Annotated in this window: 56 protein-coding genes (1 of these 56 cut by a window edge); 18 read left to right on the top strand and 38 right to left on the bottom strand. The window is 63.7% G+C overall.

What is annotated here, in order from left to right; all coding sequences use genetic code 11:
- The 5 genes in view from AC2FL1_RS10865 to AC2FL1_RS10845 are tightly spaced (at most 50 nt apart) and all read right to left on the bottom strand, a layout consistent with a single transcriptional unit that may run on beyond the window.
- Positions 1 to 513 carry the 5' portion of a TauD/TfdA dioxygenase family protein gene (locus AC2FL1_RS10865; RefSeq protein ID WP_496876925.1) on the bottom strand. It extends 315 nt beyond the left edge of the window, so only the first 513 of its 828 coding nucleotides appear in the window; its start codon is at positions 511 to 513; the stop codon falls past the left edge of the window.
- A 50-nt stretch (positions 514 to 563) separates the two neighbouring features.
- Complete coding sequence (locus tag AC2FL1_RS10860) at positions 564 to 2,249, bottom strand: FAD-binding oxidoreductase (RefSeq protein WP_496876924.1); 1,686 nt, start codon at positions 2,247 to 2,249, stop codon at positions 564 to 566.
- A gap of 13 nt (positions 2,250 to 2,262) precedes the next feature.
- Positions 2,263 to 3,525, bottom strand: coding sequence for a TRAP transporter large permease (locus AC2FL1_RS10855; RefSeq protein WP_496876923.1), 1,263 nt, complete (start codon positions 3,523 to 3,525; stop codon positions 2,263 to 2,265).
- A 3-nt stretch (positions 3,526 to 3,528) separates the two neighbouring features.
- Positions 3,529 to 4,008: a TRAP transporter small permease gene (locus tag AC2FL1_RS10850; RefSeq protein WP_496824926.1), complete on the bottom strand. Its 480-nt coding sequence runs from the start codon at positions 4,006 to 4,008 to the stop codon at positions 3,529 to 3,531.
- Positions 4,009 to 4,035: 27 nt separating this feature from the next.
- A complete protein-coding gene (locus AC2FL1_RS10845; RefSeq protein WP_496876922.1) occupies positions 4,036 to 5,037 on the bottom strand; it encodes a TRAP transporter substrate-binding protein in 1,002 nt (333 codons plus the stop codon).
- 217 nt (positions 5,038 to 5,254) lie between these two features.
- Here AC2FL1_RS10845 and AC2FL1_RS10840 point away from each other — a divergent pair, with 217 nt between their 5' ends.
- From AC2FL1_RS10840 to AC2FL1_RS10825, 4 genes are read left to right on the top strand one after another with little or no spacing between them, the layout of a single operon-like run.
- A complete protein-coding gene (locus tag AC2FL1_RS10840) occupies positions 5,255 to 6,892 on the top strand; it encodes a GMC family oxidoreductase (protein ID WP_496876921.1) in 1,638 nt (545 codons plus the stop codon).
- A 58-nt stretch (positions 6,893 to 6,950) separates the two neighbouring features.
- On the top strand, positions 6,951 to 8,588 hold the full coding sequence (locus AC2FL1_RS10835) for a long-chain-fatty-acid--CoA ligase (protein WP_496876920.1): 1,638 nt from the start codon (positions 6,951 to 6,953) through the stop codon (positions 8,586 to 8,588).
- Entirely contained in the window at positions 8,581 to 10,323 is a 1,743-nt protein-coding gene (locus AC2FL1_RS10830) for an aldehyde dehydrogenase family protein (RefSeq protein ID WP_496876919.1), read from the top strand. Before AC2FL1_RS10835 ends, AC2FL1_RS10830 begins: the two co-directional genes overlap by 8 nt.
- Positions 10,324 to 10,381: 58 nt before the next feature.
- On the top strand, positions 10,382 to 10,993 hold the full coding sequence (locus tag AC2FL1_RS10825; RefSeq protein ID WP_496876918.1) for a TetR/AcrR family transcriptional regulator: 612 nt from the start codon (positions 10,382 to 10,384) through the stop codon (positions 10,991 to 10,993).
- A gap of 85 nt (positions 10,994 to 11,078) precedes the next feature.
- Here the strand turns inward: AC2FL1_RS10825 and AC2FL1_RS10820 are convergent, their stop codons facing one another.
- From AC2FL1_RS10820 to AC2FL1_RS10800, 5 genes are all read right to left on the bottom strand, one after another.
- A complete protein-coding gene (locus tag AC2FL1_RS10820; protein WP_496824938.1) occupies positions 11,079 to 11,600 on the bottom strand; it encodes a DUF2478 domain-containing protein in 522 nt (173 codons plus the stop codon).
- Between the two features lie 60 nt (positions 11,601 to 11,660).
- Positions 11,661 to 12,326, bottom strand: coding sequence for an NnrU family protein (locus AC2FL1_RS10815; RefSeq protein ID WP_496876917.1), 666 nt, complete (start codon positions 12,324 to 12,326; stop codon positions 11,661 to 11,663).
- 87 nt (positions 12,327 to 12,413) lie between these two features.
- Entirely contained in the window at positions 12,414 to 14,477 is a 2,064-nt protein-coding gene (locus AC2FL1_RS10810) for an ABC transporter permease (protein WP_496876916.1), read from the bottom strand.
- Entirely contained in the window at positions 14,474 to 15,526 is a 1,053-nt protein-coding gene (locus AC2FL1_RS10805) for a quaternary amine ABC transporter ATP-binding protein (RefSeq protein WP_496876915.1), read from the bottom strand. Before AC2FL1_RS10805 ends, AC2FL1_RS10810 begins: the two co-directional genes overlap by 4 nt.
- Positions 15,527 to 15,535: 9 nt before the next feature.
- Positions 15,536 to 16,486, bottom strand: coding sequence for an ABC transporter substrate-binding protein (locus tag AC2FL1_RS10800; protein WP_496876914.1), 951 nt, complete (start codon positions 16,484 to 16,486; stop codon positions 15,536 to 15,538).
- A 228-nt stretch (positions 16,487 to 16,714) separates the two neighbouring features.
- On the opposite strand from AC2FL1_RS10800, the gene AC2FL1_RS10795 reads away from it, so the two are divergent.
- The 3 genes from AC2FL1_RS10795 to AC2FL1_RS10785 all read left to right on the top strand — a co-directional run bounded on the left by AC2FL1_RS10795 (position 16,715) and on the right by AC2FL1_RS10785 (position 18,688).
- Complete coding sequence (locus AC2FL1_RS10795; RefSeq protein ID WP_496876913.1) at positions 16,715 to 17,122, top strand: PaaI family thioesterase; 408 nt, start codon at positions 16,715 to 16,717, stop codon at positions 17,120 to 17,122.
- Positions 17,123 to 17,184: 62 nt separating this feature from the next.
- Complete coding sequence (locus tag AC2FL1_RS10790; protein ID WP_496876912.1) at positions 17,185 to 17,847, top strand: DNA-3-methyladenine glycosylase I; 663 nt, start codon at positions 17,185 to 17,187, stop codon at positions 17,845 to 17,847.
- 157 nt (positions 17,848 to 18,004) lie between these two features.
- A complete protein-coding gene (locus AC2FL1_RS10785; RefSeq protein WP_496876911.1) occupies positions 18,005 to 18,688 on the top strand; it encodes a hypothetical protein in 684 nt (227 codons plus the stop codon).
- 67 nt (positions 18,689 to 18,755) lie between these two features.
- Here the strand turns inward: AC2FL1_RS10785 and AC2FL1_RS10780 are convergent, their stop codons facing one another.
- The 5 genes from AC2FL1_RS10780 to AC2FL1_RS10760 all read right to left on the bottom strand — a co-directional run bounded on the left by AC2FL1_RS10780 (position 18,756) and on the right by AC2FL1_RS10760 (position 22,030).
- Complete coding sequence (locus tag AC2FL1_RS10780; RefSeq protein WP_234143280.1) at positions 18,756 to 19,163, bottom strand: c-type cytochrome; 408 nt, start codon at positions 19,161 to 19,163, stop codon at positions 18,756 to 18,758.
- A gap of 14 nt (positions 19,164 to 19,177) precedes the next feature.
- On the bottom strand, positions 19,178 to 19,570 hold the full coding sequence (locus AC2FL1_RS10775) for a c-type cytochrome (protein ID WP_496876910.1): 393 nt from the start codon (positions 19,568 to 19,570) through the stop codon (positions 19,178 to 19,180).
- A 25-nt stretch (positions 19,571 to 19,595) separates the two neighbouring features.
- On the bottom strand, positions 19,596 to 19,979 hold the full coding sequence (locus tag AC2FL1_RS10770; RefSeq protein ID WP_496876909.1) for a c-type cytochrome: 384 nt from the start codon (positions 19,977 to 19,979) through the stop codon (positions 19,596 to 19,598).
- 85 nt (positions 19,980 to 20,064) lie between these two features.
- On the bottom strand, positions 20,065 to 20,751 hold the full coding sequence (locus AC2FL1_RS10765) for an ABC transporter ATP-binding protein (protein ID WP_496824958.1): 687 nt from the start codon (positions 20,749 to 20,751) through the stop codon (positions 20,065 to 20,067).
- Positions 20,744 to 22,030: a lipoprotein-releasing ABC transporter permease subunit gene (locus tag AC2FL1_RS10760; protein WP_496876908.1), complete on the bottom strand. Its 1,287-nt coding sequence runs from the start codon at positions 22,028 to 22,030 to the stop codon at positions 20,744 to 20,746. The genes AC2FL1_RS10765 and AC2FL1_RS10760 overlap by 8 nt, the downstream gene beginning before the upstream one ends.
- Positions 22,031 to 22,298: 268 nt before the next feature.
- Here AC2FL1_RS10760 and AC2FL1_RS10755 point away from each other — a divergent pair, with 268 nt between their 5' ends.
- Positions 22,299 to 22,658, top strand: coding sequence for a hypothetical protein (locus AC2FL1_RS10755; RefSeq protein ID WP_496824961.1), 360 nt, complete (start codon positions 22,299 to 22,301; stop codon positions 22,656 to 22,658).
- A 4-nt stretch (positions 22,659 to 22,662) separates the two neighbouring features.
- Here AC2FL1_RS10755 and proS read toward each other — a convergent pair whose 3' ends face one another.
- Both proS and AC2FL1_RS10745 read right to left on the bottom strand, forming a co-directional pair.
- Entirely contained in the window at positions 22,663 to 24,057 is a 1,395-nt protein-coding gene (proS, locus tag AC2FL1_RS10750; RefSeq protein WP_496824963.1) for a proline--tRNA ligase, read from the bottom strand.
- Between the two features lie 303 nt (positions 24,058 to 24,360).
- Complete coding sequence (locus AC2FL1_RS10745) at positions 24,361 to 25,176, bottom strand: helix-turn-helix transcriptional regulator (protein ID WP_496876907.1); 816 nt, start codon at positions 25,174 to 25,176, stop codon at positions 24,361 to 24,363.
- A gap of 169 nt (positions 25,177 to 25,345) precedes the next feature.
- On the opposite strand from AC2FL1_RS10745, the gene AC2FL1_RS10740 reads away from it, so the two are divergent.
- The 4 genes from AC2FL1_RS10740 to AC2FL1_RS10725 all read left to right on the top strand — a co-directional run bounded on the left by AC2FL1_RS10740 (position 25,346) and on the right by AC2FL1_RS10725 (position 29,889).
- Positions 25,346 to 26,413 carry an AI-2E family transporter gene (locus AC2FL1_RS10740; RefSeq protein WP_496824967.1) on the top strand — a complete coding sequence of 356 codons (1,068 nt, stop codon included), beginning with the start codon at positions 25,346 to 25,348 and terminating at the stop codon, positions 26,411 to 26,413.
- The gene (locus AC2FL1_RS10735) at positions 26,414 to 27,103 is read left to right on the top strand and encodes a P-loop NTPase family protein (RefSeq protein WP_496824969.1); all 690 of its coding nucleotides are present in this window, start codon (positions 26,414 to 26,416) and stop codon (positions 27,101 to 27,103) included.
- A gap of 49 nt (positions 27,104 to 27,152) precedes the next feature.
- A complete protein-coding gene (locus tag AC2FL1_RS10730) occupies positions 27,153 to 28,697 on the top strand; it encodes a Ppx/GppA family phosphatase (protein ID WP_496824971.1) in 1,545 nt (514 codons plus the stop codon).
- Between the two features lie 361 nt (positions 28,698 to 29,058).
- Positions 29,059 to 29,889: a methyltransferase domain-containing protein gene (locus AC2FL1_RS10725; protein WP_496824974.1), complete on the top strand. Its 831-nt coding sequence runs from the start codon at positions 29,059 to 29,061 to the stop codon at positions 29,887 to 29,889.
- Positions 29,890 to 30,060: 171 nt separating this feature from the next.
- Here AC2FL1_RS10725 and AC2FL1_RS10720 read toward each other — a convergent pair whose 3' ends face one another.
- The gene (locus AC2FL1_RS10720) at positions 30,061 to 31,614 is read right to left on the bottom strand and encodes a phytoene desaturase family protein (protein ID WP_496876906.1); all 1,554 of its coding nucleotides are present in this window, start codon (positions 31,612 to 31,614) and stop codon (positions 30,061 to 30,063) included.
- Positions 31,615 to 32,040: 426 nt separating this feature from the next.
- Between AC2FL1_RS10720 and AC2FL1_RS10715 the strand changes: the two genes are divergently transcribed.
- Positions 32,041 to 32,865, top strand: coding sequence for a GNAT family N-acetyltransferase (locus tag AC2FL1_RS10715; RefSeq protein ID WP_496876905.1), 825 nt, complete (start codon positions 32,041 to 32,043; stop codon positions 32,863 to 32,865).
- Positions 32,866 to 33,038: 173 nt separating this feature from the next.
- On the opposite strand, the gene AC2FL1_RS10710 is transcribed toward AC2FL1_RS10715, so the two are convergent.
- The 7 genes from AC2FL1_RS10710 to AC2FL1_RS10680 all read right to left on the bottom strand — a co-directional run bounded on the left by AC2FL1_RS10710 (position 33,039) and on the right by AC2FL1_RS10680 (position 39,511).
- The gene (locus AC2FL1_RS10710; protein ID WP_496876904.1) at positions 33,039 to 33,419 is read right to left on the bottom strand and encodes a hypothetical protein; all 381 of its coding nucleotides are present in this window, start codon (positions 33,417 to 33,419) and stop codon (positions 33,039 to 33,041) included.
- A gap of 38 nt (positions 33,420 to 33,457) precedes the next feature.
- Positions 33,458 to 34,471 carry an endonuclease/exonuclease/phosphatase family protein gene (locus AC2FL1_RS10705; RefSeq protein WP_496876903.1) on the bottom strand — a complete coding sequence of 338 codons (1,014 nt, stop codon included), beginning with the start codon at positions 34,469 to 34,471 and terminating at the stop codon, positions 33,458 to 33,460.
- A gap of 4 nt (positions 34,472 to 34,475) precedes the next feature.
- Positions 34,476 to 35,156, bottom strand: coding sequence for a TerB family tellurite resistance protein (locus AC2FL1_RS10700; protein WP_496824984.1), 681 nt, complete (start codon positions 35,154 to 35,156; stop codon positions 34,476 to 34,478).
- Between the two features lie 40 nt (positions 35,157 to 35,196).
- Positions 35,197 to 35,691: a GNAT family N-acetyltransferase gene (locus AC2FL1_RS10695; RefSeq protein ID WP_496876902.1), complete on the bottom strand. Its 495-nt coding sequence runs from the start codon at positions 35,689 to 35,691 to the stop codon at positions 35,197 to 35,199.
- Complete coding sequence (locus AC2FL1_RS10690; RefSeq protein ID WP_496824987.1) at positions 35,688 to 36,290, bottom strand: VOC family protein; 603 nt, start codon at positions 36,288 to 36,290, stop codon at positions 35,688 to 35,690. The genes AC2FL1_RS10695 and AC2FL1_RS10690 overlap by 4 nt, the downstream gene beginning before the upstream one ends.
- A gap of 130 nt (positions 36,291 to 36,420) precedes the next feature.
- Positions 36,421 to 38,550: a methylmalonyl-CoA mutase gene (scpA, locus tag AC2FL1_RS10685; protein WP_496876901.1), complete on the bottom strand. Its 2,130-nt coding sequence runs from the start codon at positions 38,548 to 38,550 to the stop codon at positions 36,421 to 36,423.
- The gene (locus AC2FL1_RS10680; protein ID WP_496876900.1) at positions 38,516 to 39,511 is read right to left on the bottom strand and encodes a hypothetical protein; all 996 of its coding nucleotides are present in this window, start codon (positions 39,509 to 39,511) and stop codon (positions 38,516 to 38,518) included. Before AC2FL1_RS10680 ends, scpA begins: the two co-directional genes overlap by 35 nt.
- Before the next feature lie 108 nt (positions 39,512 to 39,619).
- On the opposite strand from AC2FL1_RS10680, the gene AC2FL1_RS10675 reads away from it, so the two are divergent.
- A complete protein-coding gene (locus AC2FL1_RS10675; RefSeq protein ID WP_496876899.1) occupies positions 39,620 to 40,066 on the top strand; it encodes a DUF4174 domain-containing protein in 447 nt (148 codons plus the stop codon).
- A gap of 16 nt (positions 40,067 to 40,082) precedes the next feature.
- Here AC2FL1_RS10675 and AC2FL1_RS10670 read toward each other — a convergent pair whose 3' ends face one another.
- The 3 genes from AC2FL1_RS10670 to AC2FL1_RS10660 form a co-directional block, all read right to left on the bottom strand.
- Positions 40,083 to 40,604, bottom strand: coding sequence for a hypothetical protein (locus AC2FL1_RS10670; protein ID WP_496876898.1), 522 nt, complete (start codon positions 40,602 to 40,604; stop codon positions 40,083 to 40,085).
- A 4-nt stretch (positions 40,605 to 40,608) separates the two neighbouring features.
- Positions 40,609 to 42,654 carry an acetyl-CoA carboxylase biotin carboxylase subunit gene (locus AC2FL1_RS10665; RefSeq protein ID WP_496876897.1) on the bottom strand — a complete coding sequence of 682 codons (2,046 nt, stop codon included), beginning with the start codon at positions 42,652 to 42,654 and terminating at the stop codon, positions 40,609 to 40,611.
- A gap of 120 nt (positions 42,655 to 42,774) precedes the next feature.
- Entirely contained in the window at positions 42,775 to 42,978 is a 204-nt protein-coding gene (locus tag AC2FL1_RS10660) for a hypothetical protein (RefSeq protein WP_234137590.1), read from the bottom strand.
- A gap of 659 nt (positions 42,979 to 43,637) precedes the next feature.
- Here AC2FL1_RS10660 and AC2FL1_RS10655 point away from each other — a divergent pair.
- The gene (locus AC2FL1_RS10655) at positions 43,638 to 44,777 is read left to right on the top strand and encodes a DcaP family trimeric outer membrane transporter (protein WP_496856268.1); all 1,140 of its coding nucleotides are present in this window, start codon (positions 43,638 to 43,640) and stop codon (positions 44,775 to 44,777) included.
- 80 nt (positions 44,778 to 44,857) lie between these two features.
- On the opposite strand, the gene AC2FL1_RS10650 is transcribed toward AC2FL1_RS10655, so the two are convergent.
- The 6 genes from AC2FL1_RS10650 to AC2FL1_RS10625 form a co-directional block, all read right to left on the bottom strand.
- A complete protein-coding gene (locus AC2FL1_RS10650; protein ID WP_496876896.1) occupies positions 44,858 to 45,217 on the bottom strand; it encodes a hypothetical protein in 360 nt (119 codons plus the stop codon).
- 69 nt (positions 45,218 to 45,286) lie between these two features.
- Positions 45,287 to 45,424, bottom strand: coding sequence for a hypothetical protein (locus tag AC2FL1_RS10645; RefSeq protein ID WP_203583153.1), 138 nt, complete (start codon positions 45,422 to 45,424; stop codon positions 45,287 to 45,289).
- 214 nt (positions 45,425 to 45,638) lie between these two features.
- The gene (locus AC2FL1_RS10640; protein WP_496824995.1) at positions 45,639 to 46,043 is read right to left on the bottom strand and encodes a DUF6497 family protein; all 405 of its coding nucleotides are present in this window, start codon (positions 46,041 to 46,043) and stop codon (positions 45,639 to 45,641) included.
- 71 nt (positions 46,044 to 46,114) lie between these two features.
- Positions 46,115 to 46,513, bottom strand: coding sequence for a cupin domain-containing protein (locus AC2FL1_RS10635; RefSeq protein WP_496876895.1), 399 nt, complete (start codon positions 46,511 to 46,513; stop codon positions 46,115 to 46,117).
- Positions 46,510 to 46,998 (bottom strand): GFA family protein, encoded by a 489-nt coding sequence (locus AC2FL1_RS10630; protein WP_496876894.1) that lies wholly within the window; start codon positions 46,996 to 46,998, stop codon positions 46,510 to 46,512. Before AC2FL1_RS10630 ends, AC2FL1_RS10635 begins: the two co-directional genes overlap by 4 nt.
- Positions 46,999 to 47,008: 10 nt before the next feature.
- Entirely contained in the window at positions 47,009 to 48,541 is a 1,533-nt protein-coding gene (locus tag AC2FL1_RS10625; RefSeq protein WP_496876893.1) for an acyl-CoA carboxylase subunit beta, read from the bottom strand.
- Positions 48,542 to 48,723: 182 nt separating this feature from the next.
- Here AC2FL1_RS10625 and AC2FL1_RS10620 point away from each other — a divergent pair, with 182 nt between their 5' ends.
- Positions 48,724 to 49,929, top strand: coding sequence for a multidrug effflux MFS transporter (locus AC2FL1_RS10620; protein WP_496876892.1), 1,206 nt, complete (start codon positions 48,724 to 48,726; stop codon positions 49,927 to 49,929).
- Here the strand turns inward: AC2FL1_RS10620 and AC2FL1_RS10615 are convergent.
- Complete coding sequence (locus AC2FL1_RS10615) at positions 49,873 to 50,775, bottom strand: LysR family transcriptional regulator (RefSeq protein WP_496876891.1); 903 nt, start codon at positions 50,773 to 50,775, stop codon at positions 49,873 to 49,875. The genes AC2FL1_RS10620 and AC2FL1_RS10615 overlap by 57 nt on opposite strands.
- Positions 50,776 to 50,871: 96 nt before the next feature.
- Here AC2FL1_RS10615 and AC2FL1_RS10610 point away from each other — a divergent pair, with 96 nt between their 5' ends.
- Positions 50,872 to 51,159, top strand: coding sequence for a YciI family protein (locus tag AC2FL1_RS10610; protein WP_496876890.1), 288 nt, complete (start codon positions 50,872 to 50,874; stop codon positions 51,157 to 51,159).
- 66 nt (positions 51,160 to 51,225) lie between these two features.
- Positions 51,226 to 52,623 carry a helix-turn-helix domain-containing protein gene (locus AC2FL1_RS10605; RefSeq protein ID WP_496876889.1) on the top strand — a complete coding sequence of 466 codons (1,398 nt, stop codon included), beginning with the start codon at positions 51,226 to 51,228 and terminating at the stop codon, positions 52,621 to 52,623.
- 72 nt (positions 52,624 to 52,695) lie between these two features.
- Here AC2FL1_RS10605 and AC2FL1_RS10600 read toward each other — a convergent pair whose 3' ends face one another.
- From AC2FL1_RS10600 to AC2FL1_RS10590, 3 genes are all read right to left on the bottom strand, one after another.
- Positions 52,696 to 52,935: an HP1242/YdcH family protein gene (locus tag AC2FL1_RS10600; protein WP_234137578.1), complete on the bottom strand. Its 240-nt coding sequence runs from the start codon at positions 52,933 to 52,935 to the stop codon at positions 52,696 to 52,698.
- Between the two features lie 121 nt (positions 52,936 to 53,056).
- A complete protein-coding gene (gene betA, locus AC2FL1_RS10595; RefSeq protein WP_496876888.1) occupies positions 53,057 to 54,715 on the bottom strand; it encodes a choline dehydrogenase in 1,659 nt (552 codons plus the stop codon).
- A gap of 82 nt (positions 54,716 to 54,797) precedes the next feature.
- Positions 54,798 to 55,597: BCCT family transporter (locus AC2FL1_RS10590; RefSeq protein WP_496876887.1), on the bottom strand; the 800-nt coding region annotated here is incomplete at its 5' end.

Below are 55,597 nucleotides of genomic sequence, written 5' to 3'. Positions count from 1 at the left end.
GTTTTCGTTTAGCCGCCCCTCTTCCCGCGCTTTCTTGGCCGCCGGGCTGTTGACGAAGACATGATAGGTGCCGTGCCAGGCCTCGAGCCCCTCCAGCACTTTCTTGAACCTGTCCGACAGGGCGTCATAGGCCGCCGCCATCGAGCTGAAGGCGGTGTCGCCGCCCACCGGGGGCATCTCCTTGGCGCTCAGGATCGAGCCCAGCGCCGGCTCGGCATCATAGGAATGGTCGGTATGCCAGACCTCGCCGATCGCGCCCTTCTGGTCCTTCTCCTTCAAAACAATTGCGATGTTCGGATGGGTGTCCAGCGGGGTGAAGAACCGGTTGATGTTGATCTTGCCGATCGCCTCGGCAAAGGCGATGTGCTCTTCGGGCTCCAGATGCTGATCGCGGATCGACAGGACCGAGTATTTGGCAAAGGCGTCCTTGATCCGGGCGACATGCTCGGGGTTGCGCACATCCGCGTTGTAGATGTCGGCGCCCAGCGCGGTGGTCATGGGTACGATTTCCATTGCCTTCTCCTTGCTTGTCTGTGGTGCCCGGTTCCGGGGCGTTTGAGGGTTCATTCGGATGGTTGCGTCATCAGCACGCCGCGCTGACCAACCTGCCTGTTCTCGGGGTCGATCAAGGCGCCGGGGTTGAGGATGCCCGCAGGGTCGAAGCGGCTTTTCATCGCGGCAATCGCGGCACGCATCAGGGCCGGGCTTTGCACCTCGTAGCCACTACGATGGTCACGACCCACCGCGTGGTGATGGGTGACCGTGCCACCATGCGTGGTGACGGCGGCGTTCGCGGCCTGTTTTATACTGCGCCAGGCCTCCAGGGCTCCAGCCATGTCGCCGGGCGCGCCGCCATCGCAGTAGAAGGTGAAATAGGGCGCCGGGCCATCGGGGTATACATGGGTAAAGCGGCAACTCAGCCGCCCCGGCTTGCCTGTCGCCTGTTTGATCGCGGCGCCGACATCGGCCATGACATTGCGATAGAAATCCTCGAACCGGTCCCAGGTGATCGCGGATTCGAACGTATCGACGATGACCCCCAGCCGGGTCAGTCGGTCTCGGTAATACGGCATGCGGATAAAGGACTCGCGCCAGGCGCCCGCCGCGCCCTTGCGGTGTTCGTCGCAGCCCCTGAGCGAAGCCGCCACCGCCTCGACATCCCAGCGCCCGCCATGATCGGCCATAAGCTCCAGTGCCCGCTCCATCCACGGGTCCAATGCATGCTCCGCGCTCTCAAACCCCAGGACCAGCGTCGCGCTCTTGCCGTCGCCGATGCCATAGGCCGCAACCTCGGCCTCGTCGAGCAAGCGGCAGTTCGTCGGATAGAGCCCTGATTGAGAAAGCGCGCGCACGGCCTGGGCGGCCGCGAAAAAGCTGTCGAACCGCACCGAAGCCGAGGCGCGAAAGCGCGGGCGGTCCTGCAAGCGCATCCAGGCCTCGGTGATAAGGCCCAGGTTTCCTTCGGACCCGAGAACCATTCTGTCACCAGAGATGCCAGCCCCCGAGCCGGGCAGGCGCCGGGTCTCCATGATGCCTGCTGGTGTGACCATCCGGGTCGCCTCGACCAGATCGTCGATATGGGTCATCAGCGTGGCAAAATGCCCACCCGCACGGGTGGCGATCCAGCCCCCCAAGGTCGAGAATTCAAAGCTCTGCGGAAAGAACCGCAGCGTCAGATCATGCGGGCGCAGCTGCTCTTCCAGCGCCGGGCCATAGACCCCGGCCTGAATGCGCGCGGCGCGGCTCAGGTGGTCGACCTCGAGAACACGGTCGAAATTCTGCATGTCCACGCAAACGGTGCCGCGATAGTCTGGCCCCACATCAGGCTCGACCCCGCCGCAGACGCTCGACCCGCCACCATAGGGGATGACCGCGACATCATTCGAACCGGCCCAGTCGAGAAGCGCCGCGATCTGCTCTTCGGTCTTTGGGAATGCGACCAGGTCAACCGGCTCTGGCACATGGCGCATCACCATGCGGATATTGTCGGCGGTGCTTTTGCCAAAGGAGTGCGACAGCCGGTCATGGGCGCTGTCTGAAACGATTTCGGCAAGACTTGCCGGAGGGGTCACGCGCGGCGCCCGCAGTTCGAATTCCGCAACCTTCGGTTCCGGCGCAATCGCGGCAGGGTCGCGTCCGAATGCGCGCGCCATGCCGTCGAGCAGCGCGGTCTCGGGGTGGGTCAGGGCAAAATCCGCCCGGCCCCAGCCCCAGAACGAGCGATTGCTGCTTGCCGATATGCGGTGCATTGAACGATCCCCCCTATTGCGTAACGAAAAATAGCGACAACTGCGGCGCGAAGGTCACAAGCATCAGCACCGCAAACATGATCGCGATGAACGGCAGCACGGCATGGCAGATATCCCAGAACCGCTCGCGAAAGGCGGTCATCGCCACCAGCACATTCAGCCCGACAGGTGGCGTCAGCAGCCCGATTTCCAGGTTGATCACCATGATGATACCGAAATGCACCGGGTTGATGCCAAAGCTCTGCGCAGCGGCAAACAGGATCGGACCCAGCAGCAGGATGGCCGAGACCACGTCAATCAGGCAGCCGATCACGATAAGCGCGGCGTTGACCGCCAGAAGGAAGGCAATCTTCGAGCTGACCGCCCCCTGAAGCCACTGGGCAAAATCCTGTGGGATGCCCTCGATCGCAAGGATGGTCTTGATCGACAGGGCAACCGCCACGATGGGAAACAGCGTTCCCAGCATCTGGGCGGTTTGCAGGCCGACCGCAAAGAAATCCCTCGGTCCAAGCTCGCGATGGATGAGCAATTCGACAAGCATGGCATAGCCGACCGACACCGCCGCTGCCTCGGTGGGTGAGAAATAGCCCGAATAGATGCCCCCCAGCAGGATCACAGGCAGCATCAGCGACCAGATGCCGTTGCGAAACGCCGCCATGAGGCGGGACAAGGAAAACGGGGTTCGGGTGACGTGGCGGTTGCTGACCAGACTGTAGATGCCCAATGCCGCGGTCAGCAGGATGCCGGGGATGATCCCGGCCAGGAACAGGTCGACAATCGAGGTCTCCGTGATGATGCCATAGATGATCAGCGGGATCGAGGGCGGGATGATAATCCCCAGCGTCCCCGCCGAGGTCACGGACCCAAGCGCGAATTTACGGGTATAACCCGCCTCCTTGAGGGCCGGATACATCACCGCCCCCACCGCCAGCAGCGTCGCGGGCGACGACCCCGAGATGGCAGAGAACAGCGCGCAGCTCAGGATCGTGGCAAAGCCCAGTCCGCCCGGCATCCACTCGGTTGCGGCGCGCACGATTTCGATAAGCCGTTCGGCGATCGAGCCGCGCGACATCAGGGCGCCCGCGATGATGAACATCGGGATGGCCAGCAGGACGGAATTGTCCATCGCCGTCCAGATATCTTCGATCAGGTAGACGACCAGCCCGTCGCCCCAGACTAGATGTATATAGGCGGTGGCCGACAGCAGGATCAGAATGACGCTCTGCCGCAGGATCAGAAGCGCGGCAAACAGGGCGAAAAGGCCGATAACCTCCATCACTCAGCCCTCGCCAGCGTGTTCAGGCCGGGTGCCCGGAACGAGAAAGAAGATCAGATGCCGTAGAGCGGCGGTGCCGAAGGCATAGGGAAACACCAACTGGATTGGCCAGAGCGGGATATGGATCACCTCCGCTTTGTCCTTGAACTGAATGGATTCGCTGACAAATTCGATGGCGTACCAGCACAGGCCGCCAAACAGGGTCGCCGATACCAGATCGCCCAGACGGTCGACCCAGGGATAGGGCAGCACGCGGTCGGCGAAATTGGCGCGCAGGTGGGCATTGTTGCCCACCGCGATGGTCAGGCCCAGAATGCCAGCGACGATGGCGCCGAAAACAGCGATTTTCTGGGCGCCCCAGATCGCCTGGGACAGGAACTCGCGGGCAAAGACATCCGCCAGGAGCAGGCCGCAGGTCACCGCATATGCAGTGACCGCGACCATGCCTTCGACCCGCAAGAGCAGTGTAAGATAGCGCTGCATCGTGTCAGCCCCTGGTTCCGGTGGGGGTCACGACCCGCAGGCAGCCTTGGCCTGCGCAATCCGGTCGGCGACGGTTTGGGCATCGCCACCGGCCTCCTCGATGATTGCCGCAAGCACGCCATCAGCGGCAGCCTTCCACACGGCGCCTTCCTCGGCGCTCAGATGCTTGACCGGCACGCCCGCGCCTTCGAGTTGCCCAAGGAGCGCGGGCTCGGCCCCGAGAATACCTTGTGTCAATTGCGGCCCGGCGGCGGTGAACACACCCAGCCATTGCTTTTCCTGGTCAGAGAGCTTGGCCCAGGTCCGCCCCGATACAGCGACGGTGCCGATCAGGCGCGCGTGATTGGTGACGGTGACATGAGGCGCTACCTTGTGGGTCCCGATCCCGATCCCGAACAGCGTCGGGAACCAGGCCGCATCGACAGTTCCGGTCTGCAAGGCCGGGATCGCATCCGACGTACCCATCGGAACCCCCTGAACGCCCCAGGCCTTGGCCAGCGCCGCATCGGCGATCGAGGGGGCGATGCGCATCTTTTTGCCGGCCAGATCGGCCGGGCTGGAAACAGGCTCCTTTGAGAACAGGATATAATGGCCGACCTCCATCCAGGTCAGAGGCACCACACCGGCGCCTTCCATGATACCGCCCAGCGTGTCCGAGAGATGTTCATAGGTGACGCAGGTGCCTTGCTCGGGGCTGTCAAACATGTAGGCCGCCGAAGGGATCGCCATTTCCTGGCTCAGCAGGGTCAGCGGGACATTGGACACAAAGGCGATGTCCAACCGCCCCTTGGCGGTCTGGCGCAACACCGTCTGTTCGTCACCGGCCTGCGCATCCAGCAGCAGTTCGATCTTCAACTCGCCACCCGAAACCTCTTCGATCTTGGCGGCGACCCCGGTCGCCCATTTGCCCCAGGGCGAGCCGGATGGCGCCACCGAGCCGAGCTTGAGAACCGTTTCCGCAACGGCTGGTGCGCTGATGGCCGCCAGACCGCACGCAAGGGCAAGGCCCTTGAGCATGGACTTTTTCATTACTCTCTCCCTGATTGAACGTTTTCGTTCATGTTCCGGCTCTCCCCTCCTCCGGGAATCGCCGCCTGACAGGAAGCAAACAAAATTTCTGGACTTTTGTCCAATAAATTCGCTTAATCTTTTTCGAGGAGATGGATCGGACTGGGATTCGCCCTGCAAAGGGCAAGAATGGCAGGGCAACGGGCACGGTCCGATGGGGAGAACCAGGGAGTTGGAAATGAGCTATGATTTCGTGATCGTGGGAGGCGGGTCCGCCGGGGCGACGATCGCATCGCGCCTGAGCGAGGATCCGAGTGTCAAAGTCTGCCTGCTCGAGGCGGGCGGCGGCGGCCGGGACATCCTGATCCGTGCCCCCATGGGCGTGGTGGCGATGCTGCCCGGCTATGGCAAGATCAACAACTGGGCCTTCAAGACGGTACCGCAGCCAGGGCTGAACGGGCGCCAGGGCTATCAGCCGCGCGGCAAGGCACTGGGCGGGTCGAGCGCGATCAACGCGATGCTCTATGTGCGCGGCCAGAAAGAGGATTACGACAGCTGGGCCGATCTGGGCAACGACGGCTGGGATTGGGACAGCGTCCTGCCCTATTTCAGACGGGCCGAGAACAACGTGCGCGGCGCCGACGCGGAGCATGGTGACAGCGGACCGCTCCAGGTCTCGGACCAGAAGGCACCACGCCCGATCTCCGAGGCATTCATCGAGGCCAGCACCCAGATGCAGATCCGCCGGACCGAGGATTTCAACCGGGGCGACAACAGCGGCGCGGGCTATTGGCAGGCGACCATCCACCACAGCCCCGACAAGAATGGCGAGCGCTGCTCGGCCGCGGCGGCCTATCTGTTCCCGGTGATGGACAAGCGCCCCAACCTGACAGTGATCACCAAGGCGCGTACCACGCGTGTCCTGTTCGAAGGCAAGCGCGCCATCGGCGTCGAATACAGGGTCGGCAAGGCGAGGCATCGCGCCATGGCGGGCAAGGAAGTGATCCTGAGTGCTGGTGCCTTCCAGTCACCGCAGATCCTGCAACTGTCGGGCGTCGGTCGGGCACAGGACATCACCCCGCACGGGATCGGCATGGTGCACGAGCTGCCGGGCGTCGGCCAGAACCTGCAAGATCACCTCGATTTCATTCTCGGCTACACCACCAAGGATACCGACAATATCGGCATCGGCCTGCGCGCGACGGGAAAGCTGTTCGGCGAGATTCTGAAATGGCGCAAGCACGGCAATTCGATGGTGGCCTCGACCATCACCGAGGCGGGAAGTTTCTTCAAGACCGACCCAAGCCTCGACCGGCCAGACGTGCAGACCCATTTCGTGATCTCGATCGTCGACGATCATGCGCGCAAGCTGCATCTGGGCCATGGCTATTCCTGCCATGTCTGCGTGTTGCGCCCCCATTCGCGCGGCGAAGTGTTCCTGCAATCGGACGACCCGATGGCCGATCCCGGTATCGACCCGAAATTCCTCAGCGACGACCGCGACCTGCAAACCCTGATCAAGGGTGCCAAGATGACCCGCGCCGTTCTGGAGGCGCCCGCAATGGCAAAATACAAGCACAAGGAACTGTTCGGGGTGCATGACAACACCACTGACGCCGAATGGGAACAACATATCCGCAACCGCGCCGATACGGTCTATCATCCGGTCGGCACCTGCAAGATGGGCGTCGATGACATGGCCGTTGTCGATCCGCAGCTGAAAGTGCGCGGGCTGGACGGGCTGCGCGTGGCCGATGCCTCGATCATGCCGCTGCTGGTCTCGGGCAACACCAACGCGCCCTCGATCATGATCGGTGAGAAATGCGCCGATATGATCAAGGCCGAATACAGCGCCGCGGCTGCGGCCGCCGAGTGAACATAGATATTGGCCTCGCTTGCGGCGAGGCCTGAGCAACAACATAGGGAGATCACCCATGCTGGGTTCGATGATGCGAAAAGAGCTGCTGATCAGCGATCTGATCGTGCATGCCGGGAAATACCATGCCGATACCGAAATCGTCAGCCGCGAGACCACCGGCGAATTGCATATCACCAACTGGGGCGATGTGGCGGTCCGGTCGCGCAAGCTCGCCTCGGCCCTTGGCACATTGGGCCTGTCGCAGGGCGACCGGGTGGCGACACTGGCCTGGAACAACCACCGTCACCTGAAAATCTGGTTCGCCGTATCCGGCAGCGGCATGGTCTGCCACACGCTGAACCCGCGCCTTGCACCGCAGCAGTTCATCTTCATCTGCAACGATGCCGGCGACAAGGCGATGTTCTTTGACAAGACCTTCATGCCGCTGATCACCGGAACACGTGACCACCTGAAGACGATCGAGCATTTCATCTTCATGGGGCCGCGCGAAGCAGAGGTTCTAGCGGCGATCCCGGACGTGATCTTCTACGACGAGTTGATCGAACAGGGCGCCGACGATTACGAATGGCCGCAGATCAGCGAGGATAGCCCCTGTTCGCTCTGCTATACCTCGGGTACCACGGGCAACCCCAAGGGTGTGCTATACAACAACCGCTCGACCATGATCCACACCTTCGCGATCTCGCTGCCCGACGGGTTGAGCCTGTCGAGCGAGGAAACCATCCTGCCGGTGGTGCCGATGTTTCACGCCAACGCCTGGGGCATTCCCTATGCCGCCGCGATGACTGGCGCCAAGCTGGTGATGCCGGGGCCGATGCTGGACGGTGACAGCCTGCTGGGGCTGATCGACAGCCAGAAGGTGACGCTGGCCCTGGGCGTGCCGACGATCTGGATGATGCTGCTGGCGGCGGCGAAGAAATCAGGTTCCAGAATGGAGACCCTGCGCCGCAACGTGATCGGCGGATCGGCAGCCGCGCCGTCGATGATTGCCACCTTCCGCAACGATTATGCCTGCGACACGATCCACGCCTGGGGCATGACAGAGACCTCGCCGTTGGGCACAGCCAACCGGCCCAAGGGCAAGCATGCCGATCTGGACGCCGATGCGATGGCGCTGTTGCGTCTGGGCCAAGGCCGTCCACCCTTTGGCATCGACCTGCGCATCGTCGATGACAAGGGCACTCCCCTGCCCCATGACGGCAAGGCCGAGGGCGCACTGCAGGTGCGCGGCCACTGGGTGGTCGATACCTATTTCGGCAAGGACGCAGCGGCAACCACCGGTGACGGCTGGTTCGATACCGGAGATGTCTCGACCATCGACGCCGACGGGTTCATGGTGATCCGCGACCGCACCAAGGACATCATCAAGTCGGGCGGCGAATGGATCTCCTCGGTCGACCTCGAAGGGATCGCGGTGGCGCATCCGGGTGTCGCCATGGCCGCCGCCATCGGCGCGGTCCATCCAAAATGGGACGAGCGCCCGATCATCATCGCGGTCAAGGCCGAAGGCGCCGACCCGAGCGAAGAAGAGACCCTCGCGCTTTACAAGGGCAAGGTTGCCAGCTGGCAGGTGCCCGACGCGGTGGTATTCACCGATGCGATCCCTCTCAATGCCACGGGCAAGATGCTCAAGAACCAGTTGCGGGATCAATTCGCCAATACCCTGATCGAGAGAGGTATCCAGGATGCTTGACGCCGCACAACTGACACTCGACGATCAGGACGCCCTGTTCGATCACTACGACCGCGCACTGGAAGATCTGGACGCGAACAAGGACAAATGGGCGCAATTGCCCGTCCCCGACCGGATCCGACTGTTGTCGAGCATGAAGGACGGGATCATGAAGGTCGCCAAGGGCTGGGCCGACGAGGCCGCCCGCCGCAAGGGGCTGAAACCCGGCACGGCGGTAGCGGGCGAGGAATGGATCGCGGGGCCCTATGCCTGCATGGCGGGCTGCAACGCCTTGATGGCAACGCTGTCGCAGATGCAGGGCAAGGCCTTTATCGACCATCTGCCCACCCGTGAACTGGTCACAGGCCAGCTGGCGGTCAAGGTGCTGCCGCATTCGATCTGGGACAGGTTGCTGCTCAGCGGAGTTTCGGCCGAGGTCTGGATGCAACAGGGCGTCACAGCCGGCAACCTCAAGGATCACGCCGCCATCGCCTATGACACGCCGGAGAAACAGAGGCGCGGCAAGGTGGCGCTGGTGCTGGGCGCGGGCAACGTCAACGCGATCACGCCGCTGGACGTGCTGCAAAAGCTGATCCTGGAAAACCAAGTGGTGATCCTGAAGATGAACCCGGTCAACGATTACCTGACCGACTACTACAAGATCGCCATGAAACCCTTTGTCGACGAGGGATATCTGCGCATCGTCAAAGGCGATGCCAAGGGGGGCGCCTATCTGTGCGATCATCCGATCATCGAAGAGCTGCACATCACCGGCGCCGAAAGCACCCATGACGCCATCGTCTGGGGCGTGGGCGAGGAAGGTGCGAAGAACCGCAAGGCGGGCACGCCCAGAAATACCAAGCGGTTCACCTCCGAACTGGGTTCGGTCAGTCCCACCATCGTGGTGCCCGGCCCCTGGTCCGCCGCCGATATCCGGTTCCAGGCGGAAAACATCGCAACGATGAAGCTGCACAACTCTGGCCACAACTGCATCGCCTGCCAGGCGCTGGTGATGCCGCGCGGCTGGGACAAGGGCGCGCAGCTGATCGAAGAGGTCAAGCGCGTTGCGGCAGGGTCCACCCGCCCGGCCTGGTATCCCGGCGCCCAGCAACGACTGGACACTTTCGCCGAACATGCCGGCAAGGCCGACAAGGTCGACCGTGGCCCGCTTGCCCCGGCACTCATCGTGGGCGAACTGGGCGTGGACCATTTCAACGCCTCGTGCGAGGTCTTTGCCCCCGCTTTGAGCGTCAAGGAACTGGAGGCCCCCGATCCCGCCAGCTATCTCGAAGCGGCCATCGACTATGCCAATGACGACCTCTGGGGCACGCTGGGCTGCCAGATCCTGATCCACCCGAAAACCATCCGCCAGATCGGCCGGGAACGGTTCGAGGAAATCATCGCCAAGCTGCGCTATGGCACCATCGGGATCAACGGCTGGTGCGGACTGGGTTTCCTGATCACCGCCTGCCCCTGGGGCGCGTTCCCGGGGCACACGTTGGAGAATGTCGGTTCGGGCATCGGGACGGTGCACAACTCCTTCATGCTGGAGAAGACCGAGCGCACTGTGGTACGGGCACCCTGGCGGCCGTTCCCGCGCGGGCTGCTGTCAGGGCAGTTCTCGCTGCTGCCGCGCCCGCCCTTCTTCATCACCAACAAACGCCAGCACAAGATCGGCGCCGCGCTGACCGGATTCCAGTACAAGCCCAACTGGCTGAAACTGCCCGGTATCTTCTACCACGCTCTTCTGGGTTGAAAGGAGACAGTGGGCGGAAAAAGTTGCATTCCGCCCAAATCAAAGCCATGTGAGTGCCATGAACGAGATGCCAGCCAAACTGAAGGCCCGCGCCGCGCGCAAGAACGCCAAGCGGGACGAGAAAAAGCGCCAGATCGCCACCAGCGCGATCGAGGCGCTCAAAGAGCTTGGCTATGCCAATACCTCGCTGCGTGACATCGCCGAGAAAAGCGACCTGTCGCTTGGCATGCTGCATTACTATTTCGAGGACCGCACCGACCTGATCATCTACTGCGTGCAACTCTACAAGCAGGAGTTCGTGCGCAACATTACCGACGCGCTGAAAAAGGCGCAGGGCCGCCAGCGAGTCATCGAGGCCTTTTCCGAGGCTCTGGTAACCTCGATCGTGGACGACAACATGACCCACCGGCTGTGGTATGATATTCGCACCCAGGCCATGTTCGACGCCACCTTTCGCCCGGTCGTGGCCGAAATCGAAGGGATGCTGATCGACATCGTGCGGGCCGCATTCGAGAAGGCGGGCCATGACGCCCCCGAGAATGTCGAAATCTCTTATGCGCTGCTCGACGGCGCCTTTCGGTTTCTGATGCAGAACCAGATCGGCAAGGATCAGGGCAATCGCGAAGAGTTGACGGCCACGTTCAGGGCCTTGCTGACACGGTTCCTCTAAGCCGCCGGTCAATCGCACGAGGACAGAACCGCCAGGGTCCGCCCGCAAAGTGATCCAGAAGGGCAATCAGTAAGAGAGAGGCGGCTCAGGCCGCCTGAATGCGTGAGGTGCGGACTTTCTCGACCCAATCGACCAGCGCATCCGCTTCCGGGTTCAGCTTTACGGCGGCACCCTCGGTAAAGGCCAGGAACCGTTCTTCGTTCAGGCCGTTCACTCCCAGAAGAACCGGGATATCCCGCGCGAGCGCCTCGGCGATCAAGGGGCGAAAGCCGCGCCCATCGGCCTCGTGCTTGCCGAACTTGTTGACGATCAGCAACTCGGGGTCCTCGGCGAGCGCCGCCGAGACCAGACCCACCGCGCGCTCCAGCTCTCCGGGATCCAGCCGGCAGCCGCGCGACCCGGCGCCCAGCGTCTGCGAGATGCGGATGACCTCGGTCCCCGGCATCACCCGCAGGTCCATGTCACAACGGGCGTTATCGGCGCACTCCGTGTTGGTCTGTACCACCCCGGCCAGGCGCACGCCCTTGGCATCCAGACGCGCGGCCACTTCGCTGAGCAACCGGTCGGTGGCGCCGCGTGCGGTGGTGGTGACATAGGCCAGATGCATGGGGAGCGTCCTCTTTACAGCGTCGGTGATGATCTAGCACGCCGATCCGGGTTCGACCAGTTAGGGCAGCGGAGAGACACCGATCACCGGCGCATGGGCCAGCAGGAGGGCCAGATAAAGCAGCGCGGCAGGCAGCAATATGCGCGGCGCCAGCAGTGCAGGCAGCCCCCTTGGCGACAGCCGCGCCGTCCCCGCCGCCAGCCGCGCCCAGTCGGTGCCCAGTTCGCGCCGCTTGCGCCGGTCGATCAGGGCCATGCCCATCACCGCGAACCCGGCAAAGAGGCCGAACAGGATCACATGCGCCAGCGATCCATTGGCCAGCAGATGCGCCCCCGACCAGAGCGCCAGCGCCAGCAGCAGCGGATGGCGCGACAGGGCCAGGATGCCGGGCCGGGCCGGATCGAACGCCCCCCGCCCCAGCCCGCCAAAGGACAGCGGATTGACCGCCCGCAACCCCGCCACCGCCAGCAGGCAGACCGGCAGCATGACCAGCACCGGCACCCAGCGCAGCGCGGGCAAGGGCGGGATCACCTCGACATAGGGCGCGCGGGCGACGGCCAGGATCAGCCAGCCCAGCACCGCGATAGAGAACAGGGAATAGGCGATGCCAAAGCCACGCGCGCCCAGCCGCGCCACCAGCCAGGGCCGCACCGGCGGGCGCACCGGGATCACATGGCTGAGCAGGAACACCGCCAGCGCCGCCGCAAATTCCGCCCATCCGCCCATCACTGCCCCCCGCTTGTTCCGCCGCCCCGGTCTAGGGCGGCAGCAAAGGCCCGGCCTTAACCGAAGTCAAGCCGGGCCCGCACGGGTTCACAGGCCCAGCGCCTTGCGCCGCTCCTCGGCAAAGCCCTGCACCAGCCGGTCGGCGATCAGCGCGAGAATGGCCATCGCCGCACCGGCCGAGATGCCCAGCCCCACATCCGCCTGCCCCAGCGCCAGATAGATCGACTGGCCCAGACCGGTGGTCCCGATCAGCGCCGCGATGACCAGCATCGAAAAGGCATAGAGGATGGTCTGGTTCAGCCCCAAGAGGATGGTCGGCGCCGCATAGGGCGCGCGCACATCGCGCAGGATCTGCCAGTCGGTGGCGCCGCTGGAAATCGCGGCCTCCATCATCTCGTCCGGCGTGTCCACCAGCCCGTGGCGGGTGTAGCGGATCATCGGCACGATCGCATAGGCGCAGATCGCCAGAAAGGCCGAGAACTCGCCGATCTGGAACACCATCAGCACCGGGATCAGGAAGACGAACAGAGGGATGGTCTGCAACATGTCGCAGATCGGACGCACCACGCGCCAGACCGGGGACCAGACCGCGCTGGCCACGCCGATGCCGCCGCCTAGCACCGCGCAGGCAAAGACCGAAGCGCCGCAGAGATAGAGCGACAACAGCGCCCGGTCCCACAGGCCCGACACAAGGATGGTGCCCAGCAGGATCACCACCATCAGCGCCAGCCGCCGACCCCCCGCAACGTATCCCAGCGCCGCCGCACCGGTCAGCACGAAGGGCCAGGGCAGATTGGTGATACCGGTCTCGATCATGCCTAGCGCGATCAGGATCATCAGCCCGGCGCTTGCGCGCCCCGACCAGGCCATGCCCAGCGCCAGCACCGCGCCCAGCGCAAACAGCGCGCCGCTCATCTGCGGGGTCCAGGAAAAGCCCCAGGTAAAGGGCAGAACCGCCTGATCCAGCCCGATCCTGAGCGGCAGCAGCACGTAGTAGAGCGTGTTGTTCTTCAGCGCATCAAGCGCCGCGCCATTGGCCTGGGTGAACCGGGTCAGCCCCTGATCCAGCGAAACCGCCACCGGGTCGAGCAGGGTCAGATCCGAGGCCGCCGGCAGCCGGGTCCAGAACACCAGCGTAAAGGTCAAGGCCAGCCCCAGCAGCGCCCAGACCACGCGGATGTCATGGCGCTTGCGCTCGGTCGCCAGCACCGCGCTCATCCGGTCGATGATGACCGCAAAGGCCACGATCACCATCCCCGCCAGCAAGGCCGCGCCGAACTGCGCCTTGCGCATGGTCAGCAGCACTTCCCAGCCGATATCGTTGAACCCGCCGATGACGGCGGCGATGATCACCATGCTCAGCGCCGCCATCAGGCACTGGTTGAACCCCACCATGATCTGGCGCGAGGCCGAGGGGATCTCGACCTGGAACAGCTGCTGCATGCGGGTGCCGCCGGACATGATTGCGGCTTCCTTGACCTCGGCCTCGACCCGCTCCAGCCCCAGCATCACGTTGCGCGCCATCGGCGGCGCGGCATAGATCGCCGAGGCGATCAGCCCCACCACCGGGCCAAAACCGAACAGCGCCAGCAATGGCGTGAGATAGGCAAATGTCGGCACCGTCTGCATGATATCCAGCACCGCCTGCACCGCGCTCCGGATGCGCGGCACCTCGTTGGCGAGGATGCCGATCGCCCCGCCCACCAGCAGCGCCAGCGGCACCGAAACCGCCACCAGCGCCAGCGTGTTCATCCCCTCGTGCCAATAGCCCGAGGCCAGCACGAAGCCCAGACCGCCAAGCCCCAGCGCCGCCATTGCCGCACCGCCCAGATACCAGCCCAGCGCGGTGACGATACCGATCACCAGCGGCCAGGGGGTCGCGTTCAACACCCAGTTGGCGGCATCCATCGGATAGACCATCACCGCCGAAAAGAGCCGCGCCACCGGTTTGAACCAGGCCAGAAAGGCGGTCATCACCGTCCCGACCCAATCGGTGGCGGGCAGCACCCAGGCCTTGGGCCAGGCGCCCAGCCAGGGCGCCACCGGCTCCAGCGCCAGGCAAAGCGCGCCGACCAGCGCCGTGATCAGCGCGGCCTTTGTTCCCACCGTCAGCCCTGCCGCGCGCGGGACCGGGATATCGACGGCGCTCATGTGTCGTCCACCTGCAATGCAGCCGCCAGATCCGAGGGTTGCACCGTGCCCACGATGGCACCGCTGGCATCGCGCACCGGCACCGGTTGATACAGCTGCATGCAGCGCGCCAGCGCGGTGTCCAGCGTCATGCCTGCGGTCAGGCCCGGATCGTCCGGCCCCTGTTCCTCGACCCCTGCCCGCATGACCGAGGCCACCTTGGCATGGCGGCCCTTGGCCACGTCCTTGGAAAACTCGCGCACATAGTCGTCGACCGGGTTCAGCACGATCTCGGTCGGTGTGCCGATCTGCACGATCTTGCCGTCACGCATGATCGCGATGCGATCGGCCAGTTTCAGCGCCTCGGCGATGTCATGGGTAATGAAGACGATGGATTTCTTCAGCGTCGCCTGAATGCGCAGGAACTCGTCCTGCAATTGCCGCCGGATCAGCGGATCCAGCGCCGAGAACGGCTCGTCCAGGAACCAGATATCGGGGTTCACCGCCAGGCTGCGGGCGATGCCGACGCGCTGGCGCTGGCCACCGGACAGCTGGCGGGGGAAACTGTCCTCACGCCCTTCGAGCCCTACCAGCGAGATCACCTCTTGCGCCCGGGCCCGGCGTTCCTTGCGCCCCACCCCCTGCACCTTGAGCGGATAGGCCACGTTCTCGGCCACCGTCATGTGCGGGAACAGTCCGAAATGCTGGAACACCATGCCCAGCTTGCGCCGGCGCAGCTCGGTCAGGCGCTTTTTCGACGCGCCGACAACATTGTCGCCCTCGATCCGGATCTCGCCGCCGGTGCCCGGCAGCAGTTGCGAGATGCAGCGGATCAGGGTGGACTTGCCCGACCCGGACAGGCCCATGATCACGAACAGCTCGCCCTCGCGGACCTCGAAACTGGCGTCCTGCACGGCGGGGATCAGACCCTTGCCGCGCAGCTCTGCCGCCGCGGCCTCGGCATCGCCGCCCGACCGGGCCAATGCCTCGGCCAGGGCGTCGTTTGCACCGGGCCCAAACACCTGCCAGAGATTCTGGCAGGTGATGGCCGGCGTTGTCGCCTCAGTCACGTCTGCGGCTCACTTGGTGGCAGCGTCGACGACCGGGCGCCAGCTGCCCTCGTTCTCGGTCATCCAGGCGGCAACCACCTCTTCGACCTTGCCGCCATCGACATCGATCGCGCCCATCATCGGCTGCTGCGCCTCGACGCTCAGCTGATAGTTCGAAAGGATCTCGTGCGCGGCGGGCCATTTCTCGGCAAAGCCCGACCAGGACGCCTTGAAGATGCGGCTGGGCGAGAAATCGCAATCGTTGACCGCATTGGGGTTCGGACCCCAGGAGGCATCGTTGAAACAGGCCTCTTCGCCCGGCGGCAGGTCGATGAACTTCACGTCATAGGCCGACATCGCCCAATGGGGCTGCCAGAAGGTGATGAGCAGCGGCGACTTGCGCTCGGTCGAGGCGCGCAGTTCCGCGATCAGCGCCCCTTCAGAGCCCGCGGGCACCGCCTTGATCGGCAGGTCCAGACCGGTCATGCGGTCAGCGCCCGGCGTGCCCCAGTCGGCGGGATAGTCGACCAGCCGGCCCATCGGCAGGGTCTCGGCGGAAGCGAAGACCTGCGCGCAATCCCTCAGCGCCTCCCAGGCCGGCAAGCCCGGGCACAGATCGGCCACATGCGCCGGATAGGCGATGCCCTCGCGCGCGTTCAGGCCCAGGTCGCCGATCTCGGTCACCGTGCCCTCGGCAACCTTCTTGGCATATTCGTCCGATACGTTCGACGACCAGATTTCCAGCGTGGCGTGGATATCGCCATCGGCCAGCGCCTGGAACTGGTTCATCATGCCGGCGGTGACATATTCCACCTTGTAGCCCGCGGCCTTGAGCATCTCGCCGGCCACATGCGTGGTCACGTGCTGCCCGGTCCATTCGTTGATCGCCAGCTTGATCGGTTCGTCCGATGCGCCCATTTCGGCGGCGTTCACGCCTCCTGCCAGCGCGGCCAGCGCAAGTCCAAGTCCTACCCGTTTCATCTCATTTCTCCCTGTTGATCCGATTGGGTGCACTATCCGCCGATTCCGGGGAACTGTCACCAGTCCCTCGCATGGCGGTTTATTGATTGGTCAGTCAATAATCATCACACCATCCCTTCTTGTCGAGCATTTTTTTTGCGACGCGCTCTTCGGTCCTGTATGGCCTTGGCGACGGATGATCTCCGCGCCTATGCTCGACCCCGGACAAACCCATAGGAGACGCAGCTGATGTTGACCCCGCAAACCGCCCAGGCGCTGCTGAGCGAACATTTCGCCGATTGGGTGCTGGCGCTCGACCCCGAGGTGCTGGAGGCAGGGCGCGAACACGTGCTGGTGCGAATGCCGCTGGGGCCGCATCTGGCGCGAGCGGGCGGCATTGTCTCGGGTCAGGCGCTGGCAGCACTGGCCGATACCAGCATGGCGCTGGCCGCCATCGCACAGCAGGACGAACTTCGCCTGTTTGCCACCACCGACCTGCACACCCAGTTCCTGCGCCCCGGCGTTGGCCGGGCGATCCTGTGCCGGGCCCAGGTCGTGCGCGCGGGCAAGGCGCTGGTCTTTACCCGCGCCGACATGCACGAGGAAGACAGCGGCAAGCTGGTCGCAACCGCCACCGCAACCTTCTACGCGCCGTGACACGGGCGCCTTGCCCAACCTTGGGCAGAGTGGCACCATGCCCCCGATCACGGAGGTGAGACATGCACCATTTTGACGAGATCTTCGGCCTTGCCGCCGCGCGTCATGGCGGCAAAGCGGCGCTGGAGGCCAAGCTGACCCGGCCCAAACCCCCAGCCGAACTGACCGCCATACCCGAGGACCGCTGGCTGTCGGTGATTACCAAATGCGTATTTCAGGCCGGTTTCAACTGGAAGGTGATCGAGGCGAAATGGGACGGGTTCGAAGCCGCCTTTGACGGGTTCGACATCGGCCGCTGCGCCTTGATGGATGACGAGAAATTCGACGCCCTGTTGCAGGACACCCGCATCGTGCGCAACGGCACAAAAATCACCTCCGTGCGTGACAACGCGGCCTTTCTCCTGGAATTGCGGGACGAAGGCGGCGCCGGTCGGGTGCTGGGCGGCTGGCCGTCAACCGACTATGTGGGCCTTCTCGACCTGCTCAAGCGCCGGGGCAGCCGGTTGGGCGGCACCACCGCGCAATATGCGATGCGTTTTGCCGGGCGCGACAGTTTCATCCTGTCGCGCGATGTTACCGCCCGGTTGATCGCCGAAGGAGTTGTGGACAAGGCGCCCACCTCGAAAAAGGCGATGACGCAGGTCCAGGCCGCCTTCAACACCTGGATGGAACAATCCGGCCGCTCGTTGACCGAAATCAGCCGGGTGCTGGCGATGAGCCTTTGAGAGAGACGCGTGATTTTTCGCTTGCCCGACCTGTCGGCGCTTGGCTAGCGTCCGGGACAGGGACGGGTGGCGTGGCCGCTGCCCGCTCACCCCTGCGCGCGGCGGGACCGTGCAGGGGCGCTCCAGTTCTTTCCCGAACCGCAAGAGGCCCGCGCGCATGATCCTCCGCCTGTTCTGCCTGCTGCTGCTGGTTGCCGCCTGCGGCCGCCCGCTGACCGAGGCCGAACGCGCCTTTGCCACCCGCCTGCACGGCGACGCGCTCGATATCTCGCGGGTGCGCCTCGTCGAGGGCGCGCCGGTGGGCGCGGTGACCTTTCACCGCAAGCCGCGTCCGCGCGTGACCTGCCGCGAACGGATCCTGCCGCTGCAGAAGGAAGAGATCGTCACGGTCAAACCCGCTGCCGTAACCTTGTTCCACAAGGTCTATTTTGCGCGCGACTGGTATCTGGATGACTACATGCCGGACTATCCCGGTCGGGTGAACCTGATTGCCGCGATGCTGCTGGCACATGAGCTGACCCATGTCTGGCAATGGCAGAACCGGCGCGCCACCAGTTATCACCCACTGCGGGCGGCGGCGGAACATGGGGCCAGCGACGATCCCTATCTGTTCGACCTGCGCGAAGCACCCGATTTCCTGAGCTACGGCTACGAGCAGCAGGGCGCCATCGTCGAGGAATATGTCTGTTGCCGGGCGCTGGCCCCCGAGGCGCCGCGCACGCGTCGGCTGCATGACATGCTGGCGGCGGTGATGCCGGTGAGCGCCCTGCCGCAGTCGGGTCGAGAAAGCGACGTGCTGCTGCCCTGGCGCGATGCGGACCTGAATGGGATCTGCGACTGACCTTGCAACGCAGCGCCAGAGAAGAAAATTCGTCGAATTTTCTTCGCCTCCGCCCCGGTCGCGCGGATTACCCCGCCTCGGACACCTGGATACTTTCCAGATAGGCCAGCAACGCCGCCAGTGGCCGCGGCGTCGGCGTCATGACCCCGTCGATCTCGACCGGAACCAACTCTCCTTCGAGGAGGGCGCCAAAGGCTGGCATGATCTCTGCCGACACCTTGCCCCGCCCGTAGCCATCAATCTTGGTCAGGATCTCGGCCCGGGGAAAGTCTCCATCCCGCCGTTCCGCGATCCGGGTCAGGTCTGGCGCCTCGCCACCGCCAGACAATTCCGCTCCCTGCCCGCGATAATCGTGACAGGCCACGCAATTTGCGGCAAAGACCTGTTCGCCTTCCGCGGGGCCGGGCATGGCGTCGATCCGGGCACAGGCCGCAATCACAGCCAATATCAGAGCGGTTGCGGGTATGGCGCGCATGGCCTGTCTCCCATTCATTTCTCTTGCAGCGTCGCGATATAGGCCAGCAGATCGACAATCGGCTGGCTGGTCAAGATCGGCTGACCGGTTTCCGACTTAATAGCCACGTCGCGCCCTTCGAAATAGGGGCCGTAGACCGGCATAGGGCTACCATGGCTGACCAGCGGGTCTCGCCCGTCGATGCGTCGTACTATTCGTACGATAGGCAGCTCTCCATCCTCGGACAGACGCGTCAGATCCGCCGGGCTGATCACCAGAACGCCCGCCATCGGTCCGTGCCCGGTGGCCTCGATCCCGTGGCAGGTCGCGCAATGGTGGCGGTAGAGTTGCTCTCCCTCGGTCACATCCTGCGCCAAGGCGGGTGCGGCGAGGGTCGAGATCAGCAGGGCAGGCAGAAACGGCTTCATCAGGGTCTCCTCCAGTTTGCGCGCCTCAGGGCGTTTGCAGCGTTTCGACATATGCGGTCAGATCTACTATTGCGCGCGGTGCTGCGATGACATTTCCATCAGTTGTGGTAACGGCGACCGTCTCGCCGTCGAACAAAGGCCCGAATTCTGGCATCGCGCCCAGATGCCCCTTGCCGGGATAGCCATGGATCGTGGCCATCACGGACGCCGCCGGAAGCCGCCCGCCATGCGCGTCTGCAAGGCCACGCAAATCTGCGGGCGGCACCGGCAAGCGCGACGCTTCGGGTCCGTCCCCGGCGCCGGTCGGCCCATGGCAAGCCGCGCAATGCCGGGCATAGAGCCGCGCACCACCCGATCCTTCGGGGGCGCATGCAGCGAGCAGGAGCAAGGCCGGTAACAGAAGGCGCATGTTCAACGGACCACTATGATTACCCTGCCAGCCTGCCCCGGCGCGACACCCGGCGCCATGATCCAAATCAACGTGTGGCGCCGCCTCAGCCTTCGGCCGACAATCGCCCTTCGGTCAGGCGCACCACCCGGTCCATGCGCGCGGCGAGTTCCAGGTTATGAGTAGCGATCAGCGCCGACAGGCCGGTGCCGCGCACCAGTTCGACCAGCGCGTCAAACACCTGCTCCGAGGTTGCGGGGTCGAGGTTGCCGGTCGGCTCATCCGCGAGCAACAGGCGCGGCGCATTGGCCAGCGCCCGGCAGAACGCCACACGCTGCTGCTCTCCCCCCGACAGCGCCGCCGGGCGATGATCCGCGCGCCCTTCCACCCCGACGCGGGACAAAAGCTCGCGCGCGCGCGCCTCAGCCTGACGTTCACTCTCGCCATTGGCCAGCTGCGGCAGCACCACGTTTTCCAGCGCGGTGAATTCGGGCAGCAGATGGTGGAATTGATAAACAAAGCCCACGTCCCGCCGCCGCATCCCGGTGCGGGCGCGGTCGCCGCGCCCGGTCATGTCCTGTCCGGCGATCTGAACCTGACCCGCATCGGGCACGTCCAAAAGGCCCGCGATATGCAGAAGCGTCGACTTGCCCGCCCCCGAGGGCGCGACCAGCGCCACCATCTCTCCCTGCCCGACGCTCAGATCGACGCCGCGCAGCACGCGCACCTCGCCAGGTGTCCCCCTCAGATAGGTCTTTTCGATACCGCTCAGGCGCAATGTCGGCTCACTCATAGCGCAGCGCCTCCACCGGGTTCAGCCGCGCCGCGCGGCGGGCTGGAAAATAGGTCACGACACAGGAGAGGCCCAGCGACAGACCCGCCGCCTTGAGCACGTCAGCCAGCCGCAGTTCCGCCGGCAGCGCATAGATGCCGCGAATGGCCGGGTCCCAGACGCCGCCACCCATCACGAAATTCACGAAAGAGAAGATCGGGTCGATATAAATGGCAAAGAGGCAGCCCAGCACCACGCCCATCAGCGTGCCCAGGATGCCGGTAAAGGCGCCGCAGATGAAGAACACGCGCAGGATGGACCCCTCGCTCAGGCCGATGGTGCGCAGGATGCCGATATCGCGGCCCTTGTTCTTGACCAGCATGATCAGGCCCGAGACGATGTTCATGGTGGCGATCAGCACGAGGATCGACAGGATGATGAACATCACGTTGTCCTCGACCTCGAGCGCGCGCAGGAAACCGCCCGAGGCGTCCTGCCAGGTCCAGACCTGGGCGCCATCCCCGGCGGCACTCAGGATCGGGATCAGCACCCGGTCCAGCCGCTCGGGCTCGCTCACCATCACCTCGATCTCGTCGGCCACGCCTTCACGGTTGAAATAGGCCTGCGCCTCGGCAAAGGGCATGTAGGCGCGGGTGCGGTCGATGTCATAACGCCCGGCCGAGAACACATAGACAACCTCATAGGCGTTCACCCGGGGCGAGGTGCCCATCGGCGTGCGGGCACCATTGGGCGAGATCAGCTTGATCCGGTCGCCCACGGTAACCCCCAACTCGCGCGCCACGCCCGAGCCCAGGGCGATGCCCTCATCGAAGCGGGACAGGTCGCCATAAGAGCGGTCGGTATTCACGATGCCGGGCAGCGCGGCCAGATCGGCCGCAGCGATCCCGAACACCTCGACACCCGCGTTGCGGTTCTGGGCAGAGGCCATCACCTGCCCCTTGACCAGCGGCGCGGCGCGGGTGACGCCCGCGACCCCGGCCACCCGGGCGGCCATCTCGGCATAGTTGGGGATGGTCCGGTCAATGCGGCCATTGGCGTCGATTTCGCCGGGGTTGTAGACCGTCACATGCGCGTTGGCGCCCAAGATGGTGCCCACGAAATCTGACCGGAAGCCCGAGCGCACCGCCAGCGTCGCGATCAGCGCGAACACCGCCAGCGTGATGCCGATCAGGCTGATCCAGGTCATTACGCTGACCCCGCCCTCGGCCCGGCGCGCGCGCAGATATCGCCAGGCGATCTTCCATTCAAAGGGGGCAAAGGGGGCCGGTTGTCTGGCCATTTGTGGCTCCTGCTCGGGTTTGGCGCGGAGAGTGCGTTGCCCGCGCGGCGCGGTCAACCTCTGGCGACGGGCGCTTGTGCCGCGCAGCGGAGCGCCGCCCAGCCGCCGCATCGTTTCGTGGGTGGAAACAGTAAGGCGGTTCCACACTGTTTCGCCACCGAAATACCCAAAGTTTTAACCAAAATTACCACAAGGCTCCGTCAGGTTTTGTCTCGTCAACCAACGTCTGCCAGCATCGCAACACTGGGGCATATGAGCTGAGGTGATCATGACCATGACACGACCGATGTCACCGTCCACCAAGACCGCGCCGCAACCGGCAAGTTTCGACTGTGAAACCGCAGCCTTGCTGCGGGCGGTCATGTTGCCCCTGTTCCACGGCTCTGCAACCTGGGCCGAACTGATCGAGGCGATGCAACGGCGCGGCTATGGCCTTGCCTTTCGCGGCGGGGCCTTCTGCGTCATCGAGCGCGCCAGCGGCCAGCGCCTGTGCGGTTTGCGCTTTCTCGGGCTGGCGATGGAGGATCTGGTGACCCGCATGGGGCGGCCCTGCGTTCTGGCCCGTCCCGGCGCCTGTGCGGATGGCGATCTGCTGAGCCACCCGCCAACCCGGTCACCGGTTCACTGACCCGTCACAGCCAGGTGTGAAACGACCGCCCCGCCATCGGTTCCTCGCGGGACAGATGAGGGTGGTGCGGTGCATAGATGTCCGCCACTTTCTTCACCGCCTCTTCGGGGCTCAGCTCGACGCTTTCGCCGGTCTTGCGGCTGGTCAGCTCCACCACCCCATTCTTAAGCCCGCGCGGGCCCACGGTGATCCGCCACGGCAGACCGATCAGGTCCATGGTGGCGAACTTGCCCCCTGCCCGTTCGTTGCGGTCGTCATAGAGCGGTTCCAGACCGAGCGCTGTGAGCGCATCATAAAGCTTGTCGCAGGCCGCATCCGCCTCGTCGTCACCCTGCTTCAGGTTCACGATACCGCAATGGAAAGGCGTCACGCCCTCGGGCCAGATGATGCCCTTGTCGTCATGGCTGGCCTCGATGATGGCGCCGATCAGGCGGCTGACACCGATCCCGTGGCTGCCCATATGCACCGGCACCGGCTTGCCGTCGGGGCCTTGCACGGTGGCGCCCATCGGCTCAGAATACTTGGTGCCGAAATAGAAGATCTGCCCCACTTCGATGCCGCGCGCGCTGCGGCGGCGCTCCTCGGGGATCTGGTTGAACACCGCCTCGTCATGGGTCTCATCCGTGCGGGCGTAGAGCGAGGTGAACTCCTCCATCACCGCGCGGCACTGATCGACACTGTCATAGTCGATCTCGCGTTCGCCCAGGCGGATGTCGGTCACCTTGCTGTCATAGAAGACCTCGCTCTCGCCGGTTTCGGCCAGCACCAGGAATTCATGGGTGTCGTCGCCGCCGATCGGGCCAGAGTCGGCGCGCATCGGGATCGCCTGAAGGCCCATGCGCTCGTATGTGCGGATATAGCTGACCAGATGGCGGTTATAGGCGTGCAACGCGTCCTCTTTGGTGAGGTCGAAGTTATAGCCGTCCTTCATCAGGAACTCGCGGCCGCGCATGACGCCGAAACGTGGGCGGATCTCGTCGCGGAACTTCCACTGGATGTGGTAGAGCGTCAGCGGCAGGTCCTTGTAGCTGCTGACATGGCCGCGGAAGATGTCGGTGATCAGCTCTTCGTTGGTGGGGCCGAACAGCATGTCGCGCCCGTGCCGGTCGGTGATGCGCAGCATCTCCTGGCCGTAATCGTCATACCGGCCCGATTCGCGCCACAGGTCGGCCGATTGCAGGGTCGGCATCAGCATCGGGATATGACCGGCGCGGATCTGTTCCTCGTGCACGATGTTTTCCAGCTTGCGCAGCACCTTGAACCCAAGCGGCAGCCAGGAATAGATGCCGGCCTGGGCCTGCCGGATCATGCCGGCGCGCAGCATCAGGCGGTGACTGACAATCTGGGCCTCGGCGGGGTTTTCCTTCAATACGGGCAGAAAATATCGCGACAGGCGCATCGTGCTGGGTCTTTCATGAGTTTGGCGTTTGCAAGCGGTCTATGACATCGACGTGCAACAGGCAATCGCCCAGGCGCGGTTTCGCTGCGAGGGTGAACCGGTCAGAGCGCGAAAGATAGCGCACCGACCCTTGGGGAAGGGTCGGTGCAGGTCGCTCCACCGGCTAATCGGCCGGTGCCCCGAGCGGGTGTTTAAGATTGCCGGTACGGCGCAATTTCCGCATCGGCACCCGCAGTCGAAGATTCACTCACGGAGCCGTGATACCCTGCCCCGAGCATCCACCGCTGGCCAGTGCGGGAATCCTCAACCCCTGGTCTCGGCCACGTCCGAGGTAACAAAGATCAGGTTTAGAAAAGCCGCCTTTGCCACCGCCTGTGCGGTGGTTTCCACCCCAAGCGCGTCGCGCGCCTTGCGCAGGTGTTTCTCGATGGCGCTGACCGACAGGCCGGTCAGGACCTGGATATCCTGCATGGTCTTGCCATCCGCGACCCATTCCAGCAATTCGCGCTGCCGTTGGTTCAGACAGGCACTGCGCACTGGCAGCGGCAATTGCGAGAATTTCAGATGCGCCATGTTGCAGATCGCCAGCACCCGCGCCGAGATCTCGGGCCAGCGGGCATCCAGTGCCTCCTGGCTTTCATGCGTATGCGCGGCCAACCCCATGGCGCCCTTGTAGCGGCGCCCACCCTCGGCGAAACTGATCGAGATACCCGCCCGCCTGCGCCGGGCCTGCATGGAATCCATGGCCGCGCACTCGCTGTCCGACAGGCGCCCGGCGGCGCGTTCTTGCGCGACCCATCCCCATGACACCGCGCCGACATTCTCCAGCACCCAGCGATATTCCGCCGTCCGCAGGTAACGTCCGGTTTCGTGATGCGCCCGCACCCGTTCGGGGGAATGGGTGCTGCGGATATAGACGTCATGCGGATCGCCGATGCTTGCCCCCGAAAGCCCGCGTGTCAGGGCGTAGTTGACACGCTCGAATCCAAAAGGCGCCATCGCGTCGACCAACAGGGTCCAGACCGTTTCGGTCTCGGTCGCCTCGGCCATCCGGTTGAGGAGGTCGAGCACCCCGGACGCGGGCAAGCCGCCGTTCTTTGAATTGTTCTGTACGGCCACGGATGTTCCTTTGTATCTTTGCCCGCCTACCGTTGACAGGTTGCCAGAGGGCGCGATGCAAGTGCGGAAATCCTCATCCTTGCAACCCACAGGCCAAGGCAGCGCTTGCAAGCCCAGACACCATAAGCCAAAACCGAAGCATGAGTGAAATCTTCGCGCCGGAGGCCGCATGGCTCTGCCCGTAAAGGATCAACTGCGTTACTGGGGTGTTGCAACGGTGGTCTTTGTCGCCGTGCTCTACCTGCTGGGCGACGTGCTGCTGCCGTTTGTGATCGGTGGTGCGATTGCCTATTTCGTCGATCCGGTGGCCGACCGGCTGGAGCGTCTGGGCCTGTCGCGTTCGGCGGCCACCGCGGTGATCACGGTCGCCTCGGTGCTTCTGTTCGTGCTGATGGTGCTGATGGTGGTGCCGGCATTGATCGCGCAGATGATCGACCTCATCAACGTGCTGCCGCAACTGTTCCAGGACCTGCGCAGCTTTGTCAGCACCCATTTCCCCTCGGTGCTGGATCGCGAATCGAACGCGCATCAGATGATCGCCTCGGTGATGGAAACGCTGAAGTCGCGCTCGGGCGACCTGCTCAAGACCCTGGCCGGTTCGGTCGGCTCGGCCATCAACGTGGTGCTGCTGTTGGTGATCGTGCCGGTGGTTGCGGTCTATCTGTTGCTCGACTGGGACCGGATGATCGCGCGCATCGACCAATTGCTGCCGCTCGATCATGCACCGGTGATCCGGCGTCTGGCCGGAGAGATCGACGCTGTGCTGGCCTCTTTCGTGCGCGGCATGGGCACGGTCTGTCTGATCCTCGGAACCTATTATGCGGTGGCGCTGATGATCGTCGGCCTGCAATTCGGGCTGGTGGTCGGGCTGATCGCCGGGCTGGTGACCTTCATCCCCTATCTTGGGGCGCTGATCGGGGGTGCACTGGCCATCGGGCTGGCGCTGTTCCAATTCTGGGGCGACTGGCTGTCGATCGGGCTGGTGGCGGCAATCTTTGCCTTGGGTCAGGTGGTGGAAGGCAACCTGTTGACCCCGAAGCTGGTAGGGAGTTCGGTCGGGCTGCATCCGGTCTGGCTGTTGCTTGCATTGTCGGTCTTTGGCGCGCTGTTCGGCTTTGTCGGCATGCTGATCGCGGTGCCCGTCGCGGCGGCGCTGGGGGTGCTTGCGCGTTTCGCCACGGGACAGTATCTGGGCAGCCGCCTCTATCGGGGCCTCACCGGACAGGACGACGACTGAATGGCCCGACAACTCAGCTTCGACCTCCCCGCGATGACCGCGCTGGGACGCGAGGATTTTTTCGTCTCGCCCGCCAATGCGCTGGCGGTGGCGATGATTTCCGCACAAGTCTGGCCCGGCGGCAAGCTGGTGCTGACCGGCCCGGCGGGCGCGGGCAAGACCCACCTGGCCCATGTTTGGGCCGCCGAGACCGGCGGGCGTATCATCGCCGCAACCCACCTGGCCGAGGCCGATATTCCCGAGTTGGCATCCGGCCCCGTCGCGGTGGAGGATGTGCCGCTGCTGGCAGGCGACGATGCGCGTCAGGCACTGCTCTTTCATCTGCACAACCTGACCTTGGCCAATGGCCATCCACTGCTGCTGACCGGACAGCAGGCGCCCGGATTCTGGGGCCTGGCCCTGCCTGACCTGCAAAGCCGGATCGAGGGTGCACAGCATGTGGCGCTAGACCCGCCGGACGACGCCTTGCTGGGCGCTGTACTGGCCAAACTGTTCGTCGACCGGCAACTCAGCCCGGGACCCGAGGTGATCTCGTATCTGGTGAAACACATGGACCGCAGCTTCGAGGCTGCCGCCCGTACCGTCGAGGCGCTGGACCGCGTCGCGCTGGCCGAAAAGCGCGACATCACCCGTGCCCTGGCCGTTCGGCTGCTGAACGACCAGCCCGGTGCGGCCGGACACCGCAATTGACCCCAATGCCTCAATCCCGCATTCTGCCCACGCGAAGACAGGGGGCCGCATGAACCTGCAAACGGAAACATCCGTCCCGGACTGGGGGCCCTTCGGCAGACCACTTTTCGACGACCCCGGCGTCCGGGCGCTGTCGCGGATCGGCGTGGTGGATGTCGGCTCGAACTCGGTCCGCATGGTGGTGTTCGATGGGGCCGCGCGTTCGCCCGCCTATTTCTACAACGAAAAGATCATGTGCGCCCTGGGGGCCGGCCTTGCTGAGACCGGGCGGTTGAACCCCGAAGGCCGGGTGCGGGCGCTGGCCGCGCTACGCCGGTTCCAGCATCTGGCCGACGACCTGGACCTGCCGCCCCTGCGGGTAGTGGCTACCGCTGCCGTCCGCGAGGCCGCGGATGGCGCCGATTTCTGCGCCGAGGTAAAGCGCGAGACCGGCCTTGTGATCCAGGTGATCGACGGTGAAGAAGAGGCGCGGCTGTCGGCGCAAGGCGTACTGCTGGGCTGGCCCGGCGCCTATGGGCTGATCTGCGATATCGGCGGCGCCTCGATGGAACTGGCCGAAATCGGCAGCGGCAAGGTGGGACGCCGCCTGACCTCGCCGCTCGGGCCGCTGAAACTGCGCGACGTGCCAGGCGGTCGCCGGGGCCGCAAGGCACATATCAAACAGGTGATGAACGACCTGCGCGCCCAGCTTGGCCCCCAGCGCGACCGCCTGTTCCTGGTCGGTGGCAGCTGGCGCGCCATCGCACGTGTCGACATGCTGCGGCGGAACTATCCTCTCAAGGTGCTGCACGAATACCGCATGACCGTGCGCGACGTGCATGAAACCGCCCGCTATATTGAGCGGGCCGACCTGGACAAACTGCGCAGCAAGGCCGGCGTATCCGCCTCGCGCATGGCGCTGGTGCCCTTTGCGATCGACGTGCTGGCCCGGCTGATCCGCGAGTTCAAGCCCAAGGATATCGCCATCTCGTCATACGGGATCCGCGAGGGGCTGCTTTATGAACAGATGCCGCAGCGGCTGCGCGACCGTGACCCGCTGATCGAGGCCTGCTATTTCGCGGAATCCAAGGACGCCCGCCTGCCCGGTTTCGGCAAGCAGCTCTTTGAATTCGTGATGCCGCTGTTCAAATCCGCCCCCCGCCCGCGGGTACGGCTGATCAAGGCCGCCTGCCTGCTGCACGATGTCAGCTGGCGGGCGCATCCAGACTACCGCGCCGAAGTCTGTTTCGACAACGTGACCCGCGCCAACCTGGGCGGGCTCAAGCATTCCGAACGGGTCTTTATCGGCCTTGCCCTTCAACACCGCTATCGCAACAAGCGCGAGGGCAACCGGTTCGACCCGATATATGACCTGCTGGACGAGAAGAGCCAGACCCAGGCCGAGATCCTGGGCAAGGCAATGCGCTTTGGCGCCATGCTCTGGCTGAAACGCGACGCGCGGATGGGGCGGCTGACCTGGTACCCCAAGAAGCGCAAACTGGAACTGCACCTGCCGCAAGAGGCCGCACCCTTGTTCAGCGAAGTGGCCGAGGCCCGGTTCCAATCGCTGGTCTCGGCGCTGGGGGCCACGTCCGAGGTGTTGATCGAGGAGTGAGGGCGCGCGACAGTGCGGCAATCGCCCCGGTTTGTGGCAAGCTGCCGCTTGGGGGAAGGCGCCATTTATCTTGCGTTTCGATCAAGCACGCGCGCTCTGCTGGCGGTCAAAAACGTGACAAAACCAAAGCGAGTATTGCCATGGGTTTGTGACACGAGGTTTTTCGACAGTAGTAGTTGAGTGGTCTCGTGTGACAAAAACGACCGTTTATGGCGAAAACGTTATGGCGGTAGTTTTTGGGAAGTTCACAATGAAGGAGAAGCGAGCATACGCGAGACCCGTGACACGCCGCCATGTTGGTTACAACGTCAATCCAACTCCGACGCTATAGCCTTTCACAATCAATGGAAGCGACAGAAACATGAATTTTGAGGAGAAGGTCGCAACCCACTATGGCCATGGTAATCTCACAGCTGCAATTCGCAGTGGCCTGCAAGCTCAGGGTATCACACCGGAACAAGCAAGTGTCGAAGACCTCGGCCCCGTCGATGAGTTTCACATTGGCGGGCGCGCGGCAACCGTTCACTTCTTCGACCAAATTGATCTGTCCGAAACAAGCAAAGCGCTCGACATTGGCTGCGGTTTAGGTGGCGCGGCCCGCTATGCCGCACACACCTTCGGTTCACAGATCGAAGGCATAGACCTGACGCCGGAGTATGTCGAAACCGGTGACGCCTTGTGCCAATGGGTGAACCTTTCGGACAAGGTAAACCTCTCGGTCGCGAGCGCTCTCTCCATGCCTTTTGAGAGCGGCGATTTTGATGTTGCCTACATGATGCATGTCGGGATGAACATCGAAGACAAACATACACTCTTCAAGGAGGTCGCCCGGGTGCTGAAGCCTGGCGGGACGTTTGCCATCTACGACATTATGAGGTCGATTGATGAAGACCTTGTCTATCCTGTGCCCTGGGCGTCGTCTGCTGAGACATGCTGTTTGACAGACCCGGCAACCTATCGCGCTGCGCTTGAAGAAGGCGGGTTCTTGGTGCGACAGGAAAACGACCGACGGGACTTTGCGATTGATTTCTTCGCAAAGATGAAAAAGGCAAACATAGGTAAGAAATCTCCGCCACCGCTGGGATTGCATGTCCTCATGCAGCAAACGACCGCAGAGAAAATTCCCAACATGATTGCCAACCTGCAAGCGGGGCGCATCAAACCGGTCGAGATGTACGCCGTCAAACAGTAGTTTCGTCAAAACCTAACCGTCCATTCAACCGGCGGAAAGAACCGTTTGTGGCGCATAGGTGTTGGCAAGGGGTTTGTGTTCGGTGTGCGGGACGAAGCGAGCGTTGAAATTTGCAGACCGAAAGTCTGCTATTGCAGCCGTTCCATGGTGATATCGCACAAAAATCACAACCTACTTAGGAAGTTCGCGCCAGACCGTCGGATCAATGCTGGCCGCAGCGAAGATTCCGCCCCATAGCGCTCCGGGAATGCCCGGGCTCAAGACGTCCTGACCTGAAAGGATGAGACCCGGCACCGGGGTTTTTGCCTGGAGTGCGTCGCTCAGCACGCGTTCGGGGGTGACGTCTATGCCGTAGAAACCGCCGTGATGATGTCCCGTGATCGCCTCGGTGGAGAGGGGCGTCGATAGGTTGCGAAACACCACGAGCTTGGCGAGGTCAGGGAAATATGTCTCGAACTGCTCGAACAGGATATCCTCGACCTTTTCCTTGAACTCCCGGTAGTCCTCGCCTCGCGCACCCGGCTCCAGCCCGGCCCATTTCTCCACCACCGACCAGTCGGCCCAGGCAACGATCTCCCCCGCGTATTTCCGGGACGGGCCGGGATCGTGGGCGGAGTCCTTGAGCGAAACGAAGGAAACGAACATGCCTTCGGGCGGATTGTCGGGCGCGTCCGTCCAGAGGACGTCAACTTTTCCACTGGGGTATATCCAGTGGTTTGAGCGGGTCGCCCCGGCACCCTCGATATCGCCCTCGAACCCCATGAACAGGCTGAAATGGGCGACCGAGTGCGGTAGGGCGTTGATTTCGTCAATCCACTCCTGGTGTCCGCATCCCTCCGGAAGAAGATGGTTTACGGTTTCGCGCGCCCCTATATCGGAGATCACGAACCTGGCGCGGATTTCCTCTCCGTCTGCCGTGCGCACGCCCACGGCCCGCCGATCCTCGATGACCAGCGTTTCGACTTTGTTGTTTGCCCGCGCCTCTCCGCCGGCCTTCGTGATCGTCGGCAGGATGTGCTCGGCAATGGCAGCGCCACCACCCTCCGGATACCAGGCGCCACTCTCAAGGTAGGACCCGGTGATCAGGGCATGCATTGCAAAGCTTGCTTTACTTGGTCTGCCTCCGTGGTCGAACCATTGAGCGGCGAAGACTGCGGCGAGGTCGGGGTTGTCGGTGATCTCGTCAATCACCTCTTGCGTCGTCCGCTTGCACCAGCGGTCGATGGCATGGCTGTGCCACCACTTCATCGCCGAGCCGATGATTTCGGGCATAGCGCGGGTCGAAGTGGCCGTGAACGACGCTTGCCGACCATCCCTGAGCGCGGCGATCCAAGCCTCGATTGCCTTGGCCTCGTCCGGAAACCGGTCTTTTAGATCGCGCTCTTGCGCCTCCCAGGGTCGGGACAGGGACAGCGGTGCGGCGTCTCCGATATGCAAGTTATCGTAAATGGAGCCCATAGAGGCGAACTTAATCGGCGTGTCTGCCAGCCAGTCGAGCATGTGGCGCTCGCGATCTTCCGGGGCGAGGCAGTTGAGGTAGTGGATGCCCGCATCCCAAGAGAACCCTTCCATGGAGAAACTGTGGGTCAGCCCGCCAAGCGTCTGGTACTGCTCCAGTAAGAGTACCTTGTGCCCGAGCTTGGACAACGCGGCGGCTGCGGCCATGCCCCCCATGCCCGAGCCGATGACGATGGCGTCCAAACCCTTGTCTTCAGAGGTAGCCAAATCTGCTCTCCTTTGTATCAAAATGGTTAGGCTAGAAAATCTGTCTGCGCGTAAGGCTAACGATTGGTCGCAACATCCGACTTGATCGCGATCAATTTAGTTGTTGGGCCCAGTTTCTCGCTTCGCCGTGCCACCGCCATGTGCGGCAGGGCTTTCAGGTAATTCAGTAGCTGTTGCGGTTTTCGGTCATTCAAACTTCGTGCGGCGATGGCAAATAAGGGCTCTTTCCCGACCTTCTCTGCACCGCAGGATGCGCCAAAACCCATACGTTTCTGTCACAGGTAATAACGACCGTTTTTGGCCGGGAGGTTTTGTCTAGGGGTTATTGCCCACTGGGCAGCATTCAAGCAAACAAGCCGGGTCGCGGGATCGAGTTTCTTGGCTAAGCCTGGCCGAACGAAATCAAGTGACTCCCCATCTTGGGCCATGCAAGAGTTGTTTATGGCAACAGTGAACAGATACTTCGGGAACCCGGACCAACAGGCACTCGAACGCCGAGCCGATCTTCTATGGGAGATTGTCAAGGGTGATCCGCGCTATTCATGCCACGGGCGTGCGGTCGCCTTGATCGAAGACGGCGCTGAAGATGTCGATCTTCAAATCGCACTGGCACGGATGCAAGGTGTCGGCCCATCTCCACGCCTAACCCCGGAGGTTATGCAGTCCCGCAAGAACGCAATTGAGGAGGCTGGCCTTGTTACCGATGTCTATGAGCATTGGACCGGAGATGCTTCTTCAGTCTCAATTGCCAAAGAACTGCTCGCCCACCGTACATTGCCAGCCGAACTCGCTGTCATGGAGGTCGGAGCGGACACCTCAAACGAGGAATACGAGAAGCTAGACGCTTTAACTCAATCCTGTGGAGTGCTGTTGCCTGCCTCAAACTTCCTGTGTGGTGACGAGCGGCCTGCGGTTTGTTTGTATGCAAGAACAGTGGAAGGCGAAGCGGTTGGTGTGGCCGCTGCGATCGCAGAGAATCCTTCATCGTCATCGGAAGCAGGCAGAGTGTGGTGGGGCATGCTTTCGACGGCCGAACACTGGCGCGGGCGCGGTATTGCCAAACTCCTCGGCGCGATGACATTGGTCGCCATGGCAGAAAGGCAAAGCGTGCAATACTTCGGAACAGGCATTCGTGCTGGAAACACTGGGTCGGCGCGACTGTGCGAGGGTCTTGGATTTTCACCCTCAGGTTTGCTGGACTTGATGGCGATTGATCCTGTCACGATGTCGGGCGGACGAATGACCAAATAGCTTTCGGTCCCCACACATTGTTCCAGGCAACCACATTTCACGAAATTGCCAAAAACCCACATGTTTCTGTCATGGACAAGAACCACCGTTTTTGACACTGGACCAGAGTTCCAACCACGGAAACCTTGCGGCAAGCGCCAGGTTTGTCCTCACTCAGTACTTGTGGCACCTGTCTAGATATCTGTCATCCCCGGCGGGGTCGGCTCTACAGGTGCAACCGGCTGCGCCTCGGGCAAAGGTGTTTTGCGGCGGATGAGGATGTCGCCGTTGGGCAGCATCTCGGGCATCTCATAGACCGACCAGTCCTCGACCCGCTCAGCCAGATCGGCCAACGCCGGACCCATCTGTTCGAGGAAACTCAACACCGAGGGGCCGACGCTACCCGCCATGTCGCGCAGGTCCCTGAGCGCCGGTTCCATCTCCTGGCTCAACCCTTTGAGAAACAGTTCGGCGCCGCGTTCCATCAGCGAGCGGCCTTCCTCCTCGTCCTGCGCGGCGGCGGAAAGCGGGGCGGTCAGCATCAGGCCAAGGGCGATGAAAAGGATCGGTTTCATACGCCCAAGATAGGCATTCACGTGCGCAATTTCAAAGCTCAGATGTCGATATCCAACGACACCGGGAAATGATCGGACGCGGTCAGCAGCGCCTCGCGCAGCTCGACCATCTGCCAGCATTCGGCATCGTCGAACGGATGCCAGATGCGCCAGGCCGGACGCCGCGCCATAAGGCCCCGGCTGATCATCACGTAATCGAGCAGCGCCGACAGGTACCGCCCCTCGCCCGGCAGCTGGAACCGCGCCGTCGTCGGCAACGGCCCCGGGCGCACCTGCCGCGCCTTGTCGGCATGCGGGTCGTAGAGTCCCGCCTCAAGCAGGATCTCGACAGAAGAACGGCCAAAGAGATGTTCGAACTCGTCAAGACCGGGCCCGTCGTTCAGATCGCCCAGCAATACCACCTCGTCGCCGCGCGCCAGATGATCCTCGACCCGCTCGCGCAGCCAGATCGCCTGTGCCAACTGTTTGCGCCGGTTCAGGATCGAGATGCGGATCGCCTCGTCACGGGATTCGGCCCCGTGCGGCGCCTTGGATTTCAGATGCGCCCCGATCATGCGGAACCTAGTGCCCGTGGCGGTCTTGATCTCCAGTTCCAGCGGCGGTTTGGAAAAGCGCACCAGATCCTCGGTCGCGTCGATATCGAGGTCGATCCGGTAGGTGCCGTCGAACCGGGGCGGTGTGGCGCTGCCGCGCTTGCCGGTCTCCTCGCCCAAGGGATCGTGCCGCGCCTCAAGCCGGGCCGGATCGTAAAGCAGCGCCAGTTCCTGGTGTGTCTCGTTGACAAAGCCCATCGCTGCGGCGCGGGTTCGCAGGTCGAATGCTTCGGCAAAGGCGGTCAGCGCCCGAACCGTGTTCTGCGTCCGCCCGGTATTGGGCGCCTCGATGATCATCACCGCATCGGCGTCAAGCGCAGTCAGCACCTTGGCAATCGCCTCGACCTGCTGGGCGCGGGTGACATCGTGGCGCCCCGACCAGCGGTCATCCACCAACAGCCGGTCATTGCGGTCGAACAGGTTGGCGAACCACTCGATATTCCAGGTCGCCAGCCGCATCGCCCTAGACCCGCGCGCCGTTGAGTTCGTCCCAGGCGCGGTTGATGTCGATCATCTTCTTTTCGGCCAGGCGGATCGCCTCTTCGGGTACGCCGCGTGCCATCATCGCGTCCGGGTGTGTCTCGCGCACCAGCTTGCGCCAGACCTTGCGGATCTCGGGCATCGGCATGTCCGGCGACACGCCCAGCACCGTATAGGGATCCTTGGGGGCATCGGGTACGAAACGGGCACGCAGGGCATGGAACTGGCGGTCGGTCTGCCCGAATATCTGCGCCACGTCGGCCAGGAACTCGTTCTCGCCCGGATGATAGAACCCGTCTGCCATGGCGATGTGAAAGAGCCCCTCCATCAGGTCACACAGAACGGTGCTGTCCTCGGAGAACATGCCTTTGATCTTGCGGGCATAATCCTGATAGCCGGCAACATCGGTGCGGGCCATGTCAAAGACGCGCGCCGCGCCTGCCTCGTCGGCGCGGGCGATCTGGAACACCTCGCGAAAGGCGGTCACCTCGTCGCGGGTGACCCGGCCATCGGCCTTGGCCATCTTGGCTCCCAGCGCGATGACGGCAATGGCAAAGGCCACCGATTTCTCGGGCGGCGTGCGCAGGCGTTCGAACACGGCGCTCAGGCTTTCGCCCTGCGCCAGCGCGCTCAGCGCGTCGGTTATGCGGGTCCAGAGTGACATGGCGCCACACTAGCGCCTTCGCCCGGCGGTGTCAGGTGCGTCAATTTGGGTCAGCATCGAGAATTTTCTGCATCAGGATCAGGTCGAGCCAGCGCTCCTTCTTGTACCCGACCTGCGGCAGGCGCCCCACCTCGGCAAAGCCCAGTTTGCCATGAAACGCCACAGCACCCGGATTGGCGCCCGAGATACCTGCCACCAGCACATGCACCCCCTGGGCGCGGGCGACGCGCTCCAGTTCCGTCATCAGGGCGCGCCCCGCCCCCTGCCCCCGCGCGCCTGGGTCGAGCAGGATCGAATGCTCGCGGGTGCAAGCATAACCGGGCCCGGCACGAAACGGGCCATAGGTGGCAAAACCCAGAATCGCACCCGCCGCTTCGGCCACCAGATAGGCGGGCGCGCGGGCGGCGATATCACCGGCCACAGCCTCGGGCCTGCGCAATTCGGTGGTAAAGGTCACCAGCGTGTCGCCGATGTAATGATTGGCGATCCCGGCGATATCAGCCGCATCCTGCGCCCGCGCCGGCCGGACCCTCACGCCAGCACCCGTACCCCGTGCGGGGTGTCGATCTCGGCGCGCAGGCCCGATGGCCCGCTCTCGAACACCACCCTCTCCAGCGCTCCGCACAGCGCTGCCAGCGCCCGGGCCTCGGGATGGGTCACCACCAGTCGGCGCAGCGCGCAGCCCGAGGGCGCCAGCATCGCCGCCGGATGCAGATCGCCCTGCCACTCGATCAGCGCCGGAAACCGGTCGTCATAGGGCAGAACGCCGCTTGCCGGAACCGCCATCCGCCAGCTGAGCGCACCGCGCTCCAGATCGACGATATCCCCCGCCCCCGCCGGCGCCGCGCTCAGGGCCGCCTGCAGATCGGGCACCCGGCAAATCCAGTTGTTCAGCCGCGCCGGGCCCGAAAAGCGGTCCAGGTCGAACCAGCGCGGCCGCTCCGGCCCCGGCGCGCCGGGGTCGATGGCAATCGCCTCCAGATAGAGCCCGTCCGCCAGGCCCAGAAGCGTGTTATGGGTGCCAAACCGCGCATGCTGGCCACCGGGTTGCATCGCCACCCCCAGCGCCGCCTCCACATGCGCCTGCGCCGCCTCCAGCGTCTCGCCCGCCACCGCGATATGATCCAGTTCCATCACCATCCTCCTGCCTGGGCAGAGACTGACAGCAAAAAAGCGGCAAGCCAACGCCTGCCGCTTCTTTCTGGTTCGAAATACTCCGGGGGGAGGCCGCAGGCCGGGGGGCAGCGCCCCCTAGCCCCTGCCCTCAGCCCGCGCGCGCGTCGCGCACCAGCTTCAGGATATCCTGTGCCGCCTCGGGGATATTGGTGCCCGGACCAAAGATCGCCTTGACCCCGTGATCATAGAGGAACTGGTAATCCTGCTGCGGAATGACCCCGCCGCAGATAACGATGATGTCCTCGGCACCGGCCCTCTTCAGCTCTTCGACCAGTTGCGGTGCCAGCGTCTTATGACCCGCCGCCTGGCTGGAAATGCCGACCACGTGGACGTCGTTGTCGATGGCATCCTGCGCCGCCTCGGCGGGCGTCTGGAACAGCGGGCCCACGTCGACGTCGAAACCGATATCGGCAAATGCGGTGGCGATCACCTTGGCGCCCCGGTCGTGGCCGTCCTGGCCCATCTTGACCACCAGCAGACGCGGGCGGCGGCCCTCTTCCTCGGCAAAGGCCTCGATCGACTTCTGGATCGCGGCAAAGCCCTCGTCGCCCTCATAGGCCGCGCCATAGACACCGGCCAGGGTCTTCACTTCGGCGCGGTGGCGGCCGAATTCCTTTTCCATCGCCATGCTGATCTCTCCTACGGATGCCCGGGCGCGAGCCGCCTCGACGGCCGCTTCGAGCAGGTTGCCGCCTTCCTTGGTGCGGCGGGTAAGCTCGTCGAGCGCGGCGACACAGGCCGCCTCGTCGCGAGTGCTGCGGATACGCTCCAGCCGGGCGATCTGGGCGTCGCGCACCGCCATGTTGTCGACGTCGAGAATGTCGATCGGGTCTTCGCGGTCCTTGCGGTACTTGTTGACGCCAACGATCACCTCTTCGCCGCGGTCGATCATCGCCTGACGGCGGGCGGCGCTTTCCTCGATGCGGAGCTTGGGCATGCCGCTGGCCACGGCCTTGGTCATGCCGCCCATCTCCTCAACCTCCTGGATCAGCGCCCAGGCTTTCTCGATCAGGTCGTTGGTCAGGCTTTCGACATAGTAGGAGCCCGCCAGCGGGTCGACCACCTTGGTCACGCCGGTCTCTTCCTGCAGCACCAGCTGGGTGTTGCGCGCGATGCGCGCCGAGAAATCGGTGGGCAGCGCAATCGCCTCGTCCAGCGCATTGGTATGCAGTGACTGGGTGCCGCCCAGCACCGCGCTCATCGCCTCATAGGCGGTGCGGATCACATTGTTATAGGGGTCCTGTTCCTGCAAGCTGACGCCCGAGGTCTGGCAATGGGTGCGCAGCATCTTGGAGCGTTCGGATTTGGCGCCGAACTCGGTCATGATGCGATGCCAGAGCGTGCGCGCGGCGCGCAGCTTGGCAATCTCCATGAAGAAGTTCATGCCGATGGCGAAGAAGAACGACAGGCGGCCCGCGAACTTGTCCACGTCCATCCCGGCCTCGATGGCAGCGCGCACATATTCGCGCCCGTCGGCCAGGGTATAGGCCAGTTCCTGCACCAGGTTCGCCCCGGCCTCTTGCATGTGATAGCCCGAGATCGAGATCGAGTTGAACTTGGGCATGTGATCGGAGGTATAGCCGATGATGTCCGAGATGATCCGCATCGAGGGTTCGGGCGGATAGATATAGGTGTTGCGGACCATGAACTCCTTCAGGATGTCGTTCTGAATGGTTCCCGACAGCACCGATCTGTCATGGCCCTGCTCCTCGCCCGCGACGATGAAGCTGGCCAGGATCGGGATCACCGCGCCGTTCATCGTCATCGAGACCGAGACCTTGTCCAGCGGGATGCCATCGAACAGGATCTTCATGTCCTCGACGCTGTCGATGGCAACACCGGCCTTGCCCACATCGCCCACCACGCGGGGGTGGTCGCTGTCATAGCCGCGATGGGTGGCCAGGTCGAAGGCGACCGAGACACCCTGCTGACCGGCGGCCAGGTTGCGGCGGTAGAATGCGTTCGATTCCTCGGCGGTGGAGAAACCGGCATATTGCCGGATGGTCCAGGGACGGCCCGCATACATGGTCGCCTTGACGCCACGGGTAAAGGGGCCAAAGCCCGGCATCCCGCCCATATGCGGCAGTTCGGCTGTGTCTGCCTCGGTATAGAGCGGCTTGACGTCGATCCCTTCGAGCGTGCTCCAGGTCAGGTCTTCAACGGGGCGCCCGCGCAGCTCTTTCTCAGCCAGCGCCCGCCAATCGTCGGTCTTGCTCATTGCGTCTTCCTCTTGTCAATTCGGGTCTTGGCAGGGTTTGCCCCGCCGGTTTCTTGTTCGGATCGTCCATCAGCCAGGCCAGGCCATCGGCTCCGGCTGCCAGCCACATAAGGTCATCGGCATAAGTCTCGCGCAGGGCGGTGGCCTGCTCCGGAGAAAAGGGGCTCCAGCGCCCCTCGCCCTTGGGCAGCTGCGCCGCCAGAGCGGGAGGCAGCAGGCCGCGCAGCGCGGCCAGGTCCGGCGTGGGGTTCAGACGCTCGCGGCTGTGTTCGCGCGGCGCCGGGCGGCCGGTCACGGTGGCCAGCTGCGCCTCGGGGCGCCCGGCGAAAATTTCGAACGGCAGCACCCAGATGCGCGCGCCCGGTAGGGCGCAGGCGACATCGGTGATCACGTCGCGCCAGCCGCGCGGATTGCGCGCGATCCAGTCCAGCGCCACCTGCGACGGCAGGCCGAAGCCGCGCGCCAGACCATAGCCCAGGGCCGAGGCCCACCACAGATCCTGAGACCGGATGTTGAGCAGCACGTCGGTGACTTGCCCGTCAAAGGCCTGGCCATAGCGCGCCAGCCGCTCGCCTGCCGAGGGATAGAGTGCCGCCTGGCGCAGGTTCTCGCGCATCGAGCCCAGCATGTTCTCTTCGCTGACCAAGAGCCGCCGGGTCCCCGAAAGCGCGCTGCGGGACAGGTTCAGGCGCACGCGTCCCACGGCGCGGCGGCGCGGGTCGCGGCCGGTGGCGATGGACGGTCCGGGCAGGATGCCGCGAAACAGGCCCGTGCGGGTGCGGTGCGGCCCCCAGAAACCGGTGCCGTCGCGGGCCAGACGCTCTGCGTTCTGGCGCATGTAATGCTGAAAGGTGGTGGTCGCGCAGCGGTGCGCGCCGAGATGCAGGATAACGTCCATGGCTTCGCCTTTCTGGCCGACCATGCGGGCCGGTCGCGGGTTGGGGAACGTGACGACAGTCATGCCGAACCCCTGACGAAGCGATTAACGTTAAACTTTTTGCGGCCCCCGCACATCTGGACAGTCGCAATCGCGCCGTCCAAGTCTATATTGAACGGGACAGGAGACCGCATGAAACGACTATTCGCCCTTGTTTTCCTTGCCTTACTTCCGGTGTCGGGTTGGGCCGCGGATGCCGCGCAACCTGCCGAGCAGGACCTCATCCGCCCCGCCGGTGACAGCGATTTGAGCGAATTTTTATGGATAAAACGGCCCATCGTGATCTTTGCCGATACCGAGGCCGATCCAAGGTTCCAGCAGCAGATCGAGATGCTGCGCGAAGGCGCGGCGATGCTGGAAGAGCGCGATGTGGTGGTGCTGACCGATACCGACCCGTCGTCCCGCTCACCCGCCCGGCAGAAGCTGCGCCCGCGCGGTTTCGCACTGGTGGTGATCGACAAGGATGGCGGTGTAAAGCTGCGCAAGCCGACCCCGTGGAGCGTGCGCGAGCTGACCCGCACCATCGACAAGATGCCGACCCGCGAACAGGAAATCCGCGACCGGCGCGGGCTGGATTGAGGCGCGCGCGCCGTCATCACACATCCCCCCTGGCAAAGAACACCCGCTGCCGATCCCGGTCCAGGATCACCAGCGCGTTGTTGTCGGGGGCAAAGATCAGCAGCGCGGCGGGAGAGTGCAGCGCGCTCAGATAGGCCGATTTGGTGGCCTCGTCCATGCAGGCGCGCGCGCTGAGGCCCGAGGCCAGGATGCCCAGGCCCTTGGGCAGATCCGCCGACATCACCGCCTGCGAAACCTGATCGGGCGTCTCGCCCTTAAGGTCAAAAGCAACGATGGCCTCGCGCGACAGCGCCGCCAGCCCGTCGCGCAGCGTCGTAACGGTGTGCACCTTTCCTTGTAGAAAATCAGCCTGCGTGGCGAACACCCCGGCGGTGCATTCCAGCTTGGACTCGAAATAGAGCGTATCGCCCAGCGGCATCCAGCCGCCGAGTTGGGCACGCACCTCGGCCTCGCGGTCCAGCGCACAGGCCGCCAGCCCGATCAGGGCCAGCGCGGCGAACGACCGCGATGCGCGAGGATATGTGCGTGCCCCGAACATGGGGTTATTCGAACTCCATGATCACGTCATCAACGGCCAGGCTGTCGCCCGCACTGGCATTGATCTTGGCGACCACACCCTTTTTCTCGGCGCGCAGGATGTTCTCCATCTTCATCGCCTCGACGGTGCACAGCGCCTGACCCTCCTGCACCTCTTGCCCCACTTCGACATCGACCTTCACGATCAGGCCCGGCATCGGACAAAGCAGCATTTTCGAGGTGTCGGGCGGCAGTTTCTCGGGCATCAGCCGCGCCAGTTCTGCCTGACGCGGGGTGCGCACATGCACCTTGAGGTCGGCGCCCCGGGTGCGGATGCGGAACCCGCCCGAGATCTTGCCCACCTTCAGCACCAGCGGCGCGCCGTCCACCATCAGGTTGGCCAGTTGGTCGCCCGGGGTCCAGTCGCTGGTCACCCGCATCGAACTGCCATCGTCAAAGCTGACGGTCGATCCGTCGTGATCGGCGGCGATGGTGACCGGGAAGTCGGCACCTTGCAGCGTGACCACCCAATCCGTACCCACCCGGCGCTCGTGATTGTCCATCCGGCCCGAGACACGGGTGCGCCGGATCTCGGCCACACGGTGCATCGCGGCCGCGGCAGCGGCCACCCGGCGCAGATCGGTTTCAGGCAGGGTCACCCCTTCGAACCCTTCGGGATATTCCTCGGCGATAAAGGCCGTGGTCATGTCGCCCGAGATGAATTTCGGATGGTCCATCACCGCGCTGAGGAAGGGCAGGTTGTGACCGATGCCTTCGACCTCGAAACTGTCGAGCGCGATGCGCATCGCCTCGATCGCGGCGGCACGGGTCGGTGCCCAGGTGCAGAGCTTGGCGATCATCGGGTCGTAATACATGCTGATCTCGCCGCCCTCATAGACGCCGGTATCGTTGCGCACAGCCGCCTCACCCGAGGGCGCATCCCCCTGCCATTTGCCATTGACCAGCATCGGGCCGGCAGCGGTTTCCGCCGGCGGGCGATAGCGGGTCAGACGGCCGATCGAGGGCAGGAAACCGCGATAGGGATCCTCGGCATAAAGCCGGTTCTCGATGGCCCAGCCGGTCAGTTTCACATCACCCTGGGTGATGCTCAGCGGCTCGCCCGCGGCAACCCGGATCATCTGTTCCACCAGATCGACGCCGGTGATCAGCTCGGTCACCGGGTGTTCCACCTGCAGGCGGGTGTTCATTTCGAGGAAGTAGAAGTTCTTGTCGCCGTCGACGATGAATTCCACGGTGCCCGCGCTGGCATAGCCCACGGCCTTGGCCAATGCCACGGCCTGTTCGCCCATGGCGCGGCGGGTGGCCTCGTCGAGGAAGGGGCTGGGTGCCTCTTCGACGACCTTCTGGTTGCGGCGCTGGATCGAGCATTCGCGCTCGCCCAGATAGATGCCGTTGCCATGGCTGTCGCACAGCACCTGAATCTCGATATGGCGCGGCTGGGTGACGAATTTCTCGATGAAGATGCGGTCATCCCCAAAGGAGTTCGCCGCCTCGTTCTTGGAGCTTTGGAAGCCCTCGCGCGCCTCCTGATCGTTCCACGCGATCCGCATGCCCTTGCCGCCGCCCCCGGCAGAGGCCTTGATCATGACCGGATAACCGATCTCGTTCGAGATCTTGACCGCCTCGTCGGCATCCTCGATCAGGCCCATGTAACCGGGCACGGTCGAGACATTTGCCTCCTGCGCGATCTTCTTCGACGTGATCTTGTCGCCCATTGCCTCGATGGCGCCCTTGGGGGGGCCGACAAAGATGACACCGGCGGCCTCCAAAGCCTCGGCGAATTTCGAGTTCTCGCTGAGGAAGCCATAGCCCGGATGCACCGCCTGGGCGCCGGTTTCCTTGATGGCGGCCATCACCTTGTCGATGACGATATAGGACTGGTTGGCGGGCGGCGGACCGATATGCACCGCCTCGTCGGCCATCTGCACATGCAGCGCCTGCTTGTCGGCATCCGAATAGATGGCAACGGTAGAAATGCCCATCTTGCGCGCCGTCTTGATGACCCGGCAGGCAATCTCGCCCCGGTTGGCGATCAGGATCTTGTTGAACATGCGATGTCCTCTGTCTTGGAAGGGTCGGAACGCAAAACGCCGCCCCCGGCCGGATGGCCAGGAACGGCGTATCGCGCGATGTCAGCCGGGCGGTTCGGCGCCCGGAGAGAATTCAGTGTGTCAGTTACAGGTGCCTTGCACCTTGCAATAAAGGATGTTGCCAGCGGCGCCGGCCGCTGCGCCGACAACAGGGTTTCCGTCCAGCGCGAGCGAGCCCAGAAGCCCGGCACTGCCGCCGTAAAGCGCCTGTTCGGTCGGGTTGTCACCACAGGCGGCCAGACCGGCGACGAGCGCCAGACCGGCAAAGAGTTTCGATTTCTGCATCCTGCCCTTCCTTCGGATTGATCCGTCTTATGGGCAGATAGATGGGCCCGCGAGCAGGTGGAAATCAAGCGGCGTGCACGCGCCGTGACAGCCTCAGCGGCAGGCCGCGCAATTTGGGGGAAATCCGCCGATCCACCTGTGCCGAGCGCGGGCAAAAAGACGGGCGGTTCGAGGTCAGCGACATCAAACCGCCCGCTTAGGGAAGGGGTACGGAATAGTAGGTGCGCGCACGACGCAGGCAGATTTGTGCCGCACGCCTGAACGAGGCTGCCGTATCCGTGGCAAGCCGCCAAGCCCCGGTTCGCGGGACGCCGGATTTGAGCCGGATTCTGCCGGGCGCCGAGCAACCTTGGCGGGAAAGTGCCGACAGGGTGCTTCTCCGCTGCGGGCACGTCCTCTGTCACATAACCGTTACGCAAGGCCAGGCGATCCCAACCCACCCCACAGGCGCGGCGACTGCTTTCACGCGAACTGCACGCGTTCGTGCGCGCCAGACCCTGTACCGGCGAGATACCGTGTGCGACAGACAAAAACTCAACTCCCGAACGATCACCATCGCGGCAATTTCCGCTCACGGCCAATCGCCCGCTTGTCATTTGATCGCACCGGGGCCGCGTGGAACCCAAAGCCTCGCCACATATACGAGGAGATGGGTAGAAATGGTGAGGAGACTTGACGCAATATCGGCGCTGGCGCTGATGACGGCCCTGGGAGGCGCCGGAGCGGCGATGGCCGGCGATGCCGGCAGCCAGGCCGAACTGGACGCGCTGCGCGCCCGTGTCGAAGCGCTGGAGGCCGGCCGTGCCGCCGGTGCACGCGGCGACCTGCATGTCGGTCGCACCGCGATCGACATTTACGGCTACGCCAAGGCCGATTTCTTTTACGATTTCGACTTTGTGCAGGGCGACACCGCCTTTGTGAACAATATCGGCGAACCCGCGAATGCCACCGACGGGACCTTTGGCGCCACCGTGCGCCAGTCGCGCCTGGGCATCCGCACCAGCACCGAGACCGATATCGGCACTCTGGGCGGGCAGCTGGAGTTCGACCTGTTCGCCTCGGGCGGCCGGTCGGAACTGCGCCTGCGCCATGCAAATATCCGCATCGGCGATCACTGGCTGATCGGTCAGACCTGGACCAACTTCATGCCCATCGGCCATTACCCGACCAGCGTCGAGTTCAACGGCCCGGTCGGCGTGACCTTTGCCCGGGTGCCGCAGGTGCGCTACAGCCATGCCTTCGGCAAGGCGCTGTTCAGCGCCTCGATCGAGGAAAACAGCGCCCGCTCGGACGATCCGGTCGTCACCGCCGCGCTGGAATACAATGACGATCTGTTCTCGGCCCGGATCGCGGGTCTGGTCGGCACCGTCATTTCCGGCGGTACCGAGGTCGACCAGACCGGCGTCACCGTGTCCGGCGCGCTGCGCCCCTGGCATGGCGGCCTGTTCCAGGCGACCTTCGTCACCGGCGAGGCGCTGGGCCCGCTGCTGATCGGTGGCGGAGCCTCGGCGGTTGGCGGCGTGGCCAACGATGTCGATGGCTTTACCGTCGAATTCCGGCAGGATGTCGGCGAGAAGTGGAACTTCGGCATCGCCTATGGCAGCGAGGAATACGACCTGCCCACCTCGACCGGTACGCTCGATTTCACCGAGCTTGAAACCATCCATGTCAACGCGTTCTACAAAGCCACCGACAACCTGACGCTGAGCGGTGAATACATCTTTGGCGAACGCACCACCTCGACCGGCGCCAGCTTCGAAGGCGACCGGGTTCAGCTTGCGGTACAGCTGAACTTCTGAGAGCCGCGGCACGCCCTGTCCTCCCTCGGTCAGGGCGTGTCCGGTATTCCCCGAACGGGCCATATGCGCCGCCAGTTGGATCATTCCCAATCGTCCCCGTCGAACGCATCGGGGAAAGCGGCCCGCGCCACCGCCACATCAATGACCAGAAGCGCCTCGTAGCTGGCCGGATCGAACGGATCCTCTGCTGCCACCACCTCGCGACCGAACAGCCAGCTCAGGCGCCCGGCATCCAGGTTGCCGCGCTCGAAGGGTTGGTCGCCGAACTGCTCCCACAGGGCCTGCATGAACAGGGCATCGGCACGGCGATCGACCGCCTTGCGGTCGCGATAGCGCTCGCGCCGGACCAGTGGCGTGACGCCCTTGGGATTGGCGCGGCGAATGGTGAACTGGAAATCAGAGCCGGGCATGCGGCTGGGGAAACCGCGATGTTTCAGCATGACACGCCCTCCCGGCCAGAGAGCGTGGCGAAACGCGGGATCGGCCGCAGGGCTGATCCCGCGGTGTTCTTACTTGTACTTGCCGGTGAAGGTCGGCTCAGTCGAGATGGGCTCGATGATGACGAATTCTTCTTTCGGCGAGTTGTCACAAGCAGCAACGGCACCGACGAAGGCGACCATTGCCACGAATTTGATGCATTTCGACATCTGTTTCTCCTACTGACACAATAGAAACGAACAGAAGCTGCTGCTTCTGCCTGCCTCACCCTTTCGGGATTGGACGCACGTTGGCGACCGTGCCGGAGCATAGTGGAAATCGGGCCGGAAATACATCCGGGATGGGGCAAGTTCATGGCCTGTGACTCCAAAGTCGCAAAACTCCGCTGATGTGAAGTTTGACCCGCAACATGTTGTGGCATCGTCAAAACTCCTCCCAGATACAGCGAGAGTCGCGGAGGCGGTAGGCCTCAAAAAATTGTGTAGCTCCGGGTTGCGAGGTGCCGAACGCGACCGGGCGGTCCGACATCGAGATGATCACGCGCGCCGGTGTGATCTGGCGGCTTTCCACATATGGGACCGCCAGGATGGTGCACAGATGCTCCATGTCGATGGCCACCACGTCATAGGGAATTTGCCCTGCCTGGTCGCCGATCTTGGGCGCGATGAAGCGGAAGCGGATCCACAACTCGCCCGGATTATTGTCGAGCAGCACATCGGCCAGTTCCACCGGCTGGCCCGAGGGCACCGGCAACAGCGCCTGCGCCCGAACAGGTGCGGCAAAGGCCGTGGCAAGCGCCAGGACATAGAGGCAACCCCGGCCCCGCAAGCGGGCTCCTCTCGCCGGGGTTGCTTGCGCATCGCACGTGGCATGCGCTGTTCCATGTCGGGCGCACAAGGTCATGGGGCGGTCTCGTCCCGTGTCTCGAACGTGGCGGGAGAGATGATCTCGATCAGCTCCATATCGTCGGAATGACGGCATTCGCGATGCTTGATACCGGGCGGCTGCAACACGCAGGACCCGGCGCGCAAAACATGCTCGCCCTGCCCCTCGTATTCGAAGACGACCCAGCCCTTGGTGACATAGACCATCTGGAAATCAAGGTCGTGGCTGTGCCAGGCGCCGGGGCTTTCCATGCCCGGCACCGCGCGGATCACATGGGCGCCAAACCGGCCCTTGGTGGCCTCGTCGATGCCCAGATCGCGATACTCGAAAAAGGCCCGCAATCCCTGCCCGACGAAAGGGGAATCGTCGGCATGGCTGATGGTGAAGGCCTGTTTTTTCCAAAGCTGTGTCATCGGCTTACCAGGTGATGCTGATCATAGATCGCCGGATCCTGCGGCGCGCCGTCAAGATCGGTTGCGTGCTGGGCGTAGACCGCGAACCCGGCCTGTACCACCGTCCCTTTCTGGGCGCATTCGGTGAAGATGTACTTGGCGTTTTCCGGCGTCCTGTCGAACCAATCCGGGTCGTCCAGGGTGCCCGCCATGACCCCCGTTAAACCGGGGAACCGCTCCAGTTCCACAAACACGGTGGTGGAACAGGTCGGGCAGGACTTCAGGTAGATCTCCTTGCCGCTGCCTTCGGAAACGTGGGTGTACGTTCGCGGCGCGCCCGACACCAGCCGGAACGCGGTGCCGGAAAACCCGGCAAGCGCATTCATCGGTGTCCCGGTCATCTTCTGGCAGAAGCGACAGGTGCACCATGTCAGACGCAGGGGCGGTTCGCTGACTTCGTAGCGAAGCGCGCCGCACAGGCATCCACCGGCGTGGGTCTGGCCCATCATTGACCTCCTAGAGCGGTATGTTGTCGTGCTTCTTCCACGGGTTCTTGAGCGACTTGCCCCGCAGCGAGGCAAAGGCGCGGCTGACGCGCTTGCGGGTGCTGCGCGGCGTGATCACCTCGTCGATGAAGCCCTTTTCGGCGGCCACGAAGGGGTTGGCGAAGCGGTTTTCATAGTCCTTGGTATGCGCGGCGATCTTTTCGGCATCGCCCAGATCGGCGCGGTGGATGATCTCGGTCGCGCCCTTGGCGCCCATCACCGCGATCTCGGCGGTGGGCCAGGCATAGTTGAAATCGCCGCGCAGATGCTTGGAGGCCATCACGTCATAGGCGCCGCCATAGGCCTTGCGGGTAATCACGGTGACCTTTGGCACGGTGGCCTCGCCATAGGCGAACAGCAGCTTGGCGCCATGCTTGATGACACCGCCGTATTCCTGGCTTGTACCAGGCAGGAAGCCCGGCACGTCGACCAATGTCAGGATCGGGATTTCGAAACAGTCGCAGAAGCGCACGAAGCGCGCCGCCTTGCGGCTGCTGTCGATGTCCAGACAGCCCGCCAGGATCATCGGCTGGTTTGCCACGACACCCACGGTCTGTCCTTCGAGCCGGATGAAACCGGTGATGATGTTCTTGGCGAAATCCTCCTGGATTTCATAGAAATCACCCTCATCCGCGATCTTGTTGATCAGCTCTTTCATGTCATAGGGCGTGTTGGCGTTTTCCGGCACCAGCGTGTCGAGGCTGGCCTCGATCCGGCCCGGCTCGTCGAAGAAGGGGCGCACGGGCGGCTTTTCACGGTTGTTGAGCGGCAGGAAATCGACCAGGCGGCGGACCTCGGCCAGCGCCTCGACATCGTTTTCAAAGGCGCCGTCGGCGACCGAGGACTTGCGGGTATGGGTCGAGGCCCCGCCCAGTTCCTCGGCTGTCACCACCTCGTTGGTGACGGTTTTCACCACGTCGGGACCGGTCACGAACATATAGGATGTGTCCTTGACCATGAAGATGAAGTCGGTCATCGCGGGCGAATAGACCGCACCACCGGCGCAGGGCCCCATGATCACGCTGATCTGGGGTACCACTCCGCTCGCCATGATATTGCGCTGGAACACCTCGGCATAGCCCGCAAGGCTGGCGACGCCTTCCTGAATACGCGCGCCGCCCGAATCGTTGATGCCGATCACCGGGGCACCGTTCTGTACCGCCATATCCATGATCTTGCAGATTTTCTGGGCATGGGTTTCCGACAGCGAGCCGCCAAAGACGGTGAAATCCTGGCTGAACACATAGACCATACGGCCATTGATCGTGCCCCAGCCGGTGACCACGCCATCACCCGCAGGCTTTTGTTTTTCCATCCCGAAATCGGTGCAGCGGTGGCTGACGAACATGTCGAATTCTTCGAAGCTGTCTTCGTCCAGCAGCAGTTCGATCCGCTCGCGCGCCGTCAGCTTGCCCCGGGCGTGCTGGGCGTCGATCCGCTTTTGCCCGCCCCCCAGCCGCGCGGCCTCGCGGCGGGTTTCCAGCTCGGAAAGGATGTCTTTCATGGCGATTGTCCCCTTTGAAATTTGAACGGACCATAAAGACAATGCAGCACGCGCCAAAGGGGAAATCGGCAAATTTGCAAATCATTGGCAACGACGCGAAAGCAAAACGCAAAGTTGCTAATTAACACCTTAACCCACGGCCAAAGATGGACTTGCCCGCCGCGCGCGCCTAGATCGAGACCATGCAGACCCCGCCCGCCTCCTTGCAGCGCAGCCCGCCTGCGCTTGCCACTCTGATCCTGTTGTCGGGCCTTTCCGCCCTGGGCATGAACATCTTCCTGCCCAGCCTGCCCAACATGACCGAATATTTCCAGACCGATTACCGGCTGATGCAGCTTTCGGTCGCGCTGTATCTGGCGGTGAACGCGGCGATGCAGGTGGTGATCGGGCCGCTGGCGGACAAGGCCGGGCGCCGCCCGGTCATCCTGTGGGGGCTGGTCCTGTTCCTGTTCGTCACGTTGGGGTGCATCTATGCGCCCACGGTCGAGGCTTTTCTCTTCTTCCGCATGTGCCAGGCGGTGATCGCCGTGGCCATCGTGCTTAGCCGCGCCGCGGTGCGCGACATGTACCAGCAGGACAAGGCCGCCTCGATGCTGGGCTGGGTCACCATGGGCATGGCGGTGGTGCCGATGATCGGCCCCGCGCTAGGCGGCGTGCTGGACCAGTATTTCGGCTGGCAGGCCAATTTCTGGATCCTGTTCGTGCTGGGGGCGGCGGCGCTCATTCTCACCTATGTCGATTTCGGAGAAACCGCGCTGAAAAGCGGCAAGACCCTGATCCAGCAGTTTCGCGAATATCCCGCCCTGCTGACCTCGCCCCGGTTCTGGGGCTATTCGCTGGCCAGCGGCCTGTCTTCGGGGGCGTTTTTTGCCTATCTGGGCGGCGCACCCTTTGTCAGCACCGAGGTTTTCGGGATGGAACCCGCGCGGATGGGCCTGTTCTTTGGCGCCCCGGCGCTGGGTTATTTTGCCGGCAACTTCGTCAGCGGCGCCTTTTCGGTCCGGTTCGGTGTCGACAGGATGGTGCTGTGGGGCTGCCTGATGAACGCGCTTGGCATAACCCTGTCGCTGGCAACCATGCTCTCCGGATATGGATCGGAATACAGCTTCTTTGGACTGATGACGCTGGTCGGGCTGGGCAACGGCATGTCGATCCCCAACGCCACCGCCGGCGCGCTGTCGGTGCGACCGCATCTGGCAGGCAGCGCCTCGGGGCTGAACGGCGCCATCATGCTGGGCGGCGGCGCCGCGCTGAGCGCCTGGGCCGGCGCCCTGCTAACGCCCGAATCCGGTGCGCTGCCGCTGCTCTGGCTGATGCTGGGCACCGCCCTGCTAGGGGTTGTCGCCATCCTCGCCGTGATCTGGAGAGCACGTCGGCTGGGCCTGTGACATTCGCGCGGACAGAACGCCTTCGATCCAATCCGTGATCAGGCGTACGCGCTTTAGTTCACGCAGTTCGCGACGCAACATCAACCAGAGTTCGCGCCTGGGCGGCGCTCCATGCTTAAACGGCAACTCGACCAGGCGCGGCTCGGCACCGCCGATGATCCGGGGCATTAGCGTTTTCCCGTGGCCGGAGCAGACAAGCCGGAACAGGGTCTCGGCATCGTTGACCGAGACCTGGGCCGCGCCTTCGATCTCTGCGGCCCGTGAGAGGGCCGCCGCCTGGGGCAGGTATTGCATACGTGTTTCATAGCCGATCCAGGGCAGATCCCTTGCGGCATCGCGCAGGGCAAAGGCAGCATAGTCGATATCGCCCAGCTTGCGCGCCATCACGCCTTGCCCGCCCTCTGTCGGACGCGCGAGACGCAGGGCGATATCGGCCTCGCCGCGCAACAGGCTCAGATCGCGGGCCTCGGCAATCAGTTCCAGCCTCACCCCCGGAGCCGCCGCGCGCAGATCGCCCAGCGCAGGTACAAGGATATGGTTGATCATCATCGGCACCGCTGTCAGGCGCACCGTTCCAGACATACCATCGCCACTGGCCCCGGCCAGGGCGCCGACCCCCTGCATTTCGTCCCGCATGACCTCGGCATGGCGGTACAGTCGGCGCCCGAAATCGGTAAGACCCAAGCCCTGCCCGCCCATCTCGACCACCTGGCGCCCCAGCGCCGCCTCGAGCGCACGCAGGCGCCGCGATACGGTGGTCTTGTCCACGCCAAGAGAGCGGGCCGCCGCTTTGAGGCTGCCCGCCTGCGCAACCGCCAGCAGATACCGCATGTCATCCCAGTTCATGACTGCAATCTTGCATCTCCTGACTGCAATTTTCCACTCTGAGCAGCGGATTTGCAGCATGTCATCCTGTTCACATTAGCACCGAAAGGACAGATCATGCTTTACCTTGTCACGTTTCAGGATAATCCGGGAAAGGAACATCTGCGCCAAAGACACATGGCCGAACACCTTGCGTTTCTTGCCGCTCACCGGGCCGCCATTCTCGGCGCCGGACCGCTGTTCGACGGGACCCAGGGACGCGGCGGCATGTGGTTGATCGAGGCCGCGACCCGCGCCGATGTCCAAAGTCTGGTCGAGAAAGACCCGTTCTGGCCCACGGGCCTGCGCCAGAGCGTCGACATTCTGGAATGGCGGCAAGTCTTTCGCGACGGCCAGCCGGTCTGAGCTTGCCGCGCGCGCTTTGCAAACGTAACGTTGCATCTAGGTAAATTTGCAAAGAGTCGGCATCCGATGGCCACCCAGAAACTCTATGCCGGCGCCAAGCTGCGCGAGATCCGCAACCGCCTGTCGCTGACGCAAAAGGATTTTGCCGCCAAGCTGGGCGTGTCGCTGCCCTATCTGAACCAGATGGAGAACAACAACCGCCCGGTCTCGACCTCGGTGGTGCTGGCACTGGCGCAGGAATTCGGGCTGGACGTGACCGAGCTCAGCACCGGCGACAGCGAGCGGCTGGTCAGTGACATGCGCGAGGCGCTGGCCGACCCGATTTTCGCCGACGCGATGCCGCCGCTCGCCGATCTGCGCCTGACCGCGTCGAACGCACCGGCACTCGCGCGCGCCTTTATCGAGCTGCACCGCACATACCGGCAGACCCATGAGCGGCTCGCCTCGCTGGACGAGGCGCTGGGGCGCGAGGATGCCCGCATCCAGGCCAGCCCCTGGGAGGAAGTGCGCGACTTCTTCCATTATTGCGACAACTATATCGACGCGGTCGATCACGCGGCAGAGCGGTTCGCGGCCCGGACCCAGACCGACGGTGTGCGCGGCGCGGCGCTGGCCGCGCTGACCGATCGCGGTATCACGGTCGAGCTGGCCGATATCGAGGCGCTGCGCCAATACGATCCCGCAACGCGCCTGCTGCGGCTGTCCACCCGCAGCGCGCCGCAGACCCAAGTGTTTCAACTGCTGTTGCAGGTGGCGCTGCTGAGCCAGAACTCGCTGCTCGAGGCAACGCTCGATTTCGCCCGTTTCCACAGCGAAGAGGCGCGCGCCATTGCCAAGATCGGGTTGGCCAATTACTTCGCCGGTGCCGCGCTGATGCCTTATGGCATTTTTCTGGAGACTGCCCAGCAGACCCGCCATGATCTGGAGCGGCTCAGCACCCGCTTCGGCGCCTCGATCGAGCAGGTGGCGCACCGCCTCTCGACCCTGCAAAGACCAGGTGCCAAGGGTATCCCGTTCTTCTTTGTTCGGGTCGATCAGGCGGGCACGATCACCAAACGCCACTCGGCCACGCGGCTGCAATTCGCCCGCTTTGGCGGCGCCTGCCCGCTCTGGAACGTGCATCGCGCCTTTGAAACCCCCGGCCATTTCCTGCGACAACTGGCGGAAACGCCTGACGGCGTCCGCTATATCTCGCTGGCCCGCGACGTGTCCAAGACAGGGGGATCCTTTGGCGCACCGGTGCGGCGCTATGCGATCGGGCTCGGCTGCGAGGTACGCCATGCCGATCAGCTGGTCTATGCCGATAATCTCGATGTCAGCAACGCCAGCGCCTATGAGCCGATCGGCATTTCCTGCCGCATCTGCGAGCGCAAGACTTGCCACCAGCGCTCGGTCCCGCCGCTCGAGCGGCGCCTGACCATCGACAGCGACCATCGTGGCACCCTGCCCTACGAGGTCAACTGATCTTCATTTCGCTGAAAATACTCCGGGGGAGTCGCCGACAGGCGACGGGGGCAGAGCCCCCGTCCCTTTGGGTCAGGCCTTGGACAGGATGCCCCAGATCTCATCCTTCAGCGCCGCACGCTTCTTGCGCAGCTCGACCTCGGCCAGTTCCTCCATAGGTTCCACGTTGGTTTCGGCCCGGTGCACAGCCCGGTTGATCTCGTGATACTCGTCCGCCAGTTTGGAAAAATGCGCATCCGTCTGCTTGAGCTGGCTCATCAGATCGACCTTTTCGGGAAATTCCTCGGCCAGTTCATGCGGGGTATGGGACATCCGTTCGCTCCTTTTTCAATGTCAACCCAGAGGCTAGACGCCCGCCACAAGGCCGACATTGACAGGGATCAAATCGGGTGCGGCAGGAGAGATTTTTCGACGAAAAATCTCTGCCCCCGCCTCAGCGTTGCGACGCCTCCCAGCGGGGGTTGATCCAGGGGATGTCATTGGCGCGCGGCAGGGGGGCGCGGCCCAGGATGTGGTCCGAAATCTTCTCGCCCACCATGATCGAGGGCGCATTGAGGTTGCCATTTGTGATCTGCGGAAAGATCGAGCTGTCGGCCACGCGCAGCCCATCGACCCCGATTACCCGGCCCTGACCGTCGACCACGGCGTTCGGATCGTCGGCGCGACCCATGCGGCAGGTGCCGCAGGGGTGATAGGCGCTTTCGGCATGTTCGGCGATGAAGGCGTTGAGGTCCTCGTCGCTCTGCACCGCGGAACCGGGCTGGATCTCCTTGCCAGCATAGGGTTTGAACGCCTCTTGGCCAAAGATCTCGCGCGTCAGCCGGATACAGGTGCGGAAATCGGCCCAGTCCTTTTCGTGGCTCATGTAGTTGAAGCGGATCACCGGCGCGTCCTCGGGCTGGTTCGAGCGCAGCGTGACCGCCCCGCGCGAGGGCGAGCGCATCGGCCCCACATGGGCCTGGAAGCCATGGCCCTCGGCGGCGGCCTGCCCGTCATAGCGCACCGCGATAGGCAGGAAATGGTACTGGATATCCGGATAGGGCACGCCGGGCTGCGAACGGATGAAAGCGGCGCTTTCGAACTGGTTCGAGGCGCCCAGACCGGTCTTGGTGAACAGCCATTGTGCGCCGATGGCCGCCTTGCCCAACAGGTTCCAGTACTTGTAGAGCGTCACCGGCTGGATCGCGGCCTGCTGGATGTAAAGCTCCAGATGGTCCTGCAGATTGGCCCCCACGCCGGGGCGGTCGGCCACAACCGCGATGCCATGTTCGGCGAGGTGCGCCGCGGGGCCGATGCCCGACAGCATAAGCAGTTTCGGCGAGTTGATCGACGAGGCCGCGATGATCACCTCGCGCCGCGCGCGGATCACCTCGGCCTTACCGCCCCGGATGATCTCGACCCCGGTGGCGCGCCCCTCTTCCATCACCACACGGGCCGCCAGCCCGCGCAGGATATCGCAATTCTCGCGCTTGAGCGCCGGTTTCAGATAGGCATTGGCCGCGGACCAGCGACGCCCCTTCCAGACGGTCTGCTCCATCGGGCCAAAGCCCTCTTGCTTCTCGCCGTTATAGTCGCCAGTGACCTCGTACCCGGCTTGCTTACCCGCATCGACAAAGGCCTTGAACAGCGGGTTGGTGCGCGGGCCTCGGGTCACATGCAGCGGCCCGTCGGTGCCACGCCAGTTGGCATCGCCACCATGGCCGCCATCGTGCCAGGTCTCCATCCGCTTGTAATAGGGCAGCACGTCAGCATACGCCCAGCCATCGGCGCCCATCTCGGCCCAGGTGTCGAAATCCATCGCATGGCCGCGCACATAGACCATGCCGTTGATCGAGGAGGACCCGCCGATCACCTTGCCGCGCGGGCAAGCCAGGCGGCGGTTGTTCAGATGCGGCTCGGGCTCGGACAGATAACCCCAGTCGTAACGCGACATGTTCATCGGATAGCTGAGCGCGGCGGGCATCTGGATGAACGGCCCGGCATCGGTGCCGCCATGTTCGATCACCAGCACCGAGGCCCCCGCCCCGCTGAGCCTGTAGGCCATGGCGCAGCCCGCGCTGCCGGCCCCCACGATGACAAAATCCGCTTCCATCCGTCTGTCTTTCCTTGCTGCCGGCGCCGCCTTGCGCACGCCAAAGGGGGACCCCGGCCAACAAGGGCCGGGTCCGGTTGTGTCAGTGCACGCTCTCGACCTTGTGGAAATCGAGCGCGCGGTCCTCGGGGGATGTCCTGATCGCCATCACCGTGCTGCGGTGACGCAGCGCAATGAACAGGACGCAGGCCAGGTACAGGCCGATCACGATCGAGCCGACCCACTGGATCTGGAGCCACTGGCTCTGGAACAGCAGGGTCAGCGCGAACAGCACACCGACATTGCCCGCGATATAGACCGGACGGCCCAGCCGCTCGACCGTGATCGACAGGTTGTCGGTGTAAAGCCGGATCAGAGAGTCGAGCGAGTTGATGACAAAGGTGATACCCACCACGATCATCGCGACATTGGTCAGCCCGGCGGTGCTGATCCCGTTCTCGTGATAGAAATAGAGAACCGAGAACCAGATCGCCAAGGGGATCGAGGGAAAGACCAGGAGCGCGATCAGCAACTGCCAGGTCTTCAGCCCGCCGACAAAGCGCGAGGTGAACTGACCGATCATGATCGACCATGCGAACCACCAGAACAGGTAGAAGGCGTGGTAATCGGTCAGCGGCAGAACGAATTCCTGCAGGTTGCCGAAATAGGCGCCGAGCAGGCCAAGGTTCTGGCCGACCCCGCCCAGCCCCATGCCCGCCGCTGCCCACATGCCCAGGATCAGCGCCAGGAACAGAAAGGTCGAGCCGACCGAGAGCACGCGCACATATTTCAGATCGGTAGAGGAATAAGCCGCTGCCAGAATGGTCAGGAACACGATGACGTAGAAGGCGGGCACCACCGTCTCGCCATCGCCGATCTCGGGAATGTAGCCGGGCAGGTAGA

This window comes from Ruegeria sp. YKSF070 (assembly GCF_059612725.1).
This window is presented reverse-complemented; position numbering and strand designations above follow the sequence as displayed.

Coding starts and splice junctions, on each gene's coding strand:
- AC2FL1_RS10740 (WP_496824967.1), top strand. CDS start 25,346: ATGGCTCTGCCCGTAAAGGATCAACTGCGTTACTGGGGTGTTGCAACG.
- proS (WP_496824963.1), bottom strand. CDS start 24,057: ATGCGCCTGTCGCGATATTTTCTGCCCGTATTGAAGGAAAACCCCGCC.
- AC2FL1_RS10725 (WP_496824974.1), top strand. CDS start 29,059: ATGAATTTTGAGGAGAAGGTCGCAACCCACTATGGCCATGGTAATCTC.
- AC2FL1_RS10625 (WP_496876893.1), bottom strand. CDS start 48,541: ATGAAAGACATCCTTTCCGAGCTGGAAACCCGCCGCGAGGCCGCGCGG.
- AC2FL1_RS10650 (WP_496876896.1), bottom strand. CDS start 45,217: ATGCTGAAACATCGCGGTTTCCCCAGCCGCATGCCCGGCTCTGATTTC.
- AC2FL1_RS10700 (WP_496824984.1), bottom strand. CDS start 35,156: ATGTCACTCTGGACCCGCATAACCGACGCGCTGAGCGCGCTGGCGCAG.
- AC2FL1_RS10790 (WP_496876912.1), top strand. CDS start 17,185: ATGCACCATTTTGACGAGATCTTCGGCCTTGCCGCCGCGCGTCATGGC.
- AC2FL1_RS10760 (WP_496876908.1), bottom strand. CDS start 22,030: ATGGCCAGACAACCGGCCCCCTTTGCCCCCTTTGAATGGAAGATCGCC.
- AC2FL1_RS10630 (WP_496876894.1), bottom strand. CDS start 46,998: ATGGGCCAGACCCACGCCGGTGGATGCCTGTGCGGCGCGCTTCGCTAC.
- AC2FL1_RS10735 (WP_496824969.1), top strand. CDS start 26,414: ATGGCCCGACAACTCAGCTTCGACCTCCCCGCGATGACCGCGCTGGGA.
- AC2FL1_RS10715 (WP_496876905.1), top strand. CDS start 32,041: ATGCAAGAGTTGTTTATGGCAACAGTGAACAGATACTTCGGGAACCCG.
- AC2FL1_RS10660 (WP_234137590.1), bottom strand. CDS start 42,978: ATGCAGAAATCGAAACTCTTTGCCGGTCTGGCGCTCGTCGCCGGTCTG.
- AC2FL1_RS10835 (WP_496876920.1), top strand. CDS start 6,951: ATGCTGGGTTCGATGATGCGAAAAGAGCTGCTGATCAGCGATCTGATC.
- AC2FL1_RS10860 (WP_496876924.1), bottom strand. CDS start 2,249: ATGCACCGCATATCGGCAAGCAGCAATCGCTCGTTCTGGGGCTGGGGC.
- AC2FL1_RS10800 (WP_496876914.1), bottom strand. CDS start 16,486: ATGAAACGGGTAGGACTTGGACTTGCGCTGGCCGCGCTGGCAGGAGGC.
- AC2FL1_RS10690 (WP_496824987.1), bottom strand. CDS start 36,290: ATGGAACTGGATCATATCGCGGTGGCGGGCGAGACGCTGGAGGCGGCG.
- AC2FL1_RS10675 (WP_496876899.1), top strand. CDS start 39,620: ATGAAACGACTATTCGCCCTTGTTTTCCTTGCCTTACTTCCGGTGTCG.
- AC2FL1_RS10670 (WP_496876898.1), bottom strand. CDS start 40,604: ATGTTCGGGGCACGCACATATCCTCGCGCATCGCGGTCGTTCGCCGCG.
- AC2FL1_RS10830 (WP_496876919.1), top strand. CDS start 8,581: ATGCTTGACGCCGCACAACTGACACTCGACGATCAGGACGCCCTGTTC.
- betA (WP_496876888.1), bottom strand. CDS start 54,715: ATGGAAGCGGATTTTGTCATCGTGGGGGCCGGCAGCGCGGGCTGCGCC.
- AC2FL1_RS10610 (WP_496876890.1), top strand. CDS start 50,872: ATGCTTTACCTTGTCACGTTTCAGGATAATCCGGGAAAGGAACATCTG.
- AC2FL1_RS10770 (WP_496876909.1), bottom strand. CDS start 19,979: ATGCGCCTTCTGTTACCGGCCTTGCTCCTGCTCGCTGCATGCGCCCCC.
- AC2FL1_RS10755 (WP_496824961.1), top strand. CDS start 22,299: ATGACCATGACACGACCGATGTCACCGTCCACCAAGACCGCGCCGCAA.
- AC2FL1_RS10600 (WP_234137578.1), bottom strand. CDS start 52,935: ATGTCCCATACCCCGCATGAACTGGCCGAGGAATTTCCCGAAAAGGTC.
- AC2FL1_RS10845 (WP_496876922.1), bottom strand. CDS start 5,037: ATGAAAAAGTCCATGCTCAAGGGCCTTGCCCTTGCGTGCGGTCTGGCG.
- AC2FL1_RS10775 (WP_496876910.1), bottom strand. CDS start 19,570: ATGAAGCCGTTTCTGCCTGCCCTGCTGATCTCGACCCTCGCCGCACCC.
- AC2FL1_RS10605 (WP_496876889.1), top strand. CDS start 51,226: ATGGCCACCCAGAAACTCTATGCCGGCGCCAAGCTGCGCGAGATCCGC.
- scpA (WP_496876901.1), bottom strand. CDS start 38,550: ATGAGCAAGACCGACGATTGGCGGGCGCTGGCTGAGAAAGAGCTGCGC.
- AC2FL1_RS10780 (WP_234143280.1), bottom strand. CDS start 19,163: ATGCGCGCCATACCCGCAACCGCTCTGATATTGGCTGTGATTGCGGCC.
- AC2FL1_RS10710 (WP_496876904.1), bottom strand. CDS start 33,419: ATGAAACCGATCCTTTTCATCGCCCTTGGCCTGATGCTGACCGCCCCG.
- AC2FL1_RS10810 (WP_496876916.1), bottom strand. CDS start 14,477: ATGAGCGCCGTCGATATCCCGGTCCCGCGCGCGGCAGGGCTGACGGTG.
- AC2FL1_RS10840 (WP_496876921.1), top strand. CDS start 5,255: ATGAGCTATGATTTCGTGATCGTGGGAGGCGGGTCCGCCGGGGCGACG.
- AC2FL1_RS10635 (WP_496876895.1), bottom strand. CDS start 46,513: ATGACACAGCTTTGGAAAAAACAGGCCTTCACCATCAGCCATGCCGAC.
- AC2FL1_RS10850 (WP_496824926.1), bottom strand. CDS start 4,008: ATGCAGCGCTATCTTACACTGCTCTTGCGGGTCGAAGGCATGGTCGCG.
- AC2FL1_RS10705 (WP_496876903.1), bottom strand. CDS start 34,471: ATGCGGCTGGCGACCTGGAATATCGAGTGGTTCGCCAACCTGTTCGAC.
- AC2FL1_RS10680 (WP_496876900.1), bottom strand. CDS start 39,511: ATGACTGTCGTCACGTTCCCCAACCCGCGACCGGCCCGCATGGTCGGC.
- AC2FL1_RS10620 (WP_496876892.1), top strand. CDS start 48,724: ATGCAGACCCCGCCCGCCTCCTTGCAGCGCAGCCCGCCTGCGCTTGCC.
- AC2FL1_RS10825 (WP_496876918.1), top strand. CDS start 10,382: ATGAACGAGATGCCAGCCAAACTGAAGGCCCGCGCCGCGCGCAAGAAC.
- AC2FL1_RS10655 (WP_496856268.1), top strand. CDS start 43,638: ATGGTGAGGAGACTTGACGCAATATCGGCGCTGGCGCTGATGACGGCC.
- AC2FL1_RS10855 (WP_496876923.1), bottom strand. CDS start 3,525: ATGGAGGTTATCGGCCTTTTCGCCCTGTTTGCCGCGCTTCTGATCCTG.
- AC2FL1_RS10795 (WP_496876913.1), top strand. CDS start 16,715: ATGTTGACCCCGCAAACCGCCCAGGCGCTGCTGAGCGAACATTTCGCC.
- AC2FL1_RS10665 (WP_496876897.1), bottom strand. CDS start 42,654: ATGTTCAACAAGATCCTGATCGCCAACCGGGGCGAGATTGCCTGCCGG.
- AC2FL1_RS10765 (WP_496824958.1), bottom strand. CDS start 20,751: ATGAGTGAGCCGACATTGCGCCTGAGCGGTATCGAAAAGACCTATCTG.
- AC2FL1_RS10645 (WP_203583153.1), bottom strand. CDS start 45,424: ATGTCGAAATGCATCAAATTCGTGGCAATGGTCGCCTTCGTCGGTGCC.
- AC2FL1_RS10820 (WP_496824938.1), bottom strand. CDS start 11,600: ATGCATCTGGCCTATGTCACCACCACCGCACGCGGCGCCACCGACCGG.
- AC2FL1_RS10785 (WP_496876911.1), top strand. CDS start 18,005: ATGATCCTCCGCCTGTTCTGCCTGCTGCTGCTGGTTGCCGCCTGCGGC.
- AC2FL1_RS10730 (WP_496824971.1), top strand. CDS start 27,153: ATGAACCTGCAAACGGAAACATCCGTCCCGGACTGGGGGCCCTTCGGC.
- AC2FL1_RS10615 (WP_496876891.1), bottom strand. CDS start 50,775: ATGAACTGGGATGACATGCGGTATCTGCTGGCGGTTGCGCAGGCGGGC.
- AC2FL1_RS10815 (WP_496876917.1), bottom strand. CDS start 12,326: ATGGGCGGATGGGCGGAATTTGCGGCGGCGCTGGCGGTGTTCCTGCTC.